The 44,688-nt window shown below is 72.1% G+C and carries 43 protein-coding genes and 1 riboswitch; of the genes, 19 read left to right on the top strand and 24 right to left on the bottom strand.

What is annotated here, in order from left to right:
• Nucleotides 1–1,706, bottom strand: a 1,706-nt coding sequence (locus tag P3X83_RS31630) for an ATP-binding protein (RefSeq protein WP_277308955.1), incomplete at its 3' end; no start/stop codon positions are given.
• Nucleotides 1,707–1,780: 74 nt separating this feature from the next.
• On the opposite strand from P3X83_RS31630, the gene P3X83_RS31625 reads away from it, so the two are divergent.
• Complete coding sequence (locus P3X83_RS31625) at nt 1,781–2,299, top strand: hypothetical protein (protein WP_277308954.1); 519 nt, start codon at nt 1,781–1,783, stop codon at nt 2,297–2,299.
• Between the two features lie 22 nt (nt 2,300–2,321).
• On the opposite strand, the gene P3X83_RS31620 is transcribed toward P3X83_RS31625, so the two are convergent.
• On the bottom strand, nt 2,322–2,966 hold the full coding sequence (locus tag P3X83_RS31620; RefSeq protein WP_277308953.1) for a response regulator transcription factor: 645 nt from the start codon (nt 2,964–2,966) through the stop codon (nt 2,322–2,324).
• Entirely contained in the window at nt 2,963–4,081 is a 1,119-nt protein-coding gene (locus tag P3X83_RS31615) for a sensor histidine kinase (RefSeq protein WP_277308952.1), read from the bottom strand. The genes P3X83_RS31620 and P3X83_RS31615 overlap by 4 nt, the downstream gene beginning before the upstream one ends.
• 146 nt (nt 4,082–4,227) lie before the next feature.
• On the opposite strand from P3X83_RS31615, the gene P3X83_RS31610 reads away from it, so the two are divergent.
• Together P3X83_RS31610 and P3X83_RS31605 are read left to right on the top strand one after the other, a co-directional pair.
• On the top strand, nt 4,228–4,917 hold the full coding sequence (locus P3X83_RS31610; RefSeq protein WP_277308951.1) for an ATP-binding cassette domain-containing protein: 690 nt from the start codon (nt 4,228–4,230) through the stop codon (nt 4,915–4,917).
• Nucleotides 4,914–5,702: an ABC transporter permease gene (locus P3X83_RS31605; RefSeq protein ID WP_277308950.1), complete on the top strand. Its 789-nt coding sequence runs from the start codon at nt 4,914–4,916 to the stop codon at nt 5,700–5,702. The genes P3X83_RS31610 and P3X83_RS31605 overlap by 4 nt, the downstream gene beginning before the upstream one ends.
• A 12-nt stretch (nt 5,703–5,714) precedes the next feature.
• Here P3X83_RS31605 and menD read toward each other — a convergent pair whose 3' ends face one another.
• Both menD and menB read right to left on the bottom strand, forming a co-directional pair.
• Nucleotides 5,715–7,373: a 2-succinyl-5-enolpyruvyl-6-hydroxy-3-cyclohexene-1-carboxylic-acid synthase gene (gene menD / locus P3X83_RS31600; RefSeq protein ID WP_277308949.1), complete on the bottom strand. Its 1,659-nt coding sequence runs from the start codon at nt 7,371–7,373 to the stop codon at nt 5,715–5,717.
• Nucleotides 7,374–7,429: 56 nt separating this feature from the next.
• Nucleotides 7,430–8,242, bottom strand: coding sequence for a 1,4-dihydroxy-2-naphthoyl-CoA synthase (gene menB / locus P3X83_RS31595; RefSeq protein ID WP_277308962.1), 813 nt, complete (start codon nt 8,240–8,242; stop codon nt 7,430–7,432).
• Nucleotides 8,243–8,487: 245 nt separating this feature from the next.
• Here menB and P3X83_RS31590 point away from each other — a divergent pair, with 245 nt between their 5' ends.
• The 3 genes from P3X83_RS31590 to P3X83_RS31580 all read left to right on the top strand — a co-directional run bounded on the left by P3X83_RS31590 (nt 8,488) and on the right by P3X83_RS31580 (nt 11,774).
• On the top strand, nt 8,488–9,645 hold the full coding sequence (locus tag P3X83_RS31590; RefSeq protein ID WP_277308961.1) for an AMP-binding protein: 1,158 nt from the start codon (nt 8,488–8,490) through the stop codon (nt 9,643–9,645).
• Between the two features lie 83 nt (nt 9,646–9,728).
• Nucleotides 9,729–10,058 carry a hypothetical protein gene (locus P3X83_RS31585; RefSeq protein WP_277308948.1) on the top strand — a complete coding sequence of 110 codons (330 nt, stop codon included), beginning with the start codon at nt 9,729–9,731 and terminating at the stop codon, nt 10,056–10,058.
• A 363-nt stretch (nt 10,059–10,421) separates the two neighbouring features.
• On the top strand, nt 10,422–11,774 hold the full coding sequence (locus P3X83_RS31580) for an RNA polymerase sigma factor (protein ID WP_277308947.1): 1,353 nt from the start codon (nt 10,422–10,424) through the stop codon (nt 11,772–11,774).
• A 152-nt stretch (nt 11,775–11,926) separates the two neighbouring features.
• On the opposite strand, the gene P3X83_RS31575 is transcribed toward P3X83_RS31580, so the two are convergent.
• Nucleotides 11,927–12,331 (bottom strand): hypothetical protein, encoded by a 405-nt coding sequence (locus P3X83_RS31575; RefSeq protein WP_277308946.1) that lies wholly within the window; start codon nt 12,329–12,331, stop codon nt 11,927–11,929.
• A gap of 144 nt (nt 12,332–12,475) precedes the next feature.
• On the opposite strand from P3X83_RS31575, the gene P3X83_RS31570 reads away from it, so the two are divergent.
• Together P3X83_RS31570 and P3X83_RS31565 are read left to right on the top strand one after the other, a co-directional pair.
• A complete protein-coding gene (locus tag P3X83_RS31570; protein ID WP_277308945.1) occupies nt 12,476–13,045 on the top strand; it encodes a TetR family transcriptional regulator in 570 nt (189 codons plus the stop codon).
• Nucleotides 13,046–13,497: 452 nt separating this feature from the next.
• Nucleotides 13,498–13,695 carry a DUF5999 family protein gene (locus P3X83_RS31565; RefSeq protein WP_277308944.1) on the top strand — a complete coding sequence of 66 codons (198 nt, stop codon included), beginning with the start codon at nt 13,498–13,500 and terminating at the stop codon, nt 13,693–13,695.
• Nucleotides 13,696–13,727: 32 nt separating this feature from the next.
• On the opposite strand, the gene P3X83_RS31560 is transcribed toward P3X83_RS31565, so the two are convergent.
• Nucleotides 13,728–14,345, bottom strand: coding sequence for an alpha/beta family hydrolase (locus P3X83_RS31560; protein WP_277308943.1), 618 nt, complete (start codon nt 14,343–14,345; stop codon nt 13,728–13,730).
• A 121-nt stretch (nt 14,346–14,466) separates the two neighbouring features.
• On the opposite strand from P3X83_RS31560, the gene P3X83_RS31555 reads away from it, so the two are divergent.
• The gene (locus P3X83_RS31555; protein WP_277308942.1) at nt 14,467–14,844 is read left to right on the top strand and encodes a hypothetical protein; all 378 of its coding nucleotides are present in this window, start codon (nt 14,467–14,469) and stop codon (nt 14,842–14,844) included.
• A 30-nt stretch (nt 14,845–14,874) separates the two neighbouring features.
• On the opposite strand, the gene P3X83_RS31550 is transcribed toward P3X83_RS31555, so the two are convergent.
• From P3X83_RS31550 to P3X83_RS31515, 8 genes are all read right to left on the bottom strand, one after another.
• A complete protein-coding gene (locus P3X83_RS31550) occupies nt 14,875–15,687 on the bottom strand; it encodes a hypothetical protein (protein WP_277308941.1) in 813 nt (270 codons plus the stop codon).
• Nucleotides 15,688–15,809: 122 nt separating this feature from the next.
• The gene (gene gcvP / locus P3X83_RS31545) at nt 15,810–18,689 is read right to left on the bottom strand and encodes an aminomethyl-transferring glycine dehydrogenase (protein ID WP_277308940.1); all 2,880 of its coding nucleotides are present in this window, start codon (nt 18,687–18,689) and stop codon (nt 15,810–15,812) included.
• Nucleotides 18,690–18,861: 172 nt separating this feature from the next.
• A riboswitch (glycine riboswitch) is annotated at nt 18,862–18,968 on the bottom strand.
• A 106-nt stretch (nt 18,969–19,074) separates the two neighbouring features.
• A complete protein-coding gene (locus P3X83_RS31540) occupies nt 19,075–19,692 on the bottom strand; it encodes a MerR family transcriptional regulator (RefSeq protein ID WP_277308939.1) in 618 nt (205 codons plus the stop codon).
• Between the two features lie 143 nt (nt 19,693–19,835).
• Nucleotides 19,836–20,306, bottom strand: a complete 471-nt coding sequence (locus P3X83_RS31535; protein WP_277308938.1) for a bifunctional nuclease family protein — start codon at nt 20,304–20,306, stop codon at nt 19,836–19,838.
• A 136-nt stretch (nt 20,307–20,442) separates the two neighbouring features.
• On the bottom strand, nt 20,443–21,126 hold the full coding sequence (locus tag P3X83_RS31530) for a MerR family transcriptional regulator (protein ID WP_277308937.1): 684 nt from the start codon (nt 21,124–21,126) through the stop codon (nt 20,443–20,445).
• The gene (locus P3X83_RS31525) at nt 21,123–21,635 is read right to left on the bottom strand and encodes an FHA domain-containing protein (protein ID WP_277308936.1); all 513 of its coding nucleotides are present in this window, start codon (nt 21,633–21,635) and stop codon (nt 21,123–21,125) included. The genes P3X83_RS31530 and P3X83_RS31525 overlap by 4 nt, the downstream gene beginning before the upstream one ends.
• Nucleotides 21,636–21,885: 250 nt before the next feature.
• Nucleotides 21,886–24,387: a mannose-1-phosphate guanyltransferase gene (locus P3X83_RS31520; protein WP_277308935.1), complete on the bottom strand. Its 2,502-nt coding sequence runs from the start codon at nt 24,385–24,387 to the stop codon at nt 21,886–21,888.
• Nucleotides 24,388–24,390: 3 nt separating this feature from the next.
• On the bottom strand, nt 24,391–24,987 hold the full coding sequence (locus P3X83_RS31515) for a CDP-alcohol phosphatidyltransferase family protein (RefSeq protein ID WP_277308934.1): 597 nt from the start codon (nt 24,985–24,987) through the stop codon (nt 24,391–24,393).
• 153 nt (nt 24,988–25,140) lie between these two features.
• Here P3X83_RS31515 and P3X83_RS31510 point away from each other — a divergent pair, with 153 nt between their 5' ends.
• A complete protein-coding gene (locus P3X83_RS31510; RefSeq protein ID WP_277308933.1) occupies nt 25,141–25,737 on the top strand; it encodes a methyltransferase domain-containing protein in 597 nt (198 codons plus the stop codon).
• Nucleotides 25,738–25,745: 8 nt separating this feature from the next.
• Here the strand turns inward: P3X83_RS31510 and P3X83_RS31505 are convergent, their stop codons facing one another.
• Nucleotides 25,746–26,543 carry an enoyl-CoA hydratase/isomerase family protein gene (locus tag P3X83_RS31505; RefSeq protein WP_277308932.1) on the bottom strand — a complete coding sequence of 266 codons (798 nt, stop codon included), beginning with the start codon at nt 26,541–26,543 and terminating at the stop codon, nt 25,746–25,748.
• 39 nt (nt 26,544–26,582) lie between these two features.
• A complete protein-coding gene (locus P3X83_RS31500; RefSeq protein WP_277308931.1) occupies nt 26,583–27,272 on the bottom strand; it encodes a gamma-glutamyl-gamma-aminobutyrate hydrolase family protein in 690 nt (229 codons plus the stop codon).
• A 243-nt stretch (nt 27,273–27,515) separates the two neighbouring features.
• On the opposite strand from P3X83_RS31500, the gene P3X83_RS31495 reads away from it, so the two are divergent.
• Nucleotides 27,516–27,965, top strand: a complete 450-nt coding sequence (locus tag P3X83_RS31495) for a VOC family protein (protein ID WP_277308930.1) — start codon at nt 27,516–27,518, stop codon at nt 27,963–27,965.
• Between the two features lie 302 nt (nt 27,966–28,267).
• The gene (locus P3X83_RS31490; protein WP_277308929.1) at nt 28,268–29,386 is read left to right on the top strand and encodes a globin domain-containing protein; all 1,119 of its coding nucleotides are present in this window, start codon (nt 28,268–28,270) and stop codon (nt 29,384–29,386) included.
• A gap of 19 nt (nt 29,387–29,405) precedes the next feature.
• On the opposite strand, the gene P3X83_RS31485 is transcribed toward P3X83_RS31490, so the two are convergent.
• Entirely contained in the window at nt 29,406–30,203 is a 798-nt protein-coding gene (locus P3X83_RS31485; protein ID WP_277308928.1) for a helix-turn-helix transcriptional regulator, read from the bottom strand.
• Between the two features lie 186 nt (nt 30,204–30,389).
• Between P3X83_RS31485 and P3X83_RS31480 the strand changes: the two genes are divergently transcribed.
• Both P3X83_RS31480 and P3X83_RS31475 read left to right on the top strand, forming a co-directional pair.
• Nucleotides 30,390–31,469, top strand: a complete 1,080-nt coding sequence (locus tag P3X83_RS31480) for an exo-alpha-sialidase (protein ID WP_277308927.1) — start codon at nt 30,390–30,392, stop codon at nt 31,467–31,469.
• A gap of 2 nt (nt 31,470–31,471) precedes the next feature.
• Nucleotides 31,472–31,783: a hypothetical protein gene (locus tag P3X83_RS31475; RefSeq protein ID WP_277308926.1), complete on the top strand. Its 312-nt coding sequence runs from the start codon at nt 31,472–31,474 to the stop codon at nt 31,781–31,783.
• 22 nt (nt 31,784–31,805) lie between these two features.
• Here the strand turns inward: P3X83_RS31475 and thyX are convergent, their stop codons facing one another.
• The 3 genes from thyX to P3X83_RS31460 all read right to left on the bottom strand — a co-directional run bounded on the left by thyX (nt 31,806) and on the right by P3X83_RS31460 (nt 36,086).
• Complete coding sequence (gene thyX, locus P3X83_RS31470) at nt 31,806–32,531, bottom strand: FAD-dependent thymidylate synthase (protein ID WP_277308925.1); 726 nt, start codon at nt 32,529–32,531, stop codon at nt 31,806–31,808.
• Between the two features lie 146 nt (nt 32,532–32,677).
• Nucleotides 32,678–33,844, bottom strand: coding sequence for an amidohydrolase family protein (locus tag P3X83_RS31465; RefSeq protein ID WP_277308924.1), 1,167 nt, complete (start codon nt 33,842–33,844; stop codon nt 32,678–32,680).
• A 109-nt stretch (nt 33,845–33,953) separates the two neighbouring features.
• Nucleotides 33,954–36,086 (bottom strand): anthranilate synthase component I, encoded by a 2,133-nt coding sequence (locus tag P3X83_RS31460; protein WP_277308923.1) that lies wholly within the window; start codon nt 36,084–36,086, stop codon nt 33,954–33,956.
• 626 nt (nt 36,087–36,712) lie between these two features.
• Between P3X83_RS31460 and P3X83_RS31455 the strand changes: the two genes are divergently transcribed.
• The 3 genes from P3X83_RS31455 to P3X83_RS31445 all read left to right on the top strand — a co-directional run bounded on the left by P3X83_RS31455 (nt 36,713) and on the right by P3X83_RS31445 (nt 39,615).
• Entirely contained in the window at nt 36,713–36,958 is a 246-nt protein-coding gene (locus P3X83_RS31455) for a DUF3311 domain-containing protein (protein ID WP_277308922.1), read from the top strand.
• A complete protein-coding gene (locus P3X83_RS31450) occupies nt 36,955–38,550 on the top strand; it encodes a sodium:solute symporter (RefSeq protein WP_277308921.1) in 1,596 nt (531 codons plus the stop codon). Before P3X83_RS31455 ends, P3X83_RS31450 begins: the two co-directional genes overlap by 4 nt.
• Nucleotides 38,551–38,718: 168 nt before the next feature.
• Nucleotides 38,719–39,615, top strand: coding sequence for a TauD/TfdA family dioxygenase (locus P3X83_RS31445; RefSeq protein WP_277308960.1), 897 nt, complete (start codon nt 38,719–38,721; stop codon nt 39,613–39,615).
• Between the two features lie 47 nt (nt 39,616–39,662).
• On the opposite strand, the gene P3X83_RS31440 is transcribed toward P3X83_RS31445, so the two are convergent.
• The 3 genes from P3X83_RS31440 to P3X83_RS31430 all read right to left on the bottom strand — a co-directional run bounded on the left by P3X83_RS31440 (nt 39,663) and on the right by P3X83_RS31430 (nt 43,402).
• Nucleotides 39,663–40,247: a TetR/AcrR family transcriptional regulator gene (locus P3X83_RS31440; RefSeq protein ID WP_277308920.1), complete on the bottom strand. Its 585-nt coding sequence runs from the start codon at nt 40,245–40,247 to the stop codon at nt 39,663–39,665.
• A gap of 813 nt (nt 40,248–41,060) precedes the next feature.
• On the bottom strand, nt 41,061–41,738 hold the full coding sequence (locus P3X83_RS31435) for a DUF5709 domain-containing protein (RefSeq protein ID WP_277308919.1): 678 nt from the start codon (nt 41,736–41,738) through the stop codon (nt 41,061–41,063).
• A 119-nt stretch (nt 41,739–41,857) separates the two neighbouring features.
• Nucleotides 41,858–43,402 (bottom strand): MDR family MFS transporter, encoded by a 1,545-nt coding sequence (locus tag P3X83_RS31430; protein WP_277308959.1) that lies wholly within the window; start codon nt 43,400–43,402, stop codon nt 41,858–41,860.
• Nucleotides 43,403–43,552: 150 nt separating this feature from the next.
• Between P3X83_RS31430 and P3X83_RS31425 the strand changes: the two genes are divergently transcribed.
• Both P3X83_RS31425 and P3X83_RS31420 read left to right on the top strand, forming a co-directional pair.
• Nucleotides 43,553–44,101: a helix-turn-helix domain containing protein gene (locus tag P3X83_RS31425; RefSeq protein ID WP_277308918.1), complete on the top strand. Its 549-nt coding sequence runs from the start codon at nt 43,553–43,555 to the stop codon at nt 44,099–44,101.
• A gap of 62 nt (nt 44,102–44,163) precedes the next feature.
• On the top strand, nt 44,164–44,610 hold the full coding sequence (locus P3X83_RS31420; RefSeq protein WP_277308917.1) for an ATP-binding protein: 447 nt from the start codon (nt 44,164–44,166) through the stop codon (nt 44,608–44,610).
• Nucleotides 44,611–44,688 lie beyond the last annotated feature (78 nt).

Raw genomic sequence — 44,688 nt, 5'->3', positions numbered from 1 at the left:
TCTGCGGCGAACGGCGGGGCCCCCGCCGCGAGCCCGAGCGCGTGCTCCGCGTCGGCGGCGGCGGCCTCCGGGCGGTCGGCGGCCAGGCAGACCCGGGCGTGCAGCGCGGCGGCGGTCGCCGCCCAGGCGGCGATCCCGTGGGCGGCCATGTCCTCGCGGGCCTCGCGGAGAAGCACGCCCGCCTCCTCCAGGTGGTGGACGTCGGTGGACATCCAAGCCAGGGTCAGGTGCGGCTCGTAGTGGTGGGCCGCCAGGCCGTGCGTCCCGATCAGGCCGCGGGCCTCGGCGGCCAGCGCCAGGCCGTCGGACAGCCGCCCGGCCGACCATTCGGCGGCGGCCAGCGTGACCAGCGCGGCGAGGGCGGCGCGTTCGCCGTGCCGGCCGCCGGCGTCGGCGACCTGCCGCGCGTACTCCCGCGCCGGATCGCCGCCCTGGGCGGTCAGCGCGGCCAGCCGGGCCGCGACGGCCCGGTCGCGCACCGCCGGAGCCAGGCCGGGCACGGCGAGCGCGGCCTCGGCCTCCCGTCCGGCCTGGGGCGCCCGCCCGTCGAGGAACATCACGTCGGACAGGGCGCAGCGCAGCTCGGCGGCGGCCCGCGCGCCCCGGTGCCTGGTCAGCGCCACCCTTGCCAGCCGCTCGGCCTCGGCCAGGCGTCCGGCCGCGGCGGCGGCGTCCACGGCCTCGACGCTCTGGCGCGGGTGCGGGGAGGGGGCTCGCTCGGTGGGGGGCGGAGGTTCGTCGCCCTGGTCGAGCAGCGCGTGCCGCAGCGGCTCGGGGACGGTCTCGGTGATGACGTGGCGGACCAGTTCGTGGCGGAAGGTCAGCTCGTGCCCGGCGTCGGCGAGGATCCCGGCCGCCAGCGCCTCCTCCACGGCGGGCAGCAGCGCGGCGGGCGTGGTGCCGAGCAACGCGGCGGCCCTGGCGGGGGTGAAGGACCGGCCGAGCACGGCGGCGGTCTCCACGAGGTTCCTGGCGTCGGCGCCGAGCGCGCCCAGCCAGTGCCGGACCAGCCTGCTCGCGCGGGCGGGCAGGTGGGGGCGGGGCAGCGTGGCGCGGCCCCTGGTGATCCGCAGCGCGCCCTCCTCGCGCAGCCCGGCCAGCAGCTCGGTGACCAGGAGCGGGTTGCCGCCCGCCGTCCCGGCGAAGGCCGCCAGGGGGGCGTCGGGCGGCGCGCCCAGTTCGTCCTCCAGCAGGGCGGCGACCGCGTGCGGGGTGAGCGGGGCCAGGGTGACCCGTCCGGCGCCCCGGCGTTCCAGCAGGTCGAACAGCCGCCGGACGTGGTCGCCGCCCTCCAGGGTGCAGCGGGCCAGCAGCCAGGCGACGGGACGGCCCGCGAGTTCGCCGTGCAGCGCGCACAGCACGGCCAGCGTGGCGGGGTCGCACCACTGCACATCGTCGGCGGTCACCAGCAGCGGCCCGGCGGCGCGGGCGGCGAGCGCGGCGCGCAGGCGGGGCAGGGCGTCGTCGCCGGGCGGCAGGCCGAGGGCGTCGAACAGCATGCCGTACGGAACGGGTTCGCCCAGTTCCCCGGCGTGGGCGGTGACGGTGTCCAGCCCGAGGGCGGCCGCCGTCACCGCGGCCTCCGACAGGAGGCGGGTCTTGCCTGCGCCGGGCTCGCCGTCCACGAGCAGGGTCCCGCCGTCACCCGCCCCGGCCGCGCGCAGCAGGCGCTCGACGACCTCCCATTCCCGTTCTCGTCCCCGCACGCGTGCTCCCCCGTCCCGGAGCCGTCATCCGGCAAATCCGGTTTATCGTCTATTTCCCCAGGTAGGTGGCCGTCATGGCTACCACCGTCGCCGAACCGCGCGTCACCGAGACGCCGCAGGCGCAGGACACCGAACGCCGCTCCACCCTGCGGAGCCTCGCCGACTCCGCGGCCCGGGGCGGATTCCGCGGCGCGATCGGCGCCATGGCGATGTCCGGCCTGCGCCAGACGACCACCTCGCTCGGCCTCATCGAGCGGACCCCGCCGGAGGCGTTCCTCGAACGCGCCGCGCCCGGCCTGCTGCACGGCGTCCCACGGGAACGGCGGCCCGCGATCGTCGAACTGGTCCACTGGACCTACGGCGCGGTGGGCGGGGCCGCGTTCGGGCTGCTGCCCGGCCGGATCCGGCGCCACCCGTGGACCGGGCCGGTGTGGGGAATCCTGTTCTGGGGCGCGTTCCAGACGGCCATCGCCCCCGTGCTCGGCCTGCCGCGCCGGAGCCGGGGCAGGCCCGTGGAGGACCTGGCGCTGCTGGCCGACCACCTGCTGTACGGCGTGGTCGTGGCCGCCTCGCCGTGGCCGCACCGGCGCTGAACACCCGGGCGGCTTGAGCCGGTCAGCCTTCGGCCAGGCCGTGCCGGTAGGCGTAGGTGACGGCCTGCGCCCGGTCGCGCAGGCCCGCCTTGGCGAACAGGTTGTTGATGTGCGACTTCACGGTCGCCGCCGAGATGAACAGCTCCCCCGCGATCTCGGCGTTCGACCGCCCCGCCGCGATCAGCCGCAGCACCTCGGCCTCGCGCGGCGTGAGACCGTCGGGAAGACCCCTGGACGGAGGCGCCCGGCGGGTCACCGCGTCGGCCAGGCGCCGCTGCACCTCCGGGTCGAAGTGCGCCTGCCCCTCGGCCACCGCGGCGATCGCCCGGGCCAGCGACTCGGCGTCGGCGTCCTTGGTCAGATAGCCGCGCGCCCCCGCCCGCAGCGCCGAGAACACCGACTCGTCGTCGGAGTAGGTGGTCAGTACCACGACCTGCACCCCCGGATGCTCCTCACGAATGCGGCGCGTCGCCTCCACGCCGTCCATCCTGGGCATCCGCAGGTCCATCAGCACCACGTCGGGCCGCTGGGCGGCCACCAGGCGCAGCGCCTCCTCCCCGTCGCGGGCCGCGCCCGCGACCTCCACGCCGGGCAGCAGCCCGAGCAGCAGGACCAGTCCCTCACGGACCACGGTCTGATCGTCGGCCACGACCACCCGGACGGTCATCCCGCCCCGCCTTCCACCGCCGGGACGCGCAGCAGCACCCGGAACCCGCCCTCGCCGCGACCGGCGGTCAGCGAGCCGCCGAGCAGCTCCGCCCGCTCGCGCATGCCGACCAGCCCGTAGCCGCCCTCGCCGGACGGCTCGTCGCCCGCGCGCCCGCCGTGGTCACGGACCTCCAGCTCGCACCACCCGGCCACCCGGCGCAGCGACACCTCCGCCGAGGCTCCGGGTGCGTGCTTGCGGACGTTGGTCAGCGCCTCCTGCGCGGTCCGGGCCACCGCCAGCCGCGCGCCCGCCGACACGTCGTCCAGGTCACCGGCCACCCGCACCTCGCACGCCGTGCCACTGGCCGAACGGTGCTCGACGGCCAGCCGTTCCAGGCGGTCCGGCAGGCACAGGTCGCTGCCGCGCAGCGCGTCCACCGCCCGCCTGGTCTCCTCCAGCCCGGCGCGCGCCAGGCGAACCGCGCGGGTGACCCGGTCGAGCGCCGCCGGGACGTCCTCACCTCGTTCGAGCAGCAGGCGCGCCCCCTCCAGGTGGACGATCTGCGCCGACTGGGCGTGCGCCAGGATGTCGTGGATCTCCCTGGCCAGGCGGGTGCGCTCGGCCTGCGCCGCCTCCCTCGCCCGTGACTCGGCGAGCTGCCGGGTCAGCGTGAGCTGCCGGAACAGCACCACCAGGACCACGCAGTAGCCGAAGCCCATGGAGATCCCGAAGATCGCCGCGCCCTCCACCCCGGCCCAGACCGAGACGAGCGCGGTCCCGGCGATGTCGGCCGCGCAGAACACCGCCGCCCACCAGGGCGACAGCCGGTACGGCGCGGCGCACAGCGCCACGAAGATGACCGCCAGCCCGCTGAACGGCGAGATCGCGTGCATCGCCAGCCCTCCGGCCAGCGCGAGCGGGAACAGCACCAGGGCGACGCGGGAGGACAAGCGGTACAGCGCAAGCACGCAGACCGCCGACGCGCCCGCCGCCAGCACGGCGACCGCGACGCCCACCGGAAAGCCCTGCCGGGCCCACACGTCGATCACCCCGGACAACGCGCCGAACAGCAGGTACGCGATCAGCAGCACGCCGAACACGACACGAACGGCCGGACGGCGGAAGAACTCCACGCGACCACGCTAGTGCGAGCCGTCCGGCCGCACCATCGGCCCCAGGGTGGAGCGTCCTCCACCCCGCTCCACCCACAGCGGCACGCGCCGGAGTTCCACCCCCGAGGCCATGAACCCCCGCCCGCCCACGCGCCACTGTCTACGACATGTCCGCAGAAATCGCCCTAAGCCATCTAGGCAAGGTGTTCGGCACGGTCCGCGCCGTGGACGACATCTCGTTCACCGCACACCCCGGCACGGTCACCGCCGTCCTCGGCCCAAACGGCGCCGGAAAGACCACGACCCTGCGCATGATCCTCGGCCTGGTCACCCCCACCGAGGGCACCGCGACCGTCCACGGCGTCCCCTACGCCGACCTGCCGCGTCCCGTCGAGTCCGTCGGCGCCGTGCTGGAGGCCACCGCCTTCCACCCCGGCCTCACCGGCCGCGACCACCTGGAGGCCATCCGGATCGCCGCCGGCCTCCGGCGCGCCCGCGTGGACGCCGTCCTCGACCAGGTCGATCTCACCGCGGCCGCCGGCCGCAAGGTGCGCGGCTACTCCCTCGGCATGCGCCAGCGGCTCGCCATCGCCACGGCCCTGCTCGGCGACCCGCGAATCCTCGTCCTCGACGAGCCGTCCAACGGCCTGGACCCCGCCGGCGTCCACTGGCTGCGCGGCTTCCTGCGCGCCCACGCCCACGACGGCAAGACCGTCCTCGTCTCCACCCACGTGCTCGCCGAGACCCAGCGCTACGCGGACCGGGCGCTGTTCGTCTCCGGCGGCCGGATCGTCCGCGAGACCGACATCACCCCGGCCACCGACCTGGAGGCCATCTACCTGGAGGCGAACCGATGATCGCCGGCCCCATGATCTCCGGCCCGGCGAAGTCGGGCTCGCCGATCTCCGGCCCGCTGGTCCGCGCCGAGCTGTACAAGGCCCGCGCCGGACTCACCACGCGCGTACTGGCCCTCATCGCCCCGCTGTTCTGCGTACTGTGGGCGGCGGCGCAGATCTTCCTGTTCGGCGGCCTCGGCCCCATCGGCCCCGCCCAACACGCCGAAGGCGCCTACGCCATGGCCCAGCAGGCGTACGTGTTCACGCTCATCCTCGGCGTCCTGGCCATGACCGGCGAATACCGCTACCAGACGATCGCGTGGACCTTCCTGGTCACACCCGTCAGAGGCCGCGTCGTCACCGCCAAACTCGCCGCCTGGGGCCTAGTCGGCCTGGGCATCGCCGTCGTCTCCACACTGGCCACCTTCGCCGCCGGCGCCGCCATGCTGGCCGTCGCCGGACTACCGGTGATCACCCCGCGCGTGCCCGGCATCCTGGTCGGCTCCACCCTGGTCACCGCCGTCTACGCGCTGCTCGGCGTGGCGCTCGGCGCGCTCATCCGCCACCAGGTGGCCGCCGTCTCCGTGGCCGTGGTGTGGTTCACCTACGCCGACTACCTGCTGTCCTCGCTGCTGCCGCAGGTCGGCCGCTGGCTCCCGACGGGCGCCGCCCGGGCGGCGGGCGGGCTGACCGTCCAGGGCGCCGCACTGCTACCCGTTTGGGCGGGAGCGGCGTTGTTCGCCGCCTATGTGGCGGCGTTCGCCGTCCTGGCGAGGCTCATCACCCTGCGCCGCGACGTCGCATGAGCGGGGCCGCCCTCAGGGCAACTCCCAGATCGCCGCGCGGGCCGCGTCGCGCATCGCGCCGTGCAGCACCGCGTTGCTCTCCCGGTCCGAACGCACCTCGATCACCCGCGGCCCCTCGCCGCGCAGCGCCTTGCCGAACTGCCCCACATCGCTCACCAGCGTGTACGGCGTGCCGGTCGCCGCCGCCGCGTACCCCAGATCCACGCCATGCGGAGTGCCGAAGACCCGCTCGAAGGGATCGCGGAGCGCCGCCTGCGGCAGCAGCGAGAAGATCCCTCCGCCGTCGTTGTTCACCACCACCAGGCACAGGTCCGGCCGCGGCTCGCGGGGGCCCGCGATAAGGCCGTTCTGGTCGTGCAGGAACGACAGATCGCCCAGCAGGGCATAGGAGGGACCATTGTGCGCCAGCGCGGCGCCCATCGCCGTCGACACGGCCCCGTCGATCCCGGACGCGCCCCGGTTGGCCAGCACCCGCAGCCCCCTGCGGGGCCGCATCGCCTGGTCGAGGTCGCGGATCGGCATCGAGGAACCGCAGAACAGCAACGCCCCATTGGGCATCAGGTCCACCAGGTCGCGGGCGACCCTCGGCTCGCTCAGCCCGGAGTCGTCGAGCACCTCGTCCAGCGCCGCGCGGGCCGCCAGGTCGGCGCGGCGCCAAGAGTGCAGCCAGGAGTCGTCGCCCGGAGCCACCGGGATCTCCACCGCCTGGGCGACCTGCGTGGCCGAACGGGTCGGGTCGGGCCACCGCGACAGGTCGGGAGCCACCACGATGTGCTCCCCCACCCGCTTCAGCCACGACAACAGCGGCCGGGACACCCCGGGACGGCCCAGCGTCACCACCACGTCGGGCAGATGGGCGTCGGCGAACTCCGGAGTGCCGAGCAGGAAGTGGTACGCCGACACCGCGTGGTCACCATACCTGCCGCCGCCGCTCGGCTCCGAGATCACCGGCCAGCCCGCCATACCCGCGGCGGCCACGTAACGCCGCACGTTGACCGCGCCGTCGCCGATCACCAGCACGCCGCGCCTGGTCGGCGGCAGATGCAACGCCACCGCCGGGGGCGCGACACGCGGACGCACCCACGGGCCGCCGCTCGCCGCGCCGTCCAGCGGCTCGCACCACGCGGTGTCGCCGTCGGGGATCAGCGGCTCGCGGAAGGCCACGTTGAGCTGCACAGGCCCCGGATCGAACGGGCCCAGGGAACGCTGGTAGGCGCGGCAGGCCAGCGACCGCCAGTAGGCGACCTGCCCGGGACGCTCCTCGGGCAGGCCCACCTCGGTGAACAGCCGCACCGCACCGCCGTACAGCTTGACCTGGTCGATCGTCTGGTTGGCCGCCGTGCCACGCAGTTCGGGCGGCCGGTCGGCGGTCAGCACCAGCAGCGGCACCCCCGACTCGTGCGCCTCGATCACCGCCGGGTGGAAATTGGCCGCGGCGGTGCCCGACGTGCACACCAGCGCCACCGGGCGTCCCGAGCGCCGGGCCATGCCCAGCGCCAGGAACGCGGCCGAGCGCTCGTCGATCCGCACGTGCAGCCGCAGCCGCGGCTCGGCGTGGACGGCTATCGCCAGCGGCGCGGACCGCGACCCGGGCGCGAGCACGACGTCGGTCAGCCCGCACCGAGCCAGTTCGTCCACGAGCACCGTGGCCAGTGCGCTGGCGGGATTCACCGGGCGGCCCCGTGGTATGGCATCGAGGCGGACTCCTCTACGTGACGTACGGTCGATCAGGGGCGGCGGGGGAACTTGGCGAAGTCGGGCTTGCGCTTCTCCTTGAAGGCGTCGCGACCCTCCTGCGCCTCCTCGCTCATGTAGTAGAGCAGTGTGGCGTCACCGGCGAACTGCTGCATCCCCGCCGCGCCGTCGGTGACCGCGTTGAGCGCGCCCTTGAGCATCCGCAGCGCCAGCGGTGACTTCTCCAGCAGCTCATGGCACCACTGGACGGTCTCCTCTTCCAACCGCGCCAGCGGCACGACCTTGTTCACCAGGCCCATCGCGGCGGCCTCCTGCGCGTCGTAGAGACGGCACAGGTACCAGATCTCGCGGGCCTTCTTCAGGCCGACGGTCTCGGCGAGCAGCCACGCGCCGTACCCACCGTCGAACGAGCCCACCTTCGGACCGGTCTGCCCGAACTGCGCGTTGTCGGCGGCGATGGTCAGGTCACAGCACACGTGCAGCACGTGGCCGCCGCCCACCGCGTAACCGGCGACCATGGCGATCACCGGCTTGGGCAGCCTGCGGATCTGCACCTGAAGGTCGAGCACGTTCAACCGGCCGATGCCGTCCGGGCCGACGTAGCCGTCGTCGCCGCGGATCTTCTGGTCGCCGCCGGAGCAGAACGCCTCGTCGCCCGCGCCGGTCAGGATGACCACTCCGACGTCGCCGTCGTCGCGGGCCTTGTTGAAGGCGTCCTGCAGCTCGAACAGCGTGGTCGGACGGAACGCGTTGCGGCGCTCCGGCCGGTTGATGGTGATCTTGGCGATGCCCTCGGCGGTCTCGTAGACGATGTCCTCGTACTCGCCCGCGGACTTCCAGCCGATCGTGCTCACGACCGCCACCCTCCCTCACTGACCCCGCCGACCGGGAGTTCGCGGGGACTCGGGGCCGCCCCCGCCGAACCGTCACGCCGGCGCCGGGGCCTGCCCATGGGGGAGCCCGCGACCTTGTCCGGCTTGTCGGCACTAACCTTACGACCGTGCGAGACGGACCCGTGCACGCGGAGCACCCTAGTGAAAAGGCGCCCGCTTCCGGCCGCCCCACGCCGGACGAGGCGGAGGGGCGGTCCCTGCACGCGCTGGTGCTCCCTCCGGGGCCCGCCGTGGCCCGTGCCGTGCGCGACGCGCTCGGCGGCGACGGACCGGCGGTGCTGCCGCTCTCCCCCGCCCTGCCCGCCACCGCCCTGCGGGCGGCCCTCACCTCGCTGCGCCCGACCCACCTGGTGGACGGCGACGGCATGCGCGCCCTGCCCGGCGGACTGCCCGTGGCTCCCGAGATCTCGCTGGTCATCGCCACCAGCGGGTCGACCGGGACGCCCAAGGGGGTGGAACTGTCCGCGTCGGCGCTGCGGGCCTCGGCCGAGGCGTCGCTCACCGCGCTGTCCGCGCGGGACGGGCTGCCCTGGCTGTGCTGCCTGCCCGTCGATCACATCTCCGGGCTCCAGGTGCTGGTGCGCGCCATGGTCGGCGGCACCGAGCCGATCGTGCACGCCGGGTTCTCGCCCCAGGGGGTGCTGCGGGCCGTACGTGCCGCGGGCGCCGCGCACGTCTCCCTGGTCCCCACCCAGTTGCGCCGCCTGCTCGCCCTGGGCGCCGACCTGTCGTGCTTCCGCACCATCCTGCTGGGCGGCGCCGCCGCCCCTCCCGGCCTGATCGACGAGGCCCGTACGGCGGGCGCGCGCGTCGTCACCTCCTACGGAAGCAGCGAGACCAGCGGCGGCTGCGTGTACGACGGCCGCCCCCTTTACAACGTAGATCTGAAAGTCGGCGACGACGGCCGGATCCACGTCGCGGGCCCGACCCTGTTCTCCGGATACCGCCTGCGCCCCGACCTCACCGCCGCTGTCCGCGAGGGCCCCTGGTTCGTCACCTCCGACCTCGGCGAGCTGACCGACACCGGGCTGCGGGTCACCGGCCGGGCCGACGACGTGATCAACACCGGCGGCGAGAAGGTGGTCGCCGCCGTGTGCGCGGCCACCCTCGCCCGCCATCCCGCCGTGGCCGACATCGCCGTGGTCGGACGCCCCGACCCCGAATGGGGCGAACGGGTCGTCGCGGTCGTGGTGCCCGCCGACCCCGCGAGCCCGCCCGGCCTGGCGGAACTGCGCGCGTTCGCCAAGCGGCACCTGCCCGCCCACGCCGCTCCGGCGGAGCTGGTCCTGATGCCCGAGTTGCCGCTGCTCCCGAATGGGAAGCCCGATCTTCGGGTGCTACGCCAACCTAGTTAGTTATGACCAAAATCATCGGGAGACGGAACCCTTCGACCCCTCCCATGCGTCTTAAGGTTGGCCGGAACGAGGAAGGAACCTGAATGAACTCCAACCGCAAGATGTGGGTCTCCGCCGGAGTGGTCGGCGTGATCCTCGTCGGCGGCCTCGCTGTCGCCGCCACGGCGGCGGGCAGGGCCGCTGCGGTCGATCAGGAGACCGGAGCCGTTGTCGAGCCGAACATCGAGACCAACAGCGGGCGCCCGCCCACCCGGACGCAGGCCCCGCCCACGGATGACGAGATCGTCACCGAGGACCTCAACCCGAACCCCCGCGACGTCGGCCGCTACTGGACCGAAGACCGCCTGGAGGGTGCGGAGCCGCTGCCGATGCCGGTGGCGACGCTGCTGAGCACGGACGAAACGAAGAACTAGCACGACCGACCGATGAGGCGGCCACCCGGCCGCCTCATGAGCGTGCCGGAACCGTCCGGGACGCTCGCGCGCGGCCCGCGAAGGCGCGGATCGCGCAGGGGATGACGCACTCGGCACGGGCCCCGCACGGCCCGTCCGGACACGTGCTCCACGACCCATGGGAACGGCATGTTCCACGGCGATTTCCGCCGACGTGAACGGCGTTCTCACTGGGTCGCCGGCCAGCCGGATGCGTCCGATGGGAATTAACTGCGTTCTCGGGCGTTATTGATACTGGTGCGCAGAGCGGCGTGTCCGCCGCCCCCACCCACAGCCATTCCCCACGCCTGCCGGCCGTTGACGCCTTGGAGGAGGTGCCCTCACATGCCCAAGACCGCCGTGGCCACCGCGCAAGTGGCGAGCCCGCCGACCCTCGACCTGCTGCTCGCCCGGGGGCGAGCGCAGGGCCGCCTTTCCCTCGCCGAACTGCGCGACGCCTTCGCGCAGGCCGGACTGACCCCCAGCGAGGGCAGATCCGTGCTGCGCGACCTCACCGAAGCCGGTGTGGACCTCGCCACCGACGCCGGCACCGAGCAGTCGGCACCGGCCAAGTCCCGCAGGACGGCCAAGACCACCAAGGCGGGCGCGGCCACGCGCAAGTCCACCACCACCCGCCGCCGCAAGGCCGCCGCCGAGCGCCCCGCACGGCGCGCGGACGCCGACGAGCCCGAGGGGCCCGAGTCCGAGGACTTCCCCGGCGTCGGGGGGACGGCCACCGGCGCGGAGCCGGACACCGAGCCGGCCATGGACCTCGACGACCAGTCCTCGGTCATCGGCGACTCCGTGCACACCTACCTCAAGTCCATCGGCCGCCGCACCCTGCTCACCGCCGCCGAGGAGGTCGAGCTGGCCAAGCGCATCGAGGCCGGCCTCTACGCCGAGAACCTGCTGGAGTCCGCCGACGGCCTCACCGACGAGCGCCTCGTCGAACTCGAATGGGTGGCGCGCGACGGCAAGCGGGCCAAGGACCACATGCTGGAGGCCAACCTGCGGCTGGTCGTGTCGGTGGCCAAGAAGTACACCGACCGCGGCATGGCCCTGCTCGACGTGGTGCAGGAAGGCAACCTGGGCCTGATCAGGGCAGTGGAGAAGTTCGACTACACCAAGGGCTACAAGTTCTCCACCTACGCGATGTGGTGGATCAGGCAGGCCATCCAGCGCGGCTTCGCCGACTCCGCCAGGACCATCCGCCTGCCCGTGCACGTCCTGGAACTGCTGTCCAAACTGTCCAGGATCGAGCGCGACATGCACCAGCGCCTCGGCCGTGAGCCCACGCCCGAGGAACTGGCGGCCGAGATGGACAAGACCCCCGACCAGATCGAGGAACTGCTCCGCACCAGCCGCCAGCCGATCAGCCTGAACGCCACCATCGGTGACGACGGCGAGACCACCATCGGCGACCTCATCGAGGACGTCGACTCCCCCGAGGCGTCGGAGGTCATCGACCGGCAGCTCCTCGCCGACCAGCTCAGAGGAGTCCTCGGCAACCTGTCCCCCCGCGAGGCCCGGATCATGTCCCTGCGCTTCGGCCTGGTGGACGGCAAGCCCCACACCCTCGACGAGATCGGCAAGCACCTCGGCCTGACCCGCGAGCGCATCCGCCAGCTGGAAAAGGAGTCCCTCTCCAAACTCCGCCACCCCAGCAACGCCCGCCCCCTCCTCGACTGGGCCAGCTGACCCACACCCCCGGAGCCGGACGGGAAACCCCGTCCGGCTCTGCCATGTCCGGCAGCATGCTCCTCATTCCCCCGCCATCCGCGCACCATCCCGCCATGGCCGACCCCACCGCCCAAGCGGGCGGCTCCCGGAGCCTCGGACGGCTGCGGGAGTTAGGACTTGACCGTGGTGGGGACCGGGCGGGGGACTCGGGCTATGCCGGTGATGCGGTGTTCCTCGCGCAGGGTGCGGAGGCGGTCCACCTCGGTGGTCCACATGGCGCCGGCCGGGGTGGCGCGGCGCTTGCGGCGGACGATGCGGTCGTCGTAGGCCTTGACGCCGAGCGTGGCGCGGCGGGCGGCCTCGGCGGCGCGGAGGGCCTCGGTCAGGGCGACGTCGAGGGCCACGCCGGCGGCGCGCAGGCCGCCCGTGGTCGCGTGACCGGAGCGGACTCGCCGTAGCTCGTCCTCGGCCTCTCGGGCCTTCTCAAGGAGCGCGGGGTAGCTCTTGCCGACCTCCTGGTCGGCGTGGAACCGGACCTCGGCCTCCCGGCTCACGCGCGGTCGGAAGAACGCCATGTCGCCTGCCCCTCCTCGGGCCCTTCGCCGGGTGATCCGGCGGCATTCGCTGCTGTCGGGAGAACCCTACCCTCCCCGCGATGCCGCACCGGATCCGCGTGTTGCCCTTTACAAAGTAAGGCGAAGCTTGACAGGATGATCGTCATGCCCGCCAAACGACCGCCGGTCCCGCTCTCCAGGGAGCGCATCATCGACGCCGCCCTCGAACTCGCCGACTCCCAGGGGCTGCGCCGCCTGACCATGCGCCGGCTCGGCGACGCCCTCCAGGTGGAGGCCATGGCGATCTACCATCACGTGCCGGGTGGCAAGGAGGCGCTGCTAGACGCACTCGCCCAGCACGTCACGACCGTGAGCGTCGAGGCCGGGGACCGCGCGGCCTGGCAGGACATCGCGGCGGTGTGGTGCCGGGCCTCCCGGGCCGCGCTGCTGGCCCACCCCGGGGTGCTGGCGCTGGCCATGACCAAGCCCCCGCGCGGCAGCGCGGCGGCGGCGATCAGGGAGCAGACCGAGCAGCTCCGCGACGCGGGGCTCGGCGAGCCCGGTGAGGCTGTGCGGGCGATGCGGGCCTACGTGTTCGGCAGCGTCGCCGTCGAGCTGCAGCACACCGGCTGGGCCGATCCGGCCGTACGGGAGCCCGGGCCCGACCCCGACGGCGAGCGGGCCTTCGAACGCGGGCTGGCGGCGCTGCTGGCGGGGCTGACCCGCACGACATGACATAGCCCGCACGACCCCGAGCCCGCATCCAAACCGCACGGTCCAAACCCGCTGGTATAGGCCCCACGGACAGGCCTGCCGGCTCTAGGCTCGCCTCAGCCGATCCACCACGCTCCAGGCCCATACGCTCTAGGCTCGCAGGTGTCGCGACGAGGGCGTTATCCAACGTTTACCAGTAAGGCGGCGTGTCGCGACGTGCCCGTTATCTGGCATAAGGCACGCTGTGTCGTAGGTCACTTATTCAGCGCCAACCACCCACCCGAGGGTTCGGAACAGTCCAAACGGGCTATGTCGCCGGAACAGAACCAGACCGCACACTTGTTCTGCCGTTGTGTGGTAGACCACAGTGTGTGGTTCGCCACACACAAACCCCAGATGCTCGCCCGTCGTCGAAGGGAGAGGGGCCGCCCCGGTCCCGGCGAGCCGACCGATGAGATCCGGAGGCACCTCCGATGTGCCCGCACGAACCGTGTTGTCCAAGCGCCGAGGCGCCCGATCGGGAGGCGGCACGCACCATAGCGGCACACCCTGAGCAGGGGTGGAGCCTGCTGTGCAATGGTGTGGTGCTGTTCGAGGACACCGGTGAGCTGCTGCCCAGCGGTGCCGCCATCGATCCGCACCGGCCAACCCCGTTGATGGGCGCCGCCTGACCCTGCGGGGGATCCAGGGCGGACCGGCGGCTTCACTGCATCCGGCCCAGCAGCCACTCGGCCACCACCCCACCCACCCGGGCGGGATTCTTGTTGAGGTCGTGACCCTCGCCCGGCAGCACCACCAGCCGGGCGGCGTCCGATTCCTCAGGCACGCCGAACGCGTCGCGATCGCCGTTGACCACCAGAACGTCCACGCCCGCGCCGCGCAGCTCCTCCACGCGCGAACGCTCGGGGCGTCCAGGCGGGTGCAGCGGGAACGCGAGCGCCACGACGGCCTCCGCGCCGACCGCGCCCGCCGTACGGCAGGCCACCCGCGCCCCGTTGCTCCGCCCGCCCTGGATCAGCGGCAGCCCCGGGAAGCGCTCCTTGCGCAGCCCGGTCACGATCTCGGTCCACGCGTCGTCCTGGCGGGCCGCGGAGCCAGGAGCGCGGCGACCGGCCAGCCGGAAGGGCTGCGTCACCCGGGCGACGGCCGCGCCGAGCCCCAGGGCCGCCGTGCGGACCGCCAGCAGGTCGGGTGCGGCCACCGTCCCCGCCGAGCCGTGCGTCAGCACCAGCAGCAGCCTGGGCGGCCCCTGCGGGGTGTCCAGCTCCACCCGTGCCGCGCCCTGCTCCGTCACCACGTCGATGACCTCGGATTCGTCCATGACCTGCAACGTTAGCGGTCACGGACGGCGGTCGTACGAATCCGGGCTAGTCCTATGGCACGAACGATTGTCCACCGTTCGGCCGATGAACACGGCGTCCGCGGTGTCTAGATTTGAGGCTGTGCCGGAGAACACACTGCCGCGCGACGACATGCGCGCCACCATCGAAGCCCGCCGCGACCTTGGGCCCGACTACGAGTCCGCGCTCGTCGAGGGCTTCCTCGACAAGGTCGACGACGCGATCGCGACCCGCATCGACGCCGCGCTCACCGCGCGGATGGGCCCGCCGCCCCCGCCGCAGGCGCACTATCCGCCTTATCCCCCGCCGCCGGCCCCGCCCAAGGGCCGCCACGCGCATGTGTGGCTGGCGCTCGGCACCATGACGCTCGGCATCCCGCTGGGGGCCATCGGGGCGGGCACGGCGGGGTTCGCCGGGTTCCTGCTCGTGCTGGTCGCCATCGTGGCCGTCAACGTGGTGGCGGGGCTCCACACCCGCTGAGCGCGTCCCCCGGCGGCACGGGCCGCGCCCTCACAGGTCGCGGTCGAGCCTCTCGCGGACCAGCCCGGCCAGTTGCTCGTCGGCGTGCTCCAGGCCGTACGACCACACGCGCTCGGCGTCCTCGTCGCGCCCGCGCAGCGGGAGCGTGCGGGCCAGCAGCTCGACGGCCAGCGCCCCGGTCTCGGCGTCGGCCCCGCCGCGCACCGACTCGCTCTCCACCGCCTCGGCGAACTCGGCGCACGCGAGGTCGAGATGGGCGATCCCGAGCAGCACCCGCAGCCGGGCCGGATCGCCCGTGTGCGGCGCCTCCAGGGCGCTCAGCAGCACCTCCGCGGCGTCGGCCGCCGCGCCCTCCTCCAGCAGCAGCTCGGCCAGCCACTGCGTGGCGCGCGGGCCCGTCTCGGGGTCGCCGGTGGCCAGGGCGTCGCGCAGCGCCCGCTCGGTGCCGGCCGGGTCGCCCTGCGTGGCGGCGAGCCTGGCCAGCGCCAGGTGCGCGATGGGCACGTAGGCCGCGTTGCCGACCCCGATCACCGCCTGCCAGGCGGCCCGCGCCTGGTCGGCTAGGCCCTCGCGTTCGAAGGTGCCCGCCAGATGGCAGGCGGCCTGGGCGGCGTACTCGGGATGGCCGGTGGCCAGCGCGGTGCGCGCGGCGGCGCGCGAGTCCTCCAGTTCGCCGCGTTCGGCCAGGACCACGGCCAGGCCGACGGCGGCCTGGGCGCGGTCGGGCTCCTCAGGATCCGCGGCGAGCTCGGCGAAGATCCGTGCCGAGCCGTCGAGATCACCGCTCTCGGCCAACCGGCGTGCGGTCTCCAGCGCGGGGACGTCCAGCTCAGGGGGGGTCATCGCACTCCTTCACCGATGATCGATCGATGATCGAATAGCCTAACGGCCCCCGGGCCCGACGTCCCGCGACATGCCAATACCGGCAGAGACCGAGCCTGGCCGACGCCGGTCTCCCCCGTACGCTACCCGGCCCGCCCCTCCTCCTCGGGAGTCTCGTAGGCGGTCAGCGGCGGGCAGGAGCAGACCAGGTTGCGGTCGCCGAACGCCTGGTCGATCCGCCGGACCGGCGGCCAGTACTTGGCCTCGCGCAGCGCGGCGACCGGGTAGGCGGCCTGGGCGCGGGTATAGCCGTGCTCCCAGTCGTCGGTGAGCAGGCAGTCGGCGGTGTGCGGGGCGCCGCGCAGCGGGTTGTCGGTGGCGTCCCAGTCGCCGGAGGCCACCTTGGCGATCTCCTCGCGGATAGCGATCATCGCCGCGCAGAACCGGTCGAGCTCGGCGAGGTCCTCGCTCTCGGTGGGCTCGATCATCAGGGTGCCCGCCACCGGGAACGACATGGTGGGCGCGTGGAAGCCGTAGTCGATCAGGCGCTTGGCCACGTCGTCCACGGTGACGCCGGTCTGCTTGGTGATCTGGCGCAGGTCGACGATGCACTCGTGGGCGACCAGGCCGCCCCTGCCGGTGTAGAGCACGGGGTAGTGCGGGGCGAGCCTGCGGGCCAGGTAGTTGGCCGACAGGATGGCCTGCTCGGTGGCGGCCTTGAGGCCGTCGCCGCCCATCATCCTGATGTAGGCCCAGGAGATCGGCAGGATCCCGGCGGAGCCGTACGGCGCGGCCGAGACCGGCCCGACGCCCGAGCCGTCGCGCAGCGGGTGCCCGGGCAGGTATCCGGCCAGGTGGGCGCGCACCGCGACCGGGCCGACGCCGGGGCCGCCGCCGCCGTGCGGGATGCAGAAGGTCTTGTGCAGGTTCAGGTGCGAGACGTCGGCGCCGAACTCGGCGGGCTTGGCCAGGCCGACGAGCGCGTTGAGGTTGGCGCCGTCTACGTAGACCTGCCCGCCCGCCTCGTGCACCTTGCCGCACACCTCGGCGATGGACTCCTCGTAGACCCCGTGGGTGGAGGGGTAGGTCACCATGATCGCGGACAGCTCGGCGCGGTGCCGCTCGATCTTGGCGTCGAGGTCGGCCAGGTCGATGTTCCCCTCGTCGTCGCAGGCCACGACGACGACCCGCATGCCCGCCATGACCGCGCTGGCGGCGTTGGTGCCGTGCGCGGACGACGGGATCAGGCAGACGTCGCGGCCCTCCTGACCGGCCGCGCGGTGGTAGGCCCGGATGGCGAGCAGCCCGGCGAACTCGCCCTGCGAGCCCGCGTTCGGCTGTAGCGAGACCGCGTCGTAGCCGGTCACCTCGGCCAGCCACGCCTCCAGCCCGCCGATCAGCTCCAGGTAGCCGCCCACCTGCTCTTCGGGCGCGTAGGGGTGAATGCCCGCGAACTCGGGCCAGGTGATCGGCTCCATCTCGGTCGCGGCGTTCAGCTTCATCGTGCAGGAGCCGAGCGGGATCATCGACCGGTCCAGCGCGATGTCCTTGTCCTGCAGCCTGCGCAGGTAGCGCAGCATCGCGGTCTCCGAGCGGTGGGTGTGGAAGACCGGGTGGGTGAGGAACTCGGAGGCGCGCGCCAGATCGGACGGCAGCGCGTCGCCGGTCGCGACGGCGGGCGGCTCATCGCCGAGCCCGAAGGCGCCGAGGACCTTGGCCAGGTCGGCCTCAGTGGTGGTCTCGTCGCAGGAGATTCCGACGTGGTCGGCGTCGACCTCGCGCAGGTTGACGCCGCGCCCGGCCGCGGCCGTCACGACCCGCCCGGCCGCGCCGGGAACCCGGGCCAGCACGGTGTCGAAGAAGGCGTCGTGGACCACCTCGACGCCGCCCGCGCGCAGTGCGGCGGCCAGGGCCACGGCGTGCCGGTGGGTGCGGCGGGCGATCCTGGTGAGCCCTTCGGGGCCGTGGTAGACGGCGTACATCCCGGCGATCACGGCGAGCAGCACCTGCGCGGTGCAGATGTTGCTGGTGGCCTTCTCGCGCCGGATGTGCTGCTCGCGGGTCTGCAGGGCCAGGCGGTAGGCGGGACGGCCGTCGGCGTCCTGGGAGACGCCCACGAGGCGTCCTGGGAGCTGGCGGGCCAGGCCCTGGCGGACCGCCATGTAGGCCGCGTGGGGGCCGCCGAAACCCAGCGGCACGCCGTAGCGCTGGGTGGAGCCGACCGCGATGTCGGCGCCCAGCTCTCCGGGGGAGGTCACCAGGGTCAGCGCGAGCAGGTCGGCGGCGGCGACCAGCAGGGCGCCGCGGGCGTGGGCGCGCTCGGCCAGCGCGCCGAACCCGGCGATCCGGCCGCTGGCGCCGGGGTACTGCACCAGCACGCCGAAGCACTCGGGAAGCTCGCCGGTGAGGTCGGACTCGACCAGTTCGATGCCCAGCGGCTCGGCGCGGGTGCGCAGCACGGCCTTGGTCTGCGGCAGCGCGTCGGCGTCGACCACGAAGACGGGGCTCTTGGCGCGGCCCGCGCGGCGGGCGAGCGTCATCGCCTCGGCGGCGGCGGTCGCCTCGTCCAGCAGTGAGGCGCCCGCCACGTCGAGGCCGGTCAGGTCGGTGACCATGGTCTGGAAGTTGAGCAGCGCCTCCAGCCGGCCCTGGGAGATCTCGGGCTGGTAGGGCGTGTAGGCGGTGTACCAGCCGGGGTTCTCCAGCAGGTTGCGCCGGATCACCGCCGGGGTCTCGGTGTCGTGGTAGCCCAGTCCGATCATGGACGTGAGCACCCGGTTGCGGACGGCCAGCGCGCGCAGTTCGGCGATGGCACCTGACTCGCCGATCGCGGGCGGCAGGTTCAGCCGGTCCTTGGTCCTGATCGCCTCCGGCACGGCGGCCGCGACCAGGTCGGCGGTGCTGGCGAAGCCGACGGCCCGCAGCATGCGCGCCCGGTCACCGTCCGTCGGCCCGATGTGACGGACCTCGAACGGCGGCGGCGAAAGATCGGTGTGCGGGGCGAGCGGTGACAGATCGGTCATGGAGAGCCTCCCGATGCGGTGGAGACCGGCGCAGGGCGCGGACGTATGCCGGACTCCCCCTCTGTCATCGCGACGCGTGGGCCGCGACCTGAGAGCTTCATCCCCTGGGCGATGGGGATTTGCACCGTCGGTGAGACGCGCCTGGCGTGGCACGCCTGCTTTCCAGAGTTGCCTCACCCGTGCGGTACATGGTGCCTGAGAGATTCCGGGGAGGTTGCTCCTTCGGCGCCCCCAACCGTCACGCGAATGACGGTTCGAGGACTCTCCCGCACAGGGTCGTCGGCCTTGTGCACAAGGCTACCCCGTTTCGTCCCGTCGATCCCAAAGGCCCCGTCACGTCTGTCGCCGTGTCACCCCGGAGGGCCTTGCGAGCGGTCAGGTCTCGCTAGCCGGTCCTGCGGGCCTTGCGGCGCCGCGCCAGCTCGTCGTTCGGATGCTCATCGAGGCCCGGGGCGGCCTCGGCTCGTTCCCCCGGCAGCTCCGCCAGGGACCCCTCGACCTCTCGCCAGACCCGGCCCAGGGCGATCCCGAAGACGCCCTGCCCGCCCTGGAGCAGATCGATCACCTCGTCGGCCGAGGTGCACTCGTAGACGCTCACGCCATCGCTCATCAGCGTGATCTGCGCCAGGTCGTTGACTCCGCGATCGCGCAGGTGCTGTACGGCGGTGCGGATCTGCTGGAGCGAAACTCCGGTGTCCAGCAGCCTCTTCACCACCTTGAGCACCAAGATATCGCGGAAGCTGTAGAGACGCTGCGAGCCCGACCCCTGCGCGGCTCTTATCCCGGGTTCGACGAGGCCCGTGCGCGCCCAGTAGTCGAGCTGCCGGTAGGTTATTCCGGCTGCCGCGCAGGCGGTGGGACCGCGATACCCGATGTCGGCGGGCAATGCCGTGGGCTGCTCATCGAAGAGCAGGCCCTGTTCACCGGCACGTTGACGCGCGTTCTCGCGCCGTCCCGGATCCTCCTGGCCGGCTGTCTTACCCTCGCCGCTGCTGACCGCCACTGCGGACCTCCGGCTTTCTCTCATCCCGCGGTCTGATCTGGGGGTTCGTGAATTACAACCGCAGGGTTCACTTGCACCGTAGGACCGTGGTCATCGACAGTCAACGATCCCGCTCGGCGCGTCGTGAAGCGCTACAAACCATCTCACCCGGCACGGCCGAAATCCTCCGGGCTGATCGTGTCGAGGAACTCGCGGAACTTCTCCACCTCGTCCTCCTGGTCGTCGGGGATCGTCACCCCGGCCTCCTGCACCACCTCCTCGCTGGCGAAGATGCGCGCCCCGGTGCGCAGCGCGAGCGCGATGGAATCCGACGGGCGCGCGCTGACCTCGACCCCGTTGGAGAAGACCAGATCGGCGAAGAATATGCCGTCGCGCAGCGACACGATGTTCACCGTGCGCAACGACACGCCCAGCGCATCGAGCACGTCTCTGAACAGGTCGTGCGTCAACGGCCGGGGCGGCGGCTCCTCGGCCTGGGCCATGGCGATCGCCGTGGCTTCGGTCATACCTATCCAAATCGGCAGGTATCGCTCCCCGTGCGCCTCCTTGAGCAAGACGATCGGCTGGTTGGTGGGCATCTCGACCCGGACGCCCACGACCTCCATCTGCAACACGGGCTGCTCCGTATCCTTGACGCGGACTCCGCGCCGGCCACACCGGCGTCGAGGTCCGCTCGCTGGTCAACCACTGGTGGTCGGTCACCGCAATTCAACGTAACACTCGGCGGGGACCTAATGGCGCGCTGGGATGTCAACGGCCCAGAACGCCACGTACCCCGGTCCGCACCAGGGCGGCGTGGATGTCGAGCAGCAGGCCGGACATCTCCCTGGCGGCCTCGTCGGCCCGATCGATGGCTCCTGGGGCGCGGCGGCGCAGCAGCGGCGCCACGGCCTGCTCGACCAGCGCCACCTCGCGCTCGGCGGCGGCCCTGACCGCGCGCAGATGCCGGGCGTGCAGCCCGAAGGCGGCCAGCGAGCCCACACTGCGGGCCACGGCCAGCGCGTCGGCGTCGTATCGCCGCGCGACCGCGGCCAGCAGCCCGAAGTCCTCCAGCTCGGTCAGCGTCGCGTCGTCGATCCCGCTGGCCGCCAGGAGCTCCTCACGGCTCAGCCGCATCTCCTGCGGCGCCCTGGGCTCCTCCTGGACCGCACGGGGGCGGGACGTCGGACGCGCGTCGCGGTCGGCGGCCTCCAGATGGTCCTTGATGACCCGCAGCGGCAGGTAACGGTCACGCTGCTCGGTCAGGATGTAACGCAGCCGCTCGACGTCGGAATGGGTGAACTTGCGGTAGCCGGAGGGACTGCGCTGCGGCTCGATCAGCCCCTCACCCTCCAGGAACCGGATCTTGGAGACCGTGATGTCGGGGAAGTCGCCCCGCAGCAGAGCGATGACGTCCCCGATGCTCATGTACGAGCGGGCGGCCTGTGCGCTCATGGTCCCCCAGCGCCCCTGGTGAGGAACACCAGGCGGAACTTCCCGATCTGCACCTCGTCCCCGCCGTGCAGCGGCACCTCCTCGATGCGCTCACGGTTGACGTAGGTGCCGTTCAGGCTGCCGACGTCGCGCACGGTGAAGCTGCCGGCCCCGCGCTGGTAGAACTCCGCATGTCTGCGTGACACCGTCACATCGTCCAGGAAGATGTCGCTTTCCGGGTGACGACCCGCCGTGGTGAGCTGGTTGTCGAGCAGAAAGCGGCTGCCCTGGTTCGGGCCGCGCATCACCACCAGCAGCCCCTGGTCGGGAGGCAACTGCTCCACGGCCGCCCGCTCGGCGAGGAGCGTCTCACCCGTCTCGGCCTCATATGCCTCGATGCCCGCGAGGGAGATCGTCGACGTGGTGTCGCCGGCCACTTCCGTGCGGCTCAGCGGCGACCCGCACCGCGAGCAGAATCGGGCATCCTCGGGGTTGGCATGACCGCACTGCGTGCAGTAGACGCTCGGCATCGATCGGCTCGGCCTCCTACCGCGAAGACGCGGTCACGGTGCTGACGGTGCGCGCCTCGCTCTTCGTTTCTCAAACGTTCCTCAGACTGCGAATGCCGCAACTTACGCTGATGAGACTCAAAGGTCAAGGCGGGCCGGACGGTGGGTTCGGACGGTGACAAAGTTACCGCCGCCGTGGCCTTCCGGTCCATGCCGCCGCGCCGTTCGGCATGATCGGCCGCAATCGTGACAAGGCCCCCGCGCCGTGTGATCATGTGCCCGCCGCGCGTTCGACCACCCTGGCCCAGTGTTCGAGCAGGCTCTGGGCGGTGTCCATGTCGTGCGCCTCGGCCCATAGGTGCGTGACGGCCTCGCTGGGGTCGGGCAGCACCAGCGCCCAGCCGCCGTCGCCGTCCACGACCCGCACGCCGTCGGTGGTGTCGATGTGGTAGCCCTCGGCCGCCTCTATGACCGAGCGCATCACCGCGCCCTTGGCCGCCCAGGGCGTGGGCACCGTACGGCGCAGCAGCTTCGCCTCCGGGATGCGGGCGTCGATCCGGCTCAGCGACAGGCGCGTGCGCGCCACGAGCCCCAGCAGCCGCATGAACACCGCGATGCCGTCCACGGTGGGACCGAACTCCGGGACGACGAAGCCGCCCTTGCCGTCGGCGGCGAAGATCATGTCGTGGCCCGCGGCGGCGGTGGTCAGCTCGTCCAGCGCGGTCGCCGTCCAGTGCACCTGGACGCCGTGGAAGCGGCACACCTGCTCGGCCACCCGGGTGGTGGTGACCGGCAGCGCCACCCGGCCCCCGCCGCGCTCGGCGGCCACCAGGTCGAGCACCACCAGCAGGGCCCGCTCCTCGCTGATGAGCTGGCCCTTCTCATCGACCAGGGCGACCCGCTCGCCGACCGGGTCGAAGCGGACCCCGAAGGCGGCCCGCGAGGAGGACACCAGCTCCGACAGGCGTTGCAGGTCGCGGCGGCGCTCGGCCAGCGTCTCGGTGGGCGAGGTGTCGTCGAGGCGGCTGTTGACGGTGAGCACGTCGACCCCGACGCGGCCCAGCAGGGTCGGCATGACCAGCGAGGAGGTGCCGCCCGCGCAGTCGACCACGACCTTCATCTCGGCGCCGCGCACGCCGTTCATGTCCACGCAGCGCAGCAGCTCGTGGGCGTAGTCCTCGACGGCCCTTGCCGGGAAGGTCAGCTCGGCGATCTCGCCGGGGAAGGCGCGGCGGAACTCCTGGCGGGAGAAGACCCGCTCCAGCTTGCGCTGCGCGCCCAGCGAGAGGTCGGCGCCCTGCTCGTCGGTGAAGACGATGTCCACGCTCTGCGGGTCGCCGGAGGTGGTGCGCAGCGCGATGCCGCCGACGGCGGCGGTGCGGCCGGTGTGGAAGCGGGCCACGGGCAGCGGCGTGGCCTCCAGGTCGAGGACGTCGATGGCCCCGGCGTTCAGAGCGCTCACCACGGCCCGCTTGAGCGCCCTTGCGGCCCTGGAGCAGTCTCTCGACGTGATCACCGAGGTGCCCTTCTTCAGGGTGGTGGCGTAGGCGCTGGCCAGCCGTACGCACAGCTCCGGGGTGATCTCCACGTTGACCAGGCCGCTGACCCCGCGCGGGCCGAACAGGCTGCGCTGGCCGCGCGACTCCCAGATGACGCTGGTGTTGACCACCGCCCCGGCCTCGATGGTCTTGAACGGGTAGACCTTCACCCCGGAGGAGACGTACGCCTCGGCCTCGATGATGCACTCGTCGCCGATGACGGCGCTCTCCTCGATGCGCGCGCCGGTCATGACGTCGGTGTTCTTGCCGATGACGCAGCCGCGCAGGTTGGCGCTCGGCCCGATGTAGACGTTGTCGTGGACTACCGCACGGTGCACGAACGCCCCCTCGCGGACCACCACGTTGCTGCCGAGCACGGAGTACTCGCGCAGTTCGGCCCCGGCCTCCACCTTGGCGTAGTCGCCGATGTAGAGCGGGCCCTTCAGCACGGCGTCGGCGTCCACGGAGGCGCCCTCGGCGACCCAGACGCCCGGCGACAGCTCGAAGGCGTCGATGTCCAGCTTGACCCAGCCGGACAGGGCGTCGGACTGGGCCTTGAGGTAGCTCTCGTGAGTGCCGACGTCCTCCCAGTAGCCCTCGGCGACGTAGCCGTACAGGGGCGCGCCGCCCGCCAGCAGCCGGGGGAAGACGTCGGCGGACCAGTCGACCGCCTGGCCGGTCACGACCTCGTCGAGGACCTCGGGCTCCATGACGTAGATGCCGGTGTTGACGGTGTCGGAGAAGACCTGGCCCCAGGTGGGCTTCTCCAGGAACCGCTGCACCTTGCCGTGGTCGTCGACGATGACGATGCCGAACTCCAGGGGGTTGGGCACCCGCTTGAGGCCGATGGTGACCAGCGCGCCGTTGTCGCGGTGGAAGCGGATCATGTCGGTGAGGTCGATGTCGGTCAGGGCGTCGCCCGAGATGACCAGGAACCGGTCGTCGCGCAGCTTGTCGGCGGCGTTCTTCACGCTGCCCGCAGTGCCGAGCGGCATGTCCTCGGTGGCGTAGTAGAGGCTCATCCCGAGCTCCTCGCCGTCGCCGAAGTAGTTGCGGATGAGCGCGGCGAGGAACTGGACGGTGATGACCGTCTCGGTGAGCCCGTGCCGCCGCAGCAGGCGCAGCACGTGCTCCATGATCGGCCGGTTGATCACGGGAAGCAGGGGTTTGGGCTGATTGGCGGTCATGGGCCGCAGCCGCGTCCCCTCCCCGCCTGCCATCACGACGGCCTTCACGGATCACCCCTTTTGTGGTGTCTTTGCTCCTTTTACGAGCTGGCGCACCTGTACCACATACAACGCCCCTGCCCACCAGTACAGACCTGTTCCCCAGATCGCGAGCGCCCAGCCGAGCACCGCGGCGGGCTCGGAGTACCAGCCGGTGTGGGAGGCCAGGAAGAGCAGCGGGAAGGCGTAGAGCAGGTTCGCCGTCGCCGCCTTGCCCAGGAAATGCACGGGCAGCGCGGGCCCGTACCCCAGGCGGTGCAGGATCGGCGGCACGATCGCGAGCAGCAGCAGGTCGCGCAACGGGATGGCCAGCGCCAGCCACCACGGGATGATCTCCCGCATGGCCAGGCCGAACAGCGTGGCCAGGATGTAGAGACGGTCGGCGAGCGGGTCGAGCAGCCGGCCGAGCCTGCTGGTCTGGTTCCACGCCCTGGCCAGCTTGCCGTCGAGCCAGTCGGAGAACCCGGCGAGGGCGAGCAGGCCGATGGCCCAGGCGTCGGCCTTGGGGCCGAGCACCAGCCACAGGAAGACCGGCACGCCGAGCAGGCGTGCCAGGCTCAGGGCGTTGGGGACCGTCCAGATGCGGTCCTCGGCCGATTTCACGCTCACGCTGCCGACCCTACTGTTCGGTCTCGCGACGCGCGTGCGTGGCCCGCCGCCCGCCGTGCCGAACACGCGGATCCGGGGCGGTCGCGGCCGGAGACGGAGACCCGGTGCCGCGCGGCGACCCGATCAGTCCCGGAAAGTCGCTAGCCTCATGGCATGCCCAGCGACGCCTCGCTCTTCCTCTCGCAGTTCATGCGATCCCCCTCCCTCGTCGGAGCGGTGGCCCCCAGCTCCCGAGCGCTCGCGCGCAGTGTCACCGCGCCGGTGCCGGAGACCGGAGATCCCGTGGTGGTCGAGCTGGGGCCGGGTACCGGCCCGTTCACCGAGGCGATCCAGGAGCGCCTCGGCGGGCGCGGCCACCACCTGGCGGTGGAGATCAACGAACCGATGGCGCGGCTGCTCGAATCGCGCTTCCCCGGTGTCGACGTCGTGACCGCCGACGCCGAGACGCTGCCCGACCTGCTGCGCGAGCGCGGCCTCGGCTCCGCCGACGCGGTCGTCAGCGGCCTGCCCTGGGCCGCGTTCTCCCAGGACCACCAGCGGCGGCTGCTGCGCGCGGTGCTGACCTCGATGTCGCCGACGGCGGCGTTCACCACGTTCGCCTACGTCCACGCCCTGCCCCTGTCGACGGCGCGGCGGTTCCGCCGCCTGCTGCAGATCGCGTTCGAGGAGGTCGTGGCGGGCCGCACGGTGTGGGGCAACCTGCCGCCCGCGTTCGTCTACACCGCCCGGCGCCCCCGGCCGCGCCCCTAGCGGGGCCCCTAGCGGGCGGGGAATTCCGGGTCGCGCCGTTCGCGCACCGCCCGCACGCCCTCGACGACGTCGGGCCCGGTGAAGCCGAGGAACTCCAGGGCGAGTGAGGCGTCGAAGGCCGGGCCCGCCTGGCGGAGCCAGTTGTTCAGCGCGTACTTCGTCAGGCGGATCGCCTCGGCCGAGCCCCGGGCGAGGCGAACCGCGATCTCCAGCGCGCGATCGTGCACCGCGTCGTCGTCCACGCACAGGCTCACCAGGCCGATCCGCTCGGCCTCCGCGCCGCTGAGCGGCTCGCAGAGCAGCAGGTGGTACTTCGCCTTGGCCAGCCCGCACAGCAGCGGCCACACGATCGCCGCGTGGTCTCCGGCGGCCACGCCGAGGCGCGTGTGGCCGTCGATGATGCGGGCGGTGCGCCCGGCGACCGACACGTCGGCCAGCAGCGCGACGGCCAGGCCCGCGCCGACGGCCGGTCCCTGGACGGCGGAGACGATCGGCTTGGAGCAGTTGATCACGTTGTAGACGATGTCGCGGGCCTCGCCCAGGATCCGCATCCGGACCTCGTGGTCGCGGGTCATCTCCTCGATCATCGACAGGTCACCGCCCGCCGAGAAGGTCTCGCCCTCTCCCCTGATCAGCACGGCCCGCACGGAGTCGTCGGCGTCGGCGTCGCGCCAGATCGCCGCCAGCTCGCGGTGGCCGGTCATGTCCACGGCGTTGCGCCGGCGCGGTTCGCTGATCACGATCCGCAGCACCCCGTCGGCCGCCCAGTCGATCTTCAGGCGTTCGTATCCCTCGTAGCCGCCCACGATCGCACGATAGTCCAAGCCGCGCCCCGCGTCCCGCGATCAGGGCCGGGCGGCGTCCACCAGGGCGTCGAAGAGCCGGTTGTCGTCGCCGCGCTCGGGGTGCCACTGCACGCCCACGCCGAAGCGGTGGCCCTGCAGTTCGACGCCCTCGACGATCTGGTCGTCGGCCCAGGCGACGGCGATCAGCCCGCTGCCCAGCCGCCGGACGGCCTGCCGGTGCGGCGCGGCGACCTCGACCGAGTCGCCGAGGGCCTTGCCGAGCTTGCTGGAGACGCTCACCTGGATGGTGTGCGGCGTCTGGGTCTCATGGTGCCGCTCGTGGCCGACGGCCTCGGGCAGCCAGCCGATGAGGCTGCCGCCCTGGGCGATGTTGAGGACGTGCATGCCGCGCGCGATCGCCAGGATCGGCACGTCGGCCTCCACGGCGGCGCGGGCCAAGGCCAGCTCGAAGCGGTCGCGGTGCGGCTGGGGGTCCTCGACGCGGTCATCGGGCTGCTCGCCGTACAGGGTGGGGTCGATCTCCACTCCCCCGGCCAGCACCAGGCCGGACAGACCGCGCACGTAGTCGTCGACCACGTCGGGGCGCAGCGGTGGAATTATCACGGGTGCGCCGCCGGCCCTCGTCACCGCCTTCGCGTAGGAGGGAGGTGACACCACCGCCTCACGCACCCAGGCGCCCCACCGGGCGGCTTCGAGGTAGGCGGTGACACCGATCAACGGTCGGGACATACGATCTCCAGGGGAATGCGCGAGGCCGTGCCGCGTAGGCGGCCAGCTACTCCATTCCAGCGACTATCCCATCATTCCGCATGATTTTTCGGTCATGTTACGCATCTCGGGTATCAGTCCAGTCACTTCATCCCCTCCCGTCACACACCGCCCCACCCCCAAGATCCACCCTCCAGCGCACTGAGCAGCGGGAAGAGGGGGGCCGGTTGCCGCTCTCGCCCCGTAACCGATATAACTGGTTACATGACCGTTGACTGGAAGCTCGTGATCGACTGCACCGACCCCCACCGCCAGACCGCGTTCTGGGCCGCCGCCCTCGGCTACGTAGAGGAGGACAACGGGGCCCACATCGAGCGCCTGATGGCCATGGGCGCCGTGGGCGAGGAGGCGGTGACCCGCGTGGGCGAACGCCTGGCCTGGCGCGCGCTGGCGGCCGTCCGGCACCCCGGCGACCCGGTCGACGAGCAGACGGGCACCGGCCTTGGCAGGCGCCTGCTCTTCCAGGCCGTCCCGGAGGCCAAGACGGTCAAGAACCGCCTGCACCTCGACCTGCACGTGGGCGGCGACCGGCGCGACGCCGAGGTCGCCCGCCTGGTGGAGCTGGGGGCGACGGTGCTGGCCACCGTCCGCGACCGCGGCGCGCACCTGGTGACGCTGGCCGATCCGGAGGGGAACGAGTTCGACGTCATGTGACGCCGGGCCGGTGAACGCGAATATTCCACACGAATAAGACACGAGAATTCCTCTCATTTCTTGATCCCACTCGCCGGAAATTCCAATGGACGGCTGAAAATGTGACGTCCGCACCGATGAGGATGCTTAAGCCGGACATTGCGGTGAATCGGTTGTGCCGCCCCCGTACGGGTGCGAAACTCGAAGGCCGAGCGCCCGCCGGGACCGGGGCCGCGGGCGTTCGGCACCCGGAGCCCGTCACGGAGGTGGGTCACCGACGATCGGAATTCCTTTCCGATCGATTAGGGGTGGGGTTTCGAGAAATGTCACTCAATCCGATTCTGATCAAGGAGAGTTTCGCTCTCATCGAACCCGCGGGCGCGAAGGCCGCGGCGTACTTCTACGGCCGGTTGTTCGCCGAAAGCCCGCGGCTGCGGACGATGTTCCCCCCGGCCATGGACGTCCAGCGCGAGCGCCTCTTCGCGGCGCTGACCCGCATCGTGTGGAGCCTGGACAGCCCCGACGGCCTGGCGTCCTACCTCGGGCAGCTCGGCCGCGACCACCGCAAGTACGGCGTCCTCGCCGACCATTACGCCGCCGTGGGCGCCGCCCTGCTCGCGACGGCCAGATGGTTCGCCGCGCCGGTATGGTCCGGCGAGATGGAGAAGGCGTGGACGGCGGCCTACGCCACGGCCGCCGACATCATGATCAGGGCGGCCGAGGCCGACGCGGAGGTCTCCCCCGCCTGGTGGCCGGCCGAGGTGATCGACCACGAGCTGCGCACCGGCGACATCGCTGTGCTCACGCTGCGGCCGGCGCGGCGCCTGCCGTACGCGCCGGGGCAGTACGTCTCCGTGCAGACCACGCGGTGGCCACGCGTCTGGCGGACCTTCTCAATCGCCAACGCGCCGCGCGAGGACAACACGGTGCGGCTGCACGTGCGGGCCGTCTCCGGCGGCTGGGTCTCCACCGCGCTGACGCACCAGACGCGCATCGGCGACTCGGTGATGCTGGGGCCCGCGCTGGGGGCCATGACGCCCGCGGACGGATCCGACCGAGACGTGCTCGCCGTCGCGGGCGGCACCGGCCTGGCGCCGATCAAGGCGATCGTGGAGTCGCTGATCACGTCCGGCCGCCGCCTCAACATCCACCTGCTGTACGGCGCGCGCAGCCGCGCCGAGCTCTACGACCTGCCGGACCTGCTGCGCATGCGGTCCGGGTTCCCCTGGCTGCGGGTGCTGCCCGTGGTCTCGGCCGACCCGGGCTACGACGGCTTGCGCGGCACCCTGCCCGAGGCGATCGAACGCTTCCACTCCTGGCGCGACCACGACGCCTACGTGTGCGGCCCGCCCGGCATGGTCACCGAGACGGTGCGGCGGCTGCGCCTGGACGGCGTGCCGGCGGCGCGCATCCACCGCGACGCCGCCCCCGGTGAGCAGTGAGCCGCGGCCGGGGGCGCCGTCACCCGCGCAGCAGGGCGGCGGTGGCCTCGTCGTTCGGCCAGAACAGCTCGATGGCCAGCTCGGAGACGGTCACGTCGAGCGGCGTGCCGAAGACGGCGATCGTGGTGAACATCGACAGCACCGCGCCGCCGCGCCGCAGGCGCAGCGGCAGCAGGACGTCGCCGGTGGCGTAGGGGCGCGCGGGGCCGGGCTCGGCACCGGGGTAACGGTAGGCGGCCAGTTCGTCGTGCAGGTCGGCCAGGCGCGGCTCGCCCGACGACTCCGCCTGCGCCCGCAGGTGGCCGAGCAGATGCGACCTGACCTCGCTCAGGTTGGCCAGGTCGCGGGCCAGGCCGTCGGGGTGGAGGGTGAGCCGCAGCACGTTGACCGGCTCCTTGAGCAGGTCGGCGGGCAGCCCGTCGAGGAAGAGCCCGGCGCCCCGGTTGGCGGCGACCAGGTCCCAGGCGCGGTCCACGACCAGGGCCGGATACGGCTCGTGCCCGGCGAGGATCTTGTCGAGCGCCCCGCGGACCGCGCCCATCTCCGGCGCGGCGATCGGCCGCTCGCGGTAGACCGGCGCGTGCCCGGCGGCCACCAGCAGCCGGTTGCGGTGCCGCAGCGGCACGCCCAGGTGGTCGGACAGGCGCATGACCATCTCCCGGCTGGGCCGCGCCCGGCCGGTCTCCAGGAAGCTGACGTGCCGCGCGGACACCCCGGCCTCGATCGCAAGGTCGAGCTGGCTCACCCGGCGCCGTCGGCGCCACTCGCGCAGCAGGTCTCCGACGGTCTCCTCACCCTGCGTGGCCGCGACGTCCATGACCCCACGTTAACGGCTGGGAGGGAATCAGCACGATTACCTGCCTGGTAATGGCGTTACCGACGTGAGGGAGCGTGGCATCTTCAGAACATCAGGGCGATTCGGCAGGCAAATCACACAGTCTTCGGCGAGTCCGCCATCTGGCGTGACACGATGGCGCCCGACCCGGAAAAAGGAGACTGAGCCATGGGCGACGCACTCCTGGCGATCGGCACCCGCAAGGGGCTGTTCCTCGCGCGTTCCACCGGAGGAGGGCCGTTCGAGGTCGACCCCGTCCGCTTCTCGACGATCGGCGTCCACGCCGTCGCGGTGGACACCCGGGGCCCCACGCCCCGGCTGCTCGCCGCGGTCGAGTACGGGCACTTCGGCCCCTCCGTGATGTGGTCCGACGACCTCGGCGAGACCTGGCAGGAGGCCGACCGGCCGCCGGTGGCCTTCCCCGCCGACTCCGGCGCCACCCTCACCCGCGTCTGGCAGCTCCAGCCCTCGCCCAGCGAGCCCGGCGTGGTGTGGGCGGGGGCCGAGCCCGGGGCGCTGTTCCGCAGCGAGGACGGCGGGCGCACCTACGAGCTGGTGCAGGGCCTGTGGGATCACCCGCATCGGCCCCAGTGGCAGCCCGGCGGGGGCGGCCTGTGCCTGCACACCGTGCTGCCGCACGCCACCGACCCCGAGAAGATCGCGATCGCGGTGTCGGCCGCCGGCTTCTACCGCAGCACCGACGGCGGGGCCGCCTGGGCCGCCGCCAACCAGGGCATCCGCGCGCCGTTCCTGCCCGAGGGCGCCCAGTACCCGGAGTTCGGCCAGTGCGTGCACAAGGTGGCGGCGCACCCCGACCGGCCCGACACGCTCTTCCTGCAGCACCACTTCGGCGTCTACCGCAGCGACGACTTCGGCGCGACCTGGACCTCCATCGGCGACGCCCTGCCCTCCGACTTCGGGTTCTCGATCGCGGTGCACCCCCGCCGTCCGGACACGGTGTACGTCCTGCCGCTGGAGTCGGACATGAACCGGGTGCCGGTCGAGCACCGCTACCGGGTCTTCCGCTCCGACGACGGCGGCGGCTCGTGGACCGCCTTCGGCGAGGGCCTGCCGGAGGGCCCGGTGCACGACTCCGTGCTGCGCGACGCCATGTGCGCGACCGACGCGGGGATCTTCTTCGGCACGCGCGGCGGCGAGGTCCACGCCTCGCACGATGACGGCGAGACGTGGTCACGGGTGGCGGCGCACCTGCCCGACGTGCTCACCGTGCGCGCCGCGGTGCTGTGACGATGGCCAGAGCCGTCACCCTGGTGACCTTCGTCCTGCCGTCCATGCTGCGCCACTGGGTGAGCGGGGCGGGCGAGGTGCGCGTGTTCGCGGTGGCCGAGGCGGGGCATCCGTGCCCCACCCTGCGCTGCGCGCTGGACACGCTGCGCCGCACCCACCCGGTGCTCGAAGAGCGCCTGCGCGACGACTACGGCCGCATCCGGCGGCACATCAAGCTGCTGGTGTGCGGCGAGAGCACCCGCCGTCTCGGCGGCCTGGAATGCGACCTGCCGCCGGGCGCGGAGATCTTCATACTCCCCGCGCTCGGCTGGTGAGCGCCGCCGGGGCGGCCCCGCATCAGGGCGCGACGCGGCCGTTGGCGACGAACGCGGCGTGGGTGAGCGGCATCAGCTCCGCCCACAGCGCCTCCATCTTCTCCGCCACCATCTCGATCTCGCGCTGCGGGAACGAGGGCACCTTGGCGTCGTCGCTCTTGGTGCGCAGCGACAGGAAGTGCATCAGCGCGCGGGCGTTGCAGGTGGCGTACATGGTGGAGAACAGGCCGACCGGCAGCACCGCCCTGGCCACCTCACGGGCGATGCCGGCCTCCAGCATCTCCTGGTAGGCGGCGTAGGAGTGACGGTACGACGACTCCATGACCTCGGTGACCAGTTTGTGCTGCTCGTCGGTGCCGTCGTTGAAGACGTAGCGCCCCGGCTTGCCCTCCTGCACCAGCTTGCGCGACCTGCCCGGCACATAGAAGATCGGGCGTAGCTCGCGGTACCGGCCGCTCTCCTCGTTGTAGGACCACACCCGGTGCCGGTGGAACTCGCGGAACACGAAGATCGGCGCGCTCACGAAGAAGGTCATGGAGTTGTGCTCGAACGGGCTCCCGTGCCGGTCGCGCATCAGGTAGTTGAGCAGGCCCTTGGAACGCTCGGGGTCTTTGCCCAGTTCGTCGAGCGACTGCTCGCCACGGGTGGAGACACGGGCGGCGAACAGCACGTCGGCGTCGGAGGCGCTGTGCTTGACCAGTTCGACCGTCACGTCGTCGCGGAAACTCGGACGGCTTTCGTCTGTCACCGAAACGGGACCTTTCTTCCGGGGCATGGAGCGCGGCAAGCCTATCCCCCGCCTCCGACGGTTTCCGGTCACAGGCTCCGGTCACAGGCTCCGGTCACAGGCTCCGGTCACGGGGTCGGGTCACAAGCTCAAGTCACAGCCTGAAGTCACAGCCTGTACACGCGGCGGGCGTTGCCCGCGCCGATCATGTGCGCCACCCGGGCGGCGTCGGCGGCGGTCCACTCCCCCTCGGCGATGCGCGCGGCCAGCGCGCGGGCGAGGCCGCGCCGGAAGTACAGCGCCCCCAGGTGGCACGTCTCGGCCACGCCGTAGCAGTCGCTGCTGAACAGCTGTTTGTGGAACGGGACCAGTTCCAGCATCTCCTCGACCACGGCGGCCGACCCGGCGGCGGTGTGGGTGAGCGCCAGCCCCAGGTCAACGTAGACGTGCGGGTAGACACTGGCCAGGTAGGCGGCCTGCCGGTGGAACGGATAGCAGTGCAGCAGCACGACCGGCACGCCGCTCGGCTGCACGGCCCTGATGAACCCGGTCATCCGCGCCGGGTCGGCCCGGTGCAGGTCGAGGTCGGGGTCGCCGTAGCCGCAGTGGAACTGCACGGGCAGCGAGCGGTCCCTGGCCACGTCCATGCCGTTCCACAGCAGGTGCCGCAGCAGGACCGGGTCCGACAGGCGCTCCCCCGGCTCTGTGAGGCGGCGGCCCGCCGCGGCCAGGACCGCGCCCCTGCTCGGCCTGGCCGGGTCGAAGTCCAGCCCGTGCCGGTAGGCGACCACGGTCTTCAGGCCGACGGCACGGGCCGCGCGGGCGGCGAGCGCGGCGGCGAGCGAGTCGACGTAGTCGACCGCCGCGGTGGCCGATCCGGCGACCTCCTGCTCGACCCGCTCCAGCCGGACGATCTCGTCGGCCGCGGCGCCGCCCAGACGGCCCAGCTCGGCCGCCGACAGCAACTCCGGGGTGTTCAGGCCGGTGTCCACCAGGAACGCGACGACCCCGGCCCTGCGCAGCAGCCGCCGGTTCACCTCAACGGCGCCGAGTTCGGCGCGGCGAGACACGTAGACGGCGGCGGGGGCGTGCGGGTCGAGGTCGAGGACCGGCGCGCACCAGCGGCGGATCGCCGCGCCGATCGGGGTGTCGAAGTGGGTGGTCCCGGGCGGCGCGGGCCAGGCCGACTCGGTGATCATCAGTTCGAAGGCGGCCCGGCCGAGGTCGTCGCGGCGCACCCCGTGGCAGTGGTGGTCGACCAGCGGCGCGAGCAGCGCCTCCCGCACCGGGTCCGGCAGCGGGAGCCCGGCGGGCAGGTCGTCGGCAGGAGGCATGGGCGAACTCCAGGCTTGCGGCGCCACCGGGGACGGCTGACGCGCAGGAGCCTAGTGCCGGGGGCCCGCCCGGCGCGCGCGGACGCGCGATCGGGCCCCCGGTGCGGCTTCAGCGGCGGGCCAGCCGGAGCACGTTGGCGATGACCCGCGCCCCCGCGCCGCCCTCGGTGGTGAGGATCGACTCCGGGTGGAACTGCACGGCGAAGCGCCGGTTGGCGGTGTCCTCGATGGCCATCACCGCGCCGTCGGGCGTGTGCGCGGTCGCCGTGAAGCCCTTGACGCCCTCGCGCGTGGTGTGCAGCGAGTGGTAGCGGGCGGCGGTGAACTCGCCGGGCAGGCCGTCCAGCAGACGGCTCTCGCCGGTGCGCATGACCTGGCCGCGCTTGCCGTGCTCGGGGGTGGCCAGCAGGGACAGCTCGCCGCCCGCGTGCTCGACCATCGCCTGCAGGCCGAGGCAGACGCCGAAGACCGGCAGCCCCAGCGCGTAGAGCCGTTCGACCAGCGCCGCGCAGCCGAAGTCGGACGGCCAGCCGGGCCCCGGCGACAACACCACCAGGTCTGGAGCGACCTCGTCCAGCATCGACTCGCGGAAACCGTGCCGCAGGGTGACCACGTCGGCGCCCTGCTGGCGGAAGTAGTCGGCCAGGGTGTTGACGAAGGAGTCCTCGTAGTCGACGAGCAGCACGCGCATGCCCTCGCCCGGCCGCTCCACCACGGGGGGCGCCTCGGCCTCGGCCTGGGGGGCGCCGACGGAGGCGAGCGCGCCGAGCAGGGCGCTGGCCTTCAGCTCGGTCTCGCGCTCCTCGGCGGCCGGGTCGGAGTCGAACAGCAGCGTCGCCCCGGCGCGCACCGCCGCGACGCCGCCCCTGATCTGCGCCGTGCGCAGGGTCAGGCCGGTGTTCATCGACCCGTCGAAGCCCAGGACGCCGACGGCGCCGCCGTACCACCGCCGGGTGGTCGCCTCGTGGTCCTCGATGAACTGCATCGCCCAGGTCTTCGGGGCGCCGGTGACGGTGACCGCCCACATGTGGGTGAGGAAGGCGTCCAGCGCGTCGAACTCGGGGCGCAGCCGTCCCTCGATGTGGTCCACGGTGTGGATGAGGCGCGAGTACATCTCGATCTGGCGGCGGCCGATGACCTGGACGGTGCCCGGCACGCAGACCCGCGACTTGTCGTTGCGGTCCACGTCGGTGCACATGGTCAGCTCGGACTCCTCCTTGACGCTGGAGAGGAGGGTCCGGATGGCCTCGGCGTCCTCGACCGGGTTGCTGCCCCTGGCGATCGTGCCGGAGATGGGGCAGGTCTCGACGCGGTCGCCGCTGACGCGGACGAACATCTCGGGCGAGGCGCCGACCAGGTGCTCGCCGTCGCCGAGGTTGAACAGGAACTCGTAGGGCGCGGGGTTGCTGTGGCGCAGCACGCGGAAGAACTCGGCCGGGTCGGCGCAGGGGGCGTGGAAGACCTGGCCGGGGACCACCTCGAACAGGTCGCCCCGGACGAACCGCTCCTTGGCGGCGGCGACCACCTCGGCGTACTTGCCCTGCTCGGGGTTCCCGGGCACCTGGGCGGGCACGGCGGGCAGCGGGACGCTCTCCCCTTCCCTGGGCAGCCCGTGCGTCGAGACGCCGTCCACGGTGAACTCGTAGCGGAACTCCTTGCTGGTCTCCCGCTTGCGGTCGATGACCGTGATCCGGTCCGGCAGGTGCAGCACCAGGTCGCGCTGGTCGGCCGGGCGGGTGAGGGCCTGCCGGATGGGCTCGAACTGGAAGGCCAGGTCGTAGCCGAAGGAGCCGTACAGGCCCAGGTGACCGTCCGGGCCGCGGAACGCGGAGATGACCTCGCGGATCGCGGTGAACACGGTCGGGCGGCGGCTGCGCATCTCTTCGGGGAGCAGGTCCGCGGACTCGGCAACGTGCACCTCGACGTGCTCGGCGGACGGCTCGCCGGTCGGCTTGCCCGCCGCGAGCAGGCAGGTGGCGACGGCGGGCAGCACGACCCTGCCGCGCTCGTTGAGCGCGCGCGCCGAGATCCTCCGGCCCCTGGCCACGATCTCCAGGCAGGGATCGACGTAGGCCAGGTGCCAGCGGCTGTAACGGCCGGGGTACTCCATGCCCGACGAGAGCACGCCGCCGCGCCGCTCGCCCAGCGCGGTGACGATCTCCTCGAACACGGTCTCCGGCACGTCGGCCGTCGAGACCTCCACACCGACGCCGCCGCCGGTGGTATATCGGCTCACTTCCACAGTTGCGCCCCTTCGCTGCTCCAGACCCGGTTCCACGGTAAGGATCGGGCCGAGAAAGATGCCCCGGGGGCGGACATGCAGAAGGCCGCCAACTCGGGGCGGCCGTCCTCACTCGCGAATGCGAAACCCACGCCGCCTATGAGCGGCGCCACCAAAGCTTGGATGGATGGGATCGCATGCGGTACAGGGTACCGGGCGGCGCGGCGATCATGCAACGCGTCCGCCCCACGCCCGCTACCCGCCCGGCAAAGGACTCGACAAAGAATCCGCCGAAGAAACGAACGCCCGGGACCGCCTGTCCGTGGCCCGGACGACCAGCGGCGGATGCCGTGCTGAATTTCCGGGATCGGGGGAATCCGTCCGCGTTCGGCGGGCGAATGTAGCGATGTCGCCCGCGACCCCCGCCGGACCGGGTTGATCTCGCGGGAGACCGGTCCCGGAGGTCGCCGGGTGAGGCGGCGGCCTCCGGGATCCCCTGGGCGGGCCGCGCGCGGGGACGGGCGGCGCCCCGGCACGCCGTTCACCGCGCGAACGAGACCACTCGCCGAATAGGGGCGGCTTTACAAGCGCTGTTAACCTACGCTCCGGTCAGCCCAGTCTCCGGCTCCGTCGGTAAGGAGATCGAGTTGACCCCCCCGAACCCCGATCGGCGTGCCGGGCTTCCCCCGGCCAGACGTGACGCCCGTCCGTGGCACCTGCTCCTGCTCCTGCTCCCCGTCGCCATCCCGCTGCTGCCCTTCCTCTACAACGCGGTCGAGCCCCGCCTGCTCGGGTTCCCGCTGTTCTACTGGCTGCAGCTCACGTTCATCGCCCTCGGCGTCACCACGACGACGATCGTCTACCGGTCCACGCGCGGCGGGAGCGGTCGATGAACGGGCACATCACCGAGATCGTCGTCTTCGGCGTCCTGTTCCTGCTGGTGAGCGGCATGGGATTCGTGGCCGCCCGCTGGCGGCGGCCCTCCGACCTGGCGAGCCTGAACGAATGGGGACTCGGCGGGCGGAACTTCGGGTCGTGGATCACCTGGTTCCTCGTCGGCGGCGACCTCTATACCGCCTACACCTTCGTCGCCGTCCCGGCCCTGGTGTTCGGGGCGGGCGCGATGGGGTTCTTCGCGGTGCCCTACACGGTCATCGTCTATCCGTTGGTGTTCCTGGTGCTGATCCGGCTGTGGTCGGTCTCCCACGTGCACGGGTTCGTCACCCCGGCCGACTTCGTGCGGGCCAGGTTCGGCTCGCCGACGCTCGCCCTGGTGGTGGCGCTGACCGGCATCGTGGCGACCATGCCGTACATCGCGCTGCAGCTCGTCGGGATCGAGGCGGTGCTCAAGTCGATGGGCGTGGGCGGGCACCTGCCGATCATCATCGCGTTCGCCATCCTCGCCGCCTACACCTACCGGTCGGGGCTGCGCGCGCCCGCGCTGATCGCGTTCGTCAAGGACATCCTCATCTACGTGGTCATCCTGGTGGCGGTCATCTACATCCCGACCCGGCTCGGCGGCTGGGGGGCGATCTTCGACAGCGCGGCGGCGAAGTTCGCGGCCACCCCGGCGCGCGGTGACGGCATCACGCTCAACGCGGGCAACCAGCTCCAGTACGTCACGCTGGCGCTCGGCTCGGCGCTGGCGCTGTTCCTCTATCCGCACAGCGTCACGGGGGTGCTCGCCTCCCGCGACCGCAACGTGATCAAGCGGAACATGTCCGCGCTGCCCGCCTACAGCCTGCTGCTCGGCCTGATCGCGCTGCTCGGCTACATGGCGATCGCGGCGAACGTGAAGGCGGTCGGCGGCGACGCCAACACCATCGTCCCGCAGCTCTTCGACGCGATGTTCCCCGACTGGTTCACCGGGGTCGCCTACGCCGCCGTGGGCATCGGCGCGCTGGTCCCGGCGGCGATCATGTCGATCGCCGCGGCCAACCTGTTCACCCGCAACATCTACCGCGAGTACCTGCGCCCCGGCGCCACCGACGCCCAGGAGGCCCAGGTCTCCAAGCTCGTCTCGCTGGCGGTCAAGGTAGGCGCGGTGCTGTGCATCCTGCTGCTGGATCTGCAGTTCGCCATCGACCTGCAGCTCATCGGGGGCGTGGTGATCCTGCAGACGCTGCCGGCCGTGGCGATCGGCCTGTACTCGCGCTGGCCGGACAGCCGGGCGCTGCTCGCCGGCTGGGCGGCCGGGATGGCGGCGGGGGTGTGGATGCTCTACACGATCCCCAACGCCGTCTCGGGCAGGGCGCACTTCGGCGGCTCGGCGTTCAGCCTGTCCAACCTGGGCTTCGACACCGCCACGACGGTGTACGCCGGGCTGCTGGCGCTCGCCGTCAACCTGCTGGTGACCGTGGGCGGCACGTTGATCTGCCGCTGGGCCGGGCTGAGCGACCGTCCCGACGCCACCAGTCCCGATCATTACACGGCCGACCGGGACGACCCCCGGGTCAGAGACCTCGACCTGACCGGGACGACCTGACCCGTTCCGTCCCACCGTCTCGCGGGCCGCGCCGATCCCCGGCGCGGCCCGTGTCCGCATGGGCCACGAAGGCATTACCCTAATTCCCTACTAACTTAATTGACAATCCGTGAGGGCGCGCCTACCTTGCTCCCATGACCACGCGGACAGCAACGCTCGCAGGAACGACTGCAGCCCGCCTCTCCGTCAAACGGGCGGATCGGTGCGGAGATCTCGGGCGTCCGCCTCTCGGGGAACCTGCCGGAGGCGCTCGTGCAAGAGATACGGGTGGCGCTGCTGCGCCACAAGGTGATCTTCTTCCACGGCCAGGACCACCTGGACGAGGAGGGACAAGTGGCCTTCGCCCGGTTGCTCGGCGAACCGACCACGGCCCACCCCACGGTCCCCTCCCTCGACGGCAACGCTCACATACTCGACCTGGACTACCGGGGCGGCCACAAGGTGGACCGCTGGCACACCGACGTCACGTTCGTGGACCGGCCGCCGCTGGCGTCCGTCCTGCGGGCCGTCGAGGTACCGCCCGTCGGCGGCGACACCCTCTGGGCCAACACCGTGGCCGCCTACCGGCATCTGCCCGCCGAGCTGCGCGACCTCGCCGACCGCCTGCGCGCCGTGCACACCAACGAGTACGACTACGTCCGCGTGACCACCTCCGACGACCCCGAGCGCACCCGCAGGTACGCCGAGGTCTTCTCCTCCACCGTCTTCGAGACCGAGCACCCGGTCGTGCGCGTGCACCCCGAGACCGGCGAGCGGGCCATCCTGCTCGGCGACTTCGCCAAGCGCCTGGTCGGCCTGTCGGGCCACACCTCCACCGCGATCATCAAGCTGCTGCAGGAGCAGGTCACCCAGGTGGAGAACACCGTCCGCTGGCGGTGGTCCCCCGGCGACGTGGCGATCTGGGACAACCGCGCCACCCAGCACCGGGTGGTGCACGACTTCGGCGAGCGTCCCCGCCGCCTGCACCGGGTGACGGTCGCGGGCGACGTGCCGGTCGGCGTGGACGGCCGCGGCAGCCGGGTGATCAGAGGCGACGCGACGGGTTACACCACCAGCGCCGCCTGACCCGGCCTGACCTGCATGACCGGAGCGGAGGACCGGGCGGCCCGGCGTCAGGTGGCCGTGGCGGAGGAGATCACCGCGACGGCGGCCGAGGCGAGGCCGTCCACCACCTCGACGCGATCGGCCTGGGGGTGGTCGAGCCACCAGTCGCCGGTCGCCTGGACCATCCCGACGAGTGCGTGGCCGAGGACCTGGGCGCGGACCGGGTCGGCGGCGAGGCCCTCGTGGGCCAGGAGGTGGCCCAGCTCCTCGCCCAGCCCGCGCACCACGGCGACCATGCGCGAGCGGGTGCGGGTGTCCTCCGCGCCCGCGCGGTAGAACAGGAACCGGTACAGCTCGTGGTCGGCGGAGATCATGTCGAGGTAGGCGTAGATCGTGCGCCGCGCCCGCTCGCCCGCCGGCACGCCCTGCGCGGCGAACTCCTGGCGCAGCCGCGAGACGACAGCGCGCACGTGCCGGTCGGCGAGCGCCTGGTAGAGCCCGCTCTTGTCGCCGAAGTGCCGGTAGAGGATCGGCTTGGTGATGCCCGCCTCGGCCGCGATGACGGCCATGGAGACCTCCGGCCCCTCCCTGCGGATCACCCTGTCGGCCGCGTCGAGCAGTGCCCTTCGCCGCTCGTCGTCGCGTCCGCTCACCGCCCCTCCTTCAGCCCGGACCGTATCACCGGCGGAAGGCCCGTCCGCTGTGGCATTCCACCCGCGTCCACGGTAAAGCCCATCACCGAACCGACGCGAGCCGTTTCACTGCGTAGCGGATGGGGTTGGGATTCGAGGTGCCGAATCCCGTTCCCTTTCCCCGGGGGATCCGTGTCCCATTCCTCCTCGCCCACTGGGGGGAGAGCTTCCCGAGAAGGTCGGCGCCTTCGTTGGGCGCCGTGCCCAGCTCGCCGACGTCGAGCGGCACCTCGCCGAGTCCCGGCTGGTCACGCTGACCGGCGTGGGCGGGGTGGGCGGGGTGGGCAAGTCGCGGCTCGCCCTGCGTGTCGCCGACCGGACGCGCGACCGCTTCCCGCACGGCGTCTGGCTGACCGACCTCTCCCCGCTCACCGATCCCGCGCTGCTGCCGTCGCTGGTGGCGGGCACCGTCCGCGCCAAGGACCAGTCCGCGCGCCCGATCGTCGAGTCGCTGTGCGAGCATCTGGCCGACGCCTGCGCCGACCTGGTCAGGGCCGTCCAGCCGAGCACGGCGCGCACCAAGGCGCTGTGGGTGTGCGGCTGGATCGCCGCCGTGCAGGGCGACCTCGCGCACGCCGCCGCCAGGGCCGAGCACTGTCGGCGCGACGCCACCAATCAGCGCAACGCCTCCGCCGTCGCCTACGCCACCCAGGTCGCCGGGGCGGCGGCGTTCTTCGGGGACGACTCGGCCACCGCGCTCACCCTGTTCACCGGTTACCACCGGGCCAAGGGCGAGCTCAACCCCGGCCTGCTGCTCGGGCTGCCGCCGGGCGCCTATTCTTCCTCGATGTGCATGGCGGCCTCCTCGGCGGAGAAGCCGCCGGAGTCCGGTCCGACCTCCCTGGCGATCTCTTCGGCCTCGGTGTCGGCGCGCACTCCCTCGTCGGGCTCCACGAGCCTGCCCGCCGGGCGCGGCGCTTCCTCCACCCCCGACGGCTCCTCCGGGTGGGCGGGCCAGCCGGGATCCACGTCGGGGCCGGGTTCGTAGTTGGTGTCCAGGTCCGACCCGACGCCGAGCCCGCCGGTCTCGCTGAGGCCGTCGTCGGTCATCCCCGGCGGGCGTACGACGGGGTCGTCCCAGTCGGGGTCGGGCGGCGGCTCCGCGTCGGGGTTCGCGTCCGGCGGCAGGTCGTCGGGAGGCGCGATGTCGTCGGCCTCCATCTCGCGTTCCTCCACGGTGCCGCCCTCCGGTTCCAAGCCGCCGGGCGGTCGCCCGAAGACGGGTTCCGGTTCGGGCACCTCACGTCTCAGGCGTCCGTCGAGCGACTCGCCGCGCACCTGTTCCTCACGCGTGGTGCCGAAGTCGTCAACGGCCTGCGGCCGTTCGCCCGGCAGCGCGAACTCCTGCGGATCCACCGCCCAGCGGGCCTCCGGGTAGCCGCCTTCGAGATCCGGGATGCCCTCGTCCTCCGCGGGCGAACGCGGGTCGGGCTCGGGTACGTTCTCGGTCACGGCGACCTCCCATGATGTTCTTCCCCTCATTCGGGTGCTGCCCCTGAACCGTGGGGCGTAACGGGAGGGAGAGCCGGTCCGGGAGGCCACCCGCGAGTCGGCTCGGCGTTCGCCCGCCGTCAGCTCATCGCCGGTTCCGCGTCGACGGGCTCGGCGGCGCCGCGCAGCGGGACCTCCTTGATGAAGACCGCCAGCACCGGGACCAGCACCGCGAACAGGATGGCCCACCAGAACACGCTGGAGATGGCGGCGGCGAGCGATTCGAGGAAGCCGAGCCGTACCGGCGCCGGGAGCCCGGCCAGGGCGGACGGCGTGATCTGGCCGCCCTGCGCGGCCAGCCGCTCGGCGGAGGGGCCGAGACGGTCGGTCAGGCCGGCCACGAGCTGGTTGCTGAAGACGGCGCCGAACAGCGAGACGCCGAACGATCCGCCGATCGACCGGAAGAAGGTGGCGGCGCTGCTGGCGACGCCCAGATCCCGCTGCTCGACGCTGTTCTGCGCGATCAGCATCGTGGTCTGCATCAGGAAGCCCATGCCGGTGCCGAGGACGGCGATGTACAGGCCCGTCCGCCAGGTCGGGGTGTCCACGCCCTGTGTGGACAGCAGTGCCATGCCCGCCGTCATCACCACGCCGCCGAGGACAGGGTAGATCTTGTACTTGCCGTTCTTGGTGATGGCCCGACCGATGATGAGCGACACCACCATGGCGGCGGCCATCATGGGCAGCAGGAGCAGCCCGGAGTTGGTGGCCGAGGCCCCCTGCACGGTCTGCTGGTAGAGCGGCAGGAAGGTGATGGCGCCGAACATCGCGAACCCGAGCAGGAAGCCGACGGCCGAGATCAGCGAGAAGTTGCGGATCCTGAACAGGCCGAGCGGCATGATCGGCTCGGCGGCGCGCCGCTCCACCGGGACGAAGGCCACCAGCGAGACCACCGCGAGCAAGGCCAGGCCGATGATCTGCGGGGAGGCCCACTCGTACTGGCTGCCGCCCCAGGTGGTGATCAGGACCAGCGCGGTGATGCCGATCGACAGCAGGATCGCCCCCAGCCAGTCGATGCGGTGCTCGGTGCGGCGCTTCGGCAGTTTCAGCCGCAGGGCCAGCACGATCAGCGCGAGCCCGCCGAGCGGCAGGTTGACGTAGAAGGCCCAGCGCCAGTTGGCATGGTCGGTGATGAACCCGCCGACCAGGGGCCCGCCGATCATGGCCAGCGACATCACGCCCGCGATGACGCCCTGGTACTGCCCGCGCTCACGGGGCGGGACGAGGTCGCCGATGATGGCCATCGCGTTGACCATCAGCCCGCCCGCGCCCAGGCCCTGCAGCGCGCGGAAGGCGATGAGCTGCGCCATGCCGCCTCCGGCGCCGCCGAAGATCGGCGCGCCCGCCATGCCGCACAGCGCGGAGCCGACCATGAACAGCACGATCGACGCCATGAAGACCGATTTCCGGCCGTACAGGTCGCCGACCTTCCCCCAGATCGGGGTGGAGACGGTCGCGCCGAGCACATAGGCGGTGACCACCCACGATAAGTGGTCGAGCCCGCCCAGCTCGCCCACGATGCGTGGCATGGCCGTGCCGACGACCATGTTGTCGAGCATCGCCAGCACGATGGCCAGCATCAGTCCAGGCAGAACGACCATCACCTCGCGGCGCCGTCCTGGCACAACGTCCGTCTGCTGGGTTGCCTTCAACGAACGCCCCCTTATCCGTCGCGATCTTGCTTACTTGCCGACCGGCTAGCATCGGGTACAATCCAGGACATTAGGCTGCGTACTTACCGGCCGTCAAGTTAATTAGGAGGTAAAGACCGCGTTATGAGGGATAGTGCCGACACCCGCACCAGAATCCAGCATGTCGCGCTGACGCTCTTCAACGAGAAGGGCTACGAGGCGACGTCGCTCCGCGAGATCGCCGAGAAGCTCGGCGTGACCAAGGCCGCCCTCTACTATCACTTCAAGTCGAAGGACGAGATCGTCTCCAGCCTCGCGGAGAGCCGCCTCACGCGGCTGAGCGAGCTGCTGGACTGGGCGCGGACGCAGCCGCTCACGGCGGAGACCCGGCAGGAGATCATCCGCCGCTACTCCGACCACCTGCACGACACCCGCCATGCCGACATCACCCGCTTCTTCGAGCGCAACCAGACGGCGATGCGCGACCACCCCACCATGCACACGCACCGCGAGGCGATGCTCGAAGTGGTCGCCTTGCTCTACGCCGCGGACGACACCCCGGCCACCCGCCTCAAGCGCTCGCTCGCGCTGTTCGCGCTGCACGCCGCGCTGATGCTGCCGCTGGGCGACCTAGACGACGAAGAGCGCAGGGCGGCCGCTCTGGAGGTGGCGATGGACCTGCTGAGCGACTGAGCCCTGCCGGGACGTGTGGGAGCCGCGAGGTTTACCCGAGGGGGTGCGGGCAGTTCGAATACATGGAAGCGAGGATCGCACTCCGCCTACCGAGGGACGCGTCGAGCGTCCCTTTCATCAGGCAACTGGTGGACGCGGCCCTGCGGACCCTCGGGGTCGTACCGCCGATTCGCGACGACATCCGGATCATCCTTTCGGAGGCGTGCTCCAACGTGATCCGGCACGCGGCCCCCAGCGAGGAGTACACCGTAAGCGCCGCCCTGGACGAGGACCACTGCGTCATCAAGATCGTGGACCACGGCACCGGCTTCGATCCGAACACCGTCGACCGCAGCCCCGCGAACGGCATCTCAGAGAACGGCCGGGGCCTGCAGATCATGCGGGCCCTGGCCGACGACGTGCACATCACCACTTTCGAGGAAGGGTCGGAGGTCAGCGTTGAGAAAGCCCTGCGTTACGTCGAGGACGCCCCCGGCCGGACCCTGCAGCACTCCCTGAGCCACCACTGACCCGCCCACCCCCATGCCCGGCGTCTCCGGCGTGATCCCCTTCACCCGAATCGCCTGAATCACGGTCATGATCGTGGC

The organism is Spongiactinospora sp. TRM90649, from assembly GCF_029382225.1.
Taxonomy (GTDB): Bacteria; Actinomycetota; Actinomycetes; order Streptosporangiales; family Streptosporangiaceae; genus Spongiactinospora.
Note: the sequence above shows the minus strand (reverse complement) of the source record. Positions and strands in the feature narration are given on the sequence as shown.

Excerpts from the sequence above, each read along its gene's own strand:
- P3X83_RS31625 (WP_277308954.1), top strand. The coding sequence starts at position 1,781 with ATGGCTACCACCGTCGCCGAACCGCGCGTCACCGAGACGCCGCAGGCG.
- P3X83_RS31620 (WP_277308953.1), bottom strand. The coding sequence starts at position 2,966 with ATGACCGTCCGGGTGGTCGTGGCCGACGATCAGACCGTGGTCCGTGAG.
- P3X83_RS31610 (WP_277308951.1), top strand. The coding sequence starts at position 4,228 with ATGTCCGCAGAAATCGCCCTAAGCCATCTAGGCAAGGTGTTCGGCACG.
- P3X83_RS31605 (WP_277308950.1), top strand. The coding sequence starts at position 4,914 with ATGATCGCCGGCCCCATGATCTCCGGCCCGGCGAAGTCGGGCTCGCCG.
- P3X83_RS31585 (WP_277308948.1), top strand. The coding sequence starts at position 9,729 with ATGAACTCCAACCGCAAGATGTGGGTCTCCGCCGGAGTGGTCGGCGTG.
- P3X83_RS31580 (WP_277308947.1), top strand. The coding sequence starts at position 10,422 with ATGCCCAAGACCGCCGTGGCCACCGCGCAAGTGGCGAGCCCGCCGACC.
- P3X83_RS31575 (WP_277308946.1), bottom strand. The coding sequence starts at position 12,331 with ATGGCGTTCTTCCGACCGCGCGTGAGCCGGGAGGCCGAGGTCCGGTTC.
- P3X83_RS31570 (WP_277308945.1), top strand. The coding sequence starts at position 12,476 with ATGCCCGCCAAACGACCGCCGGTCCCGCTCTCCAGGGAGCGCATCATC.
- P3X83_RS31565 (WP_277308944.1), top strand. The coding sequence starts at position 13,498 with ATGTGCCCGCACGAACCGTGTTGTCCAAGCGCCGAGGCGCCCGATCGG.
- P3X83_RS31560 (WP_277308943.1), bottom strand. The coding sequence starts at position 14,345 with ATGGACGAATCCGAGGTCATCGACGTGGTGACGGAGCAGGGCGCGGCA.
- P3X83_RS31550 (WP_277308941.1), bottom strand. The coding sequence starts at position 15,687 with ATGACCCCCCCTGAGCTGGACGTCCCCGCGCTGGAGACCGCACGCCGG.
- gcvP (WP_277308940.1), bottom strand. The coding sequence starts at position 18,689 with ATGACCGATCTGTCACCGCTCGCCCCGCACACCGATCTTTCGCCGCCG.
- P3X83_RS31530 (WP_277308937.1), bottom strand. The coding sequence starts at position 21,126 with ATGAGCGCACAGGCCGCCCGCTCGTACATGAGCATCGGGGACGTCATC.
- P3X83_RS31525 (WP_277308936.1), bottom strand. The coding sequence starts at position 21,635 with ATGCCGAGCGTCTACTGCACGCAGTGCGGTCATGCCAACCCCGAGGAT.
- P3X83_RS31510 (WP_277308933.1), top strand. The coding sequence starts at position 25,141 with ATGCCCAGCGACGCCTCGCTCTTCCTCTCGCAGTTCATGCGATCCCCC.
- P3X83_RS31500 (WP_277308931.1), bottom strand. The coding sequence starts at position 27,272 with ATGTCCCGACCGTTGATCGGTGTCACCGCCTACCTCGAAGCCGCCCGG.
- P3X83_RS31495 (WP_277308930.1), top strand. The coding sequence starts at position 27,516 with ATGACCGTTGACTGGAAGCTCGTGATCGACTGCACCGACCCCCACCGC.
- P3X83_RS31490 (WP_277308929.1), top strand. The coding sequence starts at position 28,268 with ATGTCACTCAATCCGATTCTGATCAAGGAGAGTTTCGCTCTCATCGAA.
- P3X83_RS31485 (WP_277308928.1), bottom strand. The coding sequence starts at position 30,203 with ATGGACGTCGCGGCCACGCAGGGTGAGGAGACCGTCGGAGACCTGCTG.
- P3X83_RS31480 (WP_277308927.1), top strand. The coding sequence starts at position 30,390 with ATGGGCGACGCACTCCTGGCGATCGGCACCCGCAAGGGGCTGTTCCTC.
- P3X83_RS31475 (WP_277308926.1), top strand. The coding sequence starts at position 31,472 with ATGGCCAGAGCCGTCACCCTGGTGACCTTCGTCCTGCCGTCCATGCTG.
- P3X83_RS31465 (WP_277308924.1), bottom strand. The coding sequence starts at position 33,844 with ATGCCTCCTGCCGACGACCTGCCCGCCGGGCTCCCGCTGCCGGACCCG.
- P3X83_RS31450 (WP_277308921.1), top strand. The coding sequence starts at position 36,955 with ATGAACGGGCACATCACCGAGATCGTCGTCTTCGGCGTCCTGTTCCTG.
- P3X83_RS31425 (WP_277308918.1), top strand. The coding sequence starts at position 43,553 with ATGAGGGATAGTGCCGACACCCGCACCAGAATCCAGCATGTCGCGCTG.
- P3X83_RS31420 (WP_277308917.1), top strand. The coding sequence starts at position 44,164 with ATGGAAGCGAGGATCGCACTCCGCCTACCGAGGGACGCGTCGAGCGTC.